Here is a 57,012-nt window from a genome sequence, read left to right as displayed (position 1 = left end):
TCGGCCTTGGCCAGCTCCTCCACGTTGACGTCCTTGAACGTCACGACCCGGACCGACTTCACGAACCGCGCCGACCGGTACACGTCCCAGACCCAGGCGTCCGCGAGCGACAGCTCGAAGTAGACCTCGCCGGCCGCGGAGCGGACCTGCAGGTCGACCTGGTTGGCCAGGTAGAACCGGCGCTCGGTCTCGACGACGTAGGAGAAGAGCCCCACGACATCCCGGTACTCGCGGTAGAGCGCGAGCTCCATGTCGGTCTCGTAGTTCTCCAGGTCCTCGGCACTCACGCGCCCATCATCCCCCATCGAGGCCCGGTCGCCCGACGACGCGACTCAACCGGCGGTCGAGTCCTGCATGTCTGCGAACACGTCCGCGTCCGCCCCTCCGTCCACACCGGGCAGCCGCCACGACCGCCGGTGCAGCACGCTCGGGCCGAGCTCTCGCAGCGCGGCCATGTGCTCGGGCGACGCGTAACCCTTGTTCTCGTCCCACCGGTACTGCGGGTGCTCGGCCGCGAGGTCGACCATCATCGAGTCGCGCTCGCACTTGGCCAGGACGCTCGCGGCCGCCACGCTCGCGCACGTCCGGTCGGCCTTGACCCTCATGTGCACGCGAGGACCGACGACGGCAGGCTCGTCGGCGAGCTCGAACAGGTCGCCCTGCGCGGGCCGGCTCAGCCAGTCGTGCGAGCCGTCGAGGAGCACGACGTCGACCGGACCCACCTCGAGGGCCGCTGTGGCGAGCGCGCGATGCCCTGCCAGCCGCAGGGCGGCGATGATCCCGATCTCGTCGATCTCGGCCGCGCTCGCGTGCCCGACCGCGCGGGCGACACCCCAGCGGCGCAGAGCGGGCAGCAGGGCCGTCCGCGCGGCCGGTGCCAGGAGCTTCGAGTCCGCGACGCCCCGGGGTGCAGAGCGGGTCGTCACGTCGACCACGACGACGCCGACGCTGACCGGCCCGGCGAGCGACCCACGGCCTACCTCGTCCATGCCTGCGAGCAGGCGCGCGCCGTCACGCAGGAGCAGTCGCTCGTTGCGCAGGTGCGGTGGAGTGCGGGGCGCCGGAGTCCTGGACGGCGCTCGCTGCGTCGTCACGAGGGGCTCGGTGGTCGTCACGACGGGTCTGGCACGTCCGCGAACGTGCTGCCCGGGTTGCGCAGGAGACCGAACCGCTCGAGGGGCCAGACCGTCACGAAGGCCGTCCCGACGACGTTCGCGATGGGCACGGAGCCTCCCCCCGGATTGCCGGTGTGGTACCGGGAGTCGGCAGAGTTCTGCCGGTTGTCACCCATCACCCAGATGCTGTTCGGGGGGACCGTGGTGTCGAAGGCCTGCTCGCTCGGGATCGCGCCATCGGCGAGGTACGGCTCGTCGATGGCGACGCCGTTGACCGTGATCGGCTCGCCCGGCCCGGCGCACGCGACATGGTCCCCTGGCAGGCCGATCAGGCGCTTGACGAGGTGCTCGTTGGCGTCGGCCGGGTACAGGCCGATGAACGTGAGCACCTCGTTGAGGCGCGCGCGGACCGGGCCCGGGTCGGGCACGACCTGTCCGCTGAGCCAGCCGCCGGGGTCCTTGAACACCACGATGTCGCCGCGCCGCAGGTCCAGCGGGCCGGGCGTGAGCTTGCTGACCAGGATGCGGTCGTTCTCGATCAGCGTGTCGTGCATCGACTGGCTCGGGATGAAGAACGCCTGCACGAGGAACGTCTTGACCAGGAGGGACAGCACGATCGCGCTGACCAGGATGATCGCCGTCTCGCGCAGCAGCGAGCCGGCGCCGCCGCGTCGCTTGGCCGCCGCGTGCCGACGCGGGCTCGTCGGACCGGGCACCCCGCCGAGGGCCTCGAAGGGCGGCTGGGGCTCGGGGGACGGCGTGGGTGCGTTCGACGTCGACGGCACCGCGGACGCCACCTGACCGGGCCATGCGGCGGGCCCAGTGTCCGGGTCGAGCTCGTCGGCGGGTCGGTCGATCACCCGCACACTCTCGCATGCGCAGGTGTGTTCCGCGCACACGATCAGCGCCTGGCAGGCGACGAACGTGGACCGAACGCGATGACGCAGCCCGCGCCGGGACGACGGAACGGGCGGCCACCGTGAGGTGACCGCCCGTCCGGACGACGCAGAGAGCGTCGAGGTCTCAGGCCTTCTTGGCCGGGACGAAGTCGCGCTTCTCCTTGATCTTCGCCTTCTTGCCGCGAAGGTTGCGCAGGTAGTACAGCTTGGCGCGACGGACGTCACCGCGGGTGACGACCTCGATCGACTCCAGGCTCGGGGAGTGCACCGGGAAGGTGCGCTCGACGCCGACCTGGAAGCTGACCTTGCGAACCGTGAACGTCTCGCGGACGCCGCTGCCCTGGCGTGCGATGACGACGCCCTGGAACGCCTGGATGCGGGAGCGGGTGCCCTCGACGACCTTGACGTTGACCTTCAGGGTGTCACCGGCGCGGAAGTCCGGGATGTCGGAGCGCAGCGATGCTGCGTCGACCGAGTCGAGCGTGTGCATGTGATGTCACTTCCTCGCCCTGCCACAGGTCAGGAGCGTCGTCGGGACGTCTCGGCGCCCTTGCGGGCAGGACCGGCGTCCGTGGGCTCAAAGGTCGTGCGAGTCCGAGTACGAATCTCGGGTGGCCGTCGGTCGTCTCCCCTGTGGCAGAGACGCGGCCTGCGCGCACCAACGGGCAAGTCTGCCACATCGACGGCTCGTCCCGATAATCAGACGGCTCGGAGCCGCCCGTCAGAAGGGGCCCAGCCCTGCTCGGCGAGGACGCGCAGGTCGTGCGCGTCCAGCTCCTCCAGGGGCAGCGCGGCGATCAGGTCCGGCCGGCGGGCGGCGGTCCGCTCCAGGGCCGTGTCGCGACGCCACCGGGCGATCTTGGCGTGGTGGCCCGACAGCAGCACGTCCGGGACGTCGAGGCCCGCCCACGACGGCGGCTTCGTGTAGACCGGGTACTCGAGCAGACCGGCCACGCCGTGCGACTCCTCGACGAGGGATTCGGGGTTCCCGACGACTCCGGGCAGCAGGCGACCGACGGCCTCCACGACCACGAGCGCCGCGACCTCGCCGCCGTTGAGCACGTAGTCGCCGATCGAGAACTCGGTCACCGTCACGTCCGGCCGGTCCGCGTAGTGCGCCGCGACGCGCGCGTCGATCCCCTCGTACCGACCGCAGGCCAGCACCAGGTGGGACTCACCCGCCAGCGCCTCGGCGGTCCGCTGCGTGAACGGCTCTCCCGCCGGCGTGGGCACCAGCAGGTGCGCACCGGGCGTGAGCACGTCGTCGAGCGCCGCGCCCCACACGTCGGGGCGCATGACCATGCCGGCTCCCCCGCCGAACGGGGTGTCGTCGACCGTGCGGTGCCGGTCGGTCGTCCAGTCGCGGAGGTCGTGCACGCGCAGGTCGAGCAGACCGGACGTCCGTGCCCTGCCGACGAGCGAGAGGTCGAGCGGGCTCAGGTACTCCGGGAAGATCGAGAGGACGTCGATGCGCACGTCAGTCGTCGTCCCCGGACTGGCCGACCGTCTCCTCGGAGATGACCAGGTTCGCCGCGTCGGAGGCCAGCAGGCCGCCCGGCGGGTCCAGCACGACCCGACCGCCCGCGACGTCCACGACCGGCACGATCGCGCGCACGAACGGCACGAGCGTTCGCGTCCCGTCCGGCTCACGCAGCACGAGCATGTCGTGCGCGGGCAGGTGCTCGAGGCCGATGATCTCCCCCAGCAGCGTGCCGTCCACGTGCTCGGCACGCAGCCCGGCGAGCTCGTGCGGGTACCAGGCGTCGTCCTCGTCGGAGGTGTCCTCCTCGACGACGAGCTCGGTCCCGCGCATGGCCTCGGCCATCGTGCGGTCCGTGATCTGCGCGAAGGCCACGTACCAGCGGCCCTGCTGGGACCGGGTGCTGACCACCGTGAGCGGACCGCGCGCGGCAGGCACGGTCTGCAGCTCGGCGCCGACGCCGAAGCGGTCCTCGGGGTTGTCGGTGCGCAGGTCGAGCGCGACCTCTCCACGCAGGCCGTGTGCACGGCCGATGCGCGCGACGGTCAGCAGCATGGGAGTCCTTCCGAGAGGTGCAGGTAGGAGCGGGGATCAAGGCAAAGGCCCGGCCCCCAGGTTAGGGGACCGGGCCTTGCACGTTCGTGCTGGAGGCTCAGCGCCGGTCGACGTCCACGACGTCGACCCGGACCGTTCCGTCCGTGGAGAGCGCGCCGACGACCGTGCGCAGGGCACGAGCCGTACGACCGCCGCGTCCGATGACACGACCGAGGTCGTCGGGGTGCACGCGCACCTCGAGCAGGTCGCCTCGACGCAGCGTCGAGGCGTTGACCCGCACGTCGTCCGGGTGGTCGACGATGCCGCGCACCAGGTGCTCGAGCGCCTCCGCGAGCATCAGGCCTGCTCGTCCTCGGCCGGAGCCTCGGCAGCGGCGGCCTTCTCGGCGGCCTTCTTCTCGGACGCCTTGGCCTTGGCCTTCTCGGCGTCGAGACCGACGGCCTCGATGGCAGCCTTCGGGTCGACCTTGTCGGCCTTCGTGCGCAGGGTGCCCTCCTGGCCGGGGAGGTTCTTGAACTTCTGCCAGTCACCCGTGATCTTGAGGAGCACGGCGACCTGCTCGGTCGGCTGCGCGCCGACGCCGAGCCAGTACTGCGCGCGCTCCGAGTTGATCTCGATGAGCGAGGGCTCCTCGGTGGGGTGGTACTTGCCGATCTCCTCGATCACGCGGCCGTCACGCTTGGTGCGCGAGTCGGCGACGACGACGCGGTAGTACGGCTGACGGATCTTGCCGAAACGCTTGAGACGAATCTTCGTGGCCACGGTGTGGTCTTCTCCTGAGGTCTGCTGAGTTGACGTTCCCGCGCATGGCCCGTGGGGTTGGGCGCGCCGGTTCGGTCGGGGACACGACGAACGCAGGTAGAGGGGCTGCAGACGTCGGGTACAGCAGACCATTGTGCCAGACGCGGAACGTCTCCCCCAACCAGATGCCCGACGTCACACCCCGGCGACCACAGCCCCACGGAGCACGACCGCGCGCGGGTGCTCGAGCACACCGATGTCCGCCCGTGGATCCGCCGCGAAGACGACGACGTCGCCGCTCGCGCCCTCCGCGATGCCGGGCACACCCAGCCACGCACGGGTGCGCCAGCTGGCGGCCGCGACCACCTCCTGGGCCGGCAGGCCCGCACGGACCAGCTCGGCGGCCTCGTCGGCGATCCGGCCGTGCCCGAGGGTGCCACCGGCGTCCGTCCCGACGAGGACCGGGACCCCCGCCTCGTGCAGGTCCCGCACCAGCTGGTAGCGGTGGTCGTACAGCGAGCGCATGCGCGCGGCGAACCGCGGGTACCGCTCCTCCCCCTGCGCCGCGATGGCCCGGAACTGGGCGATCTGCAGCAGGGTCGCCGTGACGGGGATGCCCGCGGCGGCGATGCGGTCGATCTGCGCCGGGGTGGCACCCGTGGCGTGCTCGAGGCAGTCGATGCCGGCGTCGAGCAGCGGGTCGAGGGACTCGGTGGCGAACGTGTGTGCCGTGACCCGGGCGCCCGCTGCGTGCGCGCAGGCCACGGCGTCCGCGAGCACGTCGGCCGGCCACAAGGGGGTCAGGTCACCTTCGGCACCCAGGTCGCGGTCGATCCAGTCAGCGACGAGCTTGACCCACCCGTCGCCGCGCGCGACCTCCTCGAGCACCGCGCCCGGCAGGTCACCTGGCGCCGCGAGCTCGCGGCCGTAGTGCCGCAGGTACCGCTTGGGCCGCGCGAGGTGGCGCCCGGCCCGGATGAGGCGGGGCAGGTCGGCGCGGTCGTGGACCCAGCCCGTGTCCGCAGGCGAGCCGGCGTCGCGCACGAGCAGGACGCCCGAGTCGCGGTCGGCGATCGCCTGCACCTCGGCCGTCGCGGCGTCGACCGGTCCGTCGGCGGCGAGGCCGATGTGACAGTGCACGTCGACCAGTCCGGGCAGCACCCAGCCGTCGAGGACCGCGGTGGTCTCGGCGAGGGGCCGGTCGAACGTCAGGCGTCCGCCGACGACCCAGGCCTCACCGACCTCGCGTTCGTCGTCGACGACGACCGTGCCACGCAGGTGCAGGACCATTCGACCGGCCGTTCGAGTCAGCGACCGCCGAGGAAGCGGTCGAGATCGGCGGGGAGCGTCAGGTCGGCGGGGTCGACGTCGACCGGCGCCTTCGGTGCGGCAACACCGAATGCCGAACCGGGCGCGGACGCCGGCCGGCTCGTGATGCCACGCTCCTGCTCGGCGCGCTTGGCCGGGTTGCCTGACTTCGCCTTCGTCCGGCGCGGAGGCGGTGCCATGCGGCCCTTGGACTTCTTGCCGCCCATGCCCGGCAGGTTGCCCATGCTGCCCGGCATGCCCGGAGGCATCCCGCCGCCCTTGGCCATCTGCTTCATCATCTTCTGAGCACCGTCGAACCGCTCGAGCAGCTGGTTGACGTCGCTGGGCTGCGTGCCCGAACCCTTCGCGATGCGCGCGCGGCGCGAACCGTTGATGATCTTCGGGGTGCGACGCTCGCCCGGGGTCATCGAGCGGATGATCGCCTCGATGCGGTCCACCTCGCGCTCGTCGAACGCGTCGAGCGCCTCGCGCATCTGCCCCATGCCGGGGAGCATGCCCATCATCTTCTTGAGGGGTCCGGCCTTGCGCAGCTGCTGCATCTGGCTCAGGAAGTCCTCGAGCGTGAGGTCCTGACCGGCCGCGAGCTTGTCCGCGAGCGCCTCGGCCTCGCCCGCCTCGAACGCCTTCTCGGCCTGCTCGATGAGGGTGAGCACGTCACCCATGTCGAGGATGCGGGAGGCCATGCGGTCGGGGTGGAACACCTCGAACTCGGTGAGCTTCTCACCGGTGGACGCGTACAGGATCGGGCGGCCGGTCACGCTGGCCACCGAGAGCGCGGCTCCACCGCGAGCGTCACCGTCGAGCTTGGAGAGCACGACGCCGGTGAACCCGACACCGTCCTGGAACGCCTGCGCGGTCGTGACCGCGTCCTGGCCGATCATCGCGTCGATGACGAACAGGATCTCGTCGGGGTCGAGCGCGTCGCGGATGTCCGACGCCTGCTTCATCAGGTCCGCGTCGACGCCGAGGCGGCCGGCGGTGTCGACGATCAGGACGTCGTGCTGCTTCGACTTCGCCGTGGCCAGGCCCTCACGCGCGACCGCGACCGGGTCGGCGTCGGCCGGTAGGACGTCCTCGTGCCCCTGGTTGCCCTTGTGGGGCGCGAACACAGGCACGCCGGCGCGCTCGCCGACGACCTGGAGCTGCGTGACCGCGTTCGGGCGCTGGAGGTCGGCCGCGACGAGCAGCGGCGTGTGCCCCTGCGACTTCAGGTGCAGCGCGAGCTTTCCGGCCAGGGTGGTCTTGCCGGCACCCTGCAGACCCGCGAGCAGGATGACCGTCGGCGGGTTCTTCGCGAGGTGGAGGGTGCGCGTCTCGCCGCCGAGGATCGAGACGAGCTCCTCGTTGACGATCTTGACGACCTGCTGCGCCGGGTTCAGCGCACCGGAGACCTCGGCGGACAGCGCGCGTTCACGCACGGCGCCGGTGAACGACCGGACGACGGGGACCGCGACGTCGGCGTCGAGCAGCGCACGACGGATCTCGCGCACGGTGGCGTCGATGTCCGCCTCGGACAGACGTCCCTTGGTGCGCAGGTTCTTGAAGGTCGACGTCAGTCGGTCGGACAGGGTGGCGAACACCTGGCGATCCTCACGCTTCGGGGGTTCTTAGGGACGTCCTAGCGTACCTGCCAGCGCCCGGGTGGCCCGCGCCGTCAGGTCGTCGACGAGGGTCGCGCGCCACGTGCTCCACGCGAGCGGCCCCGCCGCGCCGGCGTCCGCCTCGGTGAGCGAGCGCAGCAGCACGAGCATGTCCGGGCGATGGTCGACGGCGTCCAGCAGCCGCGCGATCGTCGACGGGTCGTCCGGGTCGGCGGTCGTCGCGAGCTCCGAGAGCGTCAGGTGCTCACGGACGAGCCGCGTCACGTCGGCGACGACCTGGTCGTCGAAACCCATCCTCGCGACGATCGGACCCGCCAGCCGCGCGCCCTCGATCGAGTGGTCCCCTGCGCCCGCGCGCTTGCCGATGTCGTGCAGCAGCGCCGCCACGAGAAGGGTGTCCCCGTGCTCGACGACGCGCTTGTCGCGGCTCGCGCGGGCGACCGTCTCGATCAGGTGCCGGTCGACGGTGTGCCGGTGGACCTGGGAGCGCTGCGGCCGGTTGCGGACACCCGCCCACTCGGGGATCCACGTCGTCACGACGCCCGCGAGGTCGAGGGCCTCCCAGATGGGCACCTGCGCGGGGCCGGAGCCGAGCAGCTGCAGCAGGTAGCCGCGCGCCGCCTTCGGCCACGGGTCAGGCAGCGACGGCGTTGCCGTCAGGCTCGCGACCGTCACGGGCGACAGGCTCAGGCCCGTGCGCGCAGCAGTCGCTGCCGCGCGCAGCGACAGCAGGGGGTCGGCGGCCGGGCGCGCGTCGACGGCCAGCACGATCTCGCCGTCGTGCTCGACGAGGTCCTCGGCGATCGAGCGCAGACGCGGCGCACTGCGTCGCCCACGCACGAGCATGGCCGTCCGGGCCGGCCGCTGCAGTGCCTGCCGGGCGTTGCGCGCCGTGGTGTCCAATGCGTACGAGATGACGCGACCGGCCTCGGCGATGCTGGCCAGCAGGTCGTCGCGGTCGTCGAAGCCCACGAGAGCCGCGACCTCGTCCTGGTCCGCGAGCAGCAGGCGGTTGGTGTGCCGCCGCGTCACCACCTGCACCGTGTCCCGGACGTCGAGCAGGTGCGCGTACGCCATGTCCACCGCGCCGTGCGGGCGGTCCGTGAGCCACGTCGCGGCGAGCGCGCTGAGCACGACGGCGTCCCGGATCCCGCCACGCGCCTCCTTGAGCTCGGGCTCGATGAGGTACGCGAGCTCACCGTGCCGCTCGGCGCGCTGCCGGGTCGAGCTCAGGAGCTCGGGCAGCCTGCGCCGGGCCGCGGAGCGCCAGTCCTCCAGCAGGGCCGACTTGGCGCGCGCGATCACGAGCGCGTCGCCGGACACCGGCTGCAGGTCGAGCAGACCCACCGCGGCGGGCAGGTCCTTGGACGCCACCTGACGGCACTGCGCGAGCGAGCGGACCGAGTGGTCCAGATCGAGGCCGGCGTCCCAGATCGGGTACCAGATGCGCTGCGAGAGCGCGGCGAGCTCCTCGGACGAGTGTCCGCGACCCTCGTGCACCAGAAGGAGGTCGAGGTCGCTCACCGGGCTGGCGTCGCCACGGCCGATGCTTCCGACCGCGCCGAGCGCGATGCCGGAGACGTCCTCGCCGTCGGTGGCCAGCGCCCACTGCTCACCGAGCCGGCTGACGACGAGGTCGGCGATCGCTCGTCGTCGCCCGATGCCGTCCGAGCCGGGGCCCGTCCTGCTCGCCGCGAGATCGAGCCGTTCACTGCGGAGGTCCCGCACCCCAACCGGGGGGTGCGGGACCTCGGGCGACCCGTTCGCGGCCGCGCCCCCCGCGGGCGGCCGTTCCTGTGTCATGTGCTGCAGCTGACCATTCTGTGAGGAGGCCTGCTAGCGGCGATGCTAAAGAGCATCGTTGCCGTGCTCACCGGTGCGGACACGAGCGACGTCCTCCACCGGCACGACCCAGACCTTGCCGTCACCGATCTTGCCGGTCTGGGCGGCGCGGATGATGACCTCGGTCACGCCCGCCACGTCCTCGTCGGACACCAGGACGTCGATCTTCACCTTCGGCACGAGGTCGACGGTGTACTCGGCGCCTCGGTAGACCTCGGTGTGGCCCTTCTGACGGCCGTAGCCGCTCGCCTCGCTCACCGTCAGCCCTCGGACTCCGGCGGCCTCGAGTGCCGACTTCACGTCATCGAGCCGATGCGGCTGGATGACAGCCGTGACGAGCTTGGTCATCAGTTCACCTCCGTCAGGACCCGGGTTCCACCCAAGGTCTCGTACGCCGTCTCACCATGCACTGCCAGGTCGATGCCGTTCACCTCGTCGTCCTCGCTGAGCCGCAGACCGGTGATCGCCTTGATGACCAGGCCGATGATGGCCGTCAGCACGAAGGAGAACACGACTGCGCACAGCGCCACGACCACCTGGGTGGCCAGCTGGGTCCAGCCGCCCCCGTAGAACAGGCCTTCCTGGGCGTCAGGCGGGAGGAACGTGCTCTGCCCCTCGGCCGACGTGGCGAACAACCCGATCAGCACGGTTCCAGTGATACCACCGACGAGGTGGACACCGACGACATCCAGCGCGTCGTCGAAACCGAACTTGAACTTCAGGCCGACTGCGAGCGCACACACGGCACCGGCGATCGCACCGATCGCGATGGCGCCCCACGTGTCAACCGCGGCCGCGGCCGGGGTGATGGCGACCAGACCAGCCACGATGCCCGATGCGGCACCGAGCGACGTCGCGGAACCGTCACGGATCTTCTCCGTGAGGAGCCAGGTGAGCATCGCGAGGCAGGTGGCGATGAACGTGTTGATCCAGGCACGACCGGCGACGCTGTCCGCGCCGAACTCGGAGCCTGCGTTGAACCCGAACCAGCCGATCCACAGCAGGCCGGCACCGAGCATCGTGTACGGCAGGTTGTGCGGCCGGATCGGCTCCTTCGGCCAGCCCTTGCGCTTGCCGAGCAGGAGCACGAGCGCCAGGCCGGCGATACCGGCGTTGATGTGGACGACCGTGCCACCGGCGAAGTCGATGGGGGTCGAGAGCCACTGCGAGACCTGCCCGCCCCAGCCCAGGAAGCCGCCGCCCCACACCATGTGTGCGAGCGGGAAGTAGACCAGCGTGGCCCAGACCACCGTGAAGGCGACCCAGCTGCCGAACTTCATGCGGTCAGCGATCGCACCCGAGATGAGCGCGACGGTGATCACCGCGAACGTGGCCTGGAATCCCACGGCGACGAGCGCGGGGACGCCCGTGGCGAACATCAGGCTCTTCTCGTCGGTCAGTCCGTTGAGCCCGAAGTACGTGAACGGGCTGTTGAAGAACTGGCCCATCCCGGTCGTGCTCGGGCCGAACGCCATCGAGTAGCCGTACAGCACCCAGATGAAACCCACGGTCCCGACCGAGATGAAGTTCATCATCAGCATGTTCAGGACCGACTTGCTGCGGACCATCCCACCGTAGAAGAAGGCCAGGCCAGGGACCGTCATCATCAGGACGATCGCTGCCGAGGTCAGCATCCAGGCGGTGTTGCCTTCGTTCAGTTCAAACGCCTCGGAAACCAAGGTGGAGCCCATTACGCGTCTCTCCCTCCGCCGACCTGGCGGCCGGACGGGTCAACATTCGGGGAGGACGGTTTCCTTCGGTCACCACCAGCGTTACAGCCGTGTGACATGCGCCGATCCTGCGTAAACGTTCGATTTCGTGGTGAGCGGGTGTCCAGCACGTCGCGGCGACGCCCACCCCGCGTCGCACCAGGTCAGGGCGTCGATCGGGCGTGCGTCGGACGGACTGGGCGTCGCTCTGGGCGGATCAGCCCTCCAGCAGCCCGTCGACGAAGGACGCCGCATCGAACGGCGCGAGATCGTCCGGACCCTCTCCGAGACCGACCAGCTTGACCGGAACCCCGAGCTCACGCTGGACCGCCACGACGATCCCGCCCTTGGCGGTGCCGTCGAGCTTGGTCAGGACGATGCCCGTGACACCCGCGACCTCACCGAAGACGCGCGCCTGGTTCAGGCCGTTCTGGCCCGTCGTCGCGTCGAGCACGAGCAGCACCTCGGACAGCGGGGCCTCACGGGTGATGACGCGCGTGATCTTGCCCAGCTCGTCCATCAGGCCCGCCTTGTTCTGCAGGCGACCCGCCGTGTCGACGAGCACGACGTCGACACCTTCCGCCCGGCCCGTCCGCACCGCGTCGAACGCGACCGCGGCCGGGTCGGCGCCGTCCCGGTCCGAGCGCACGGTGTGCACACCGACCCGGGAGCCCCACGTCTGGAGCTGGTCGGCGGCTGCGGCACGGAACGTGTCGGCGGCGCCGAGCACGACCGTCTGCCCCTCGGCGACCAGGACGCGGGCTAGCTTGCCGACGGTCGTCGTCTTGCCGGTCCCGTTGACGCCGACGACGAGCACGACCGCGGGCACGGCGGAGCCGTCGGCGCCCACCGCGGGAGTCGTGTTGATCGACCGGTCGAGCGTGGGGTCCACGAGCGCGATCAGCTGGTCGCGCAGCAGGGCGCGCACCTGGCCAGGATCCTTGACGCCGTCGACCCGGACGCGCGTGCGCAGGGCGTCGATCAGGTCCGCGCTCGGACCCGCACCGACGTCGGCGAGGAGGAGGGTCTCCTCGAGCTCGTCCCAGTCGTCCTCGGTGAGGTGGTCACGCGAGAGGACCGCGAGCAGTCGCGTGCCGAGCGGAGAGCCCGACCGAGCGAGCCGGGAGCGCAGCCGTGCCAGCCGACCGGCCACCGGCTCGGGGACCTCGAGGACGGGCGCCTCGGCAGCCTCCTCCGGAGAGACCTCCGCCGGCGCCTCCACGGGCTCCACGACGTCGGGCGTCTCGACGGGTGCCGGCTCGACGACGGGCGCCGGCTCCGCGACGGCAACCGGCTCCTCCTCGTCGATCCGTGGGCGGCGCCGGCGCACGAGCGCGGTCGCCAGGACGACGAGGAGGGCCACCGGGATACCGGCGGCCAGGAAGACTTCGAGGCTCTCGTTGGTCACCGGGACAGTCTGTACGGCTGCGACACCTCGAAGCGAGTCACGTAGGTCACGCCCACGTGCCGCGGTGGGTCAGCGGCGACGACCCGGGAGCACACCCACGGCCTTGGCACGTGCGTCGCTCAGCGTCGCTGCCAGCTCGTCGACGTGCAGGTAAGGGTCGCCCTCTTCGACCGTGGCACGCAGGAAGTCGGCGAGCGAGACGTCGACCGGCTCGGCCGTGGCGGCAGCGCCGACGGCGGCATCGGGGTGGTCACGACCGGTCAAACCCGTGCGGAGCGTCGTCAAGGGCGACTCGCGGCGCTCACGTCGGGTGCTCGCGACGCTGGCAGCGAGCAGCACGCCACTCGCGACGAGGAGAGCGACGAAGACCGCGACGAGGAGAGGCATGCTCCCAGTCTCCGCGGCGATCCGCTCGGAACCAGTCCCGAACCGGCGCCCTGGGCACAACCGCACACAATCTCCACAAGCCCGAGCTGTGGGACTCGGTCGGAGCGTAAGCGGCACGGCCGGACCGACAGCGCTAGACCGTGACGTCCTCGCGCATCCGCTGGCTGATGACCGTGGTCACGCCGTCGCCGCGCATCGTCACGCCGTACAGCGCGTCGGCGATCTCCATCGTGCGCTTCTGGTGCGTCACGACGATGAGCTGGGAGTCCTCCTGGAGCTCGCGGAAGATCTCCAGGAGCCGGCCCAGGTTCGCGTCGTCGAGCGCGGCCTCGACCTCGTCCATGACGTAGAACGGGCTGGGCCGGGCCTTGAAGATCGCGACGAGCAGCGCCACGGCCGTCAGCGACCGCTCGCCACCGGACAGCAGCGACAGGCGCTTGACCTTCTTGCCCGCGGGACGGGCCTCGACCTCGATGCCGGTGGTGAGCATGTTGTCGGGGTCGGTGAGGACCAACCGTCCCTCGCCGCCGGGGAACAGCCGCGGGAAGACGACGTCGAACGCGGCGGCAGTGTCGCGGTAGGCGTCGGCGAACACCTGCTCGACGCGCTCGTCGATCTCCTTGACGATCTCCAACAGGTCGGCGCGCGACTTCTTGAGGTCAGCCAGCTGCTCGACCAGGAACTGGTGGCGCTCCTCCAGCGCAGCGAACTCCTCGAGCGCGAGCGGGTTGACCCGTCCGAGGAGGGACAGCGCGCGCTCGGCGGCCCGCAGGCGCTTCTCCTGCTGCTCGCGGACGTACGGCACGGCGGTCGGCTCGTCGGAGTCCGGGTCGGGAGCCGGGACCACCGGGACGTCCTGGTGCGGGCCGTACTCCTCGATCAGGACCGCGGGGTCCAGGCCCAGGTCGTCGACCGCGCGGGCCTGCAGGGCCTCGATGCGCAGCCGCTGCTGCGTGCGAGCCATCTCGTCACGGTGGGCGACGTCGGTGAGCTGGGCCAGCTCACCCGCACGCACGTCGACCTCGGTACGGGCGGCGACGACGGCACGGTCGCGGTCACCGCGTGCGACCTCGGCGGCGTCACGCTCGGCCGACGCGCGACGCAGGGACTCGTCGAGGACGACGAGGGCGCGCGTGGCACCGTCACGGACGGCCTCGGCGACACCGGCCTGACGGGCCCGCGACCGCTCCCGCTCTGCAGCACGTTCGCGGGCGACCCGCTCGGCCTGCGCGGCCCGTTCGAGCGACTCGGCGCGTCCGGACAGGGCACGCGCGCGCTCCTCGCCCGTCCGCAGCGTCAGTCGGGCCTCGGTCTCACGGGCGCGGGCGCCCGACGCGAGCTCGGCGAGGCGGTCCCGGCGGGCGCTGCCCTCCATGATCGCGGCCTCGCTCTCGGCGGGCTCGACCTCGGCGGCGGCGAGCCGCTCGGTCAGCTCGGTGAGCTCGGCGGTGTCAGCCTCGAGCGTGTTCGACGCCCCGTCGAGCGAGGTCTGCAGGCGCGCGGCCTCGGCGTTCGCTGCTCGGGCTGTCGAGCCGAGGTGGCCCAGCTGCTCGGCGACGGCCGCGAGGGCAGCGTCGGACTCGTTCAGGCGGTCGAGCGTGTGCTCGTGGGCCGTGCGTGCGGCGGCGAGCGCTTCGGTCGCGGTCGTGAGCTCGAACCGGACGCGCTCTCCCGCCGCGGTCGCCTGCGCGGCGCCCGAGCGCGCCTGCTCGAGCGCGGCCTGCAGGTGCAGGGCGCTCGGCGCGGTCGCCGAGCCGCCCGACGCGCGGTGCTGGGACAGGACGTCTCCGGAGCGGGTCGCGACGACCAGGTCCGGGCGGGTCGCGACGATGGCGCGAGCAGCCGCGAGATCGTCGACCACGACCACGTCGGCGAGCAGGGTCTCGACCGCGGCGCGCACGTGCGCCGGCGCGCGCACGAGGTCGACCGCGCGGTCGGCGCCGGCCGGGATGTCGGTGACCGGCGCGGCGGTGGGGGCGTCCGCGCCGCTGACCAGCAGCGTCGCGCGGCCTGCGTCCTCGGTGCGCAGGTAGCGGATCGCGTCGACGGCCGCGTCGACCGAGTCGACCGCGACCGCGTCGGCCAGCGAGCCGAGCGCCGCGACGATCGCTTCCTCGTCCTTCGGGTCGACGGCAAGCAGGGCAGCGACGGAGCCGACCAGACCGGGCTGACCGTCCGCGGCGAGCAGCGCGCCGACGCCGTCCTTGCGCGTCAGGCTGAGCTCGAGGGTCTCGGCGCGGGACTCCAGAGCGGCCCGCTCGCGGTCCGCGGCACCGAGCTGTTCCTGCAGCGCGGCCAGACGCTCGGTCGCCGTCTCGAGCGCCTCGACCGCGGCCTCGTGCTCGGCATCGAGCCCCTCCTCGCCCTCCTCGACCCCGGCGACCTGCGACTCGAGGACGGCGAACTGGGTGGTCGCCTCCTGCGCGCGCAGCTCGGCAGCGGCCAGCGACCCGCGCAGGCGGCCGATCTCCGCCTGCGTGGCCTCGACACGGCTCCGCCGGGCGGCGACCTGGCCGGCGAGCCGGGCCACGCCCTCGCGGCGGTCGGCGGCACCTCGCAGCGCGGTCGCCACCTCCTTCTCGGCGGCCGTCGCCTCGGCCTCGGCCTGCTGGCGGGCCGTGACGGCTGCCTCCAGGCCGACGCGGGCGATCTCGACCTCCGAGGCCAGCTCGGCCTCGGCGGAGCGGACGCGCTCGGCCTGGGCTGCGAGGTCGTCGGGGTCCGCTCCACCGGAGCGCTCTGGTCCCGCGCTGCCGAGCAGCCGGACCCGGTCGGCGGCCAGCGACGCGGTACCGCGCAGGCGCTCGCGCAGCGACGAGAGCCGGTACCAGACCTCGCTCGCCTCGCTGAGCGCCGGGGCGGCCTCGGCGGCTTCCCGCTCGAGCGTCGCGAGCCGTGCGCGGACACCCGCGAGGGCCCGCTCGACCTCCTCGCGGCGTACCCGCAGGGCGCTCTCGTCGGCGATCTCCTGCTCGAGCGTGGACGTCAGCTGCGCGAGGTCGTCAGCCAGCAACCGAGCGCGCGCGTCGCGCAGGTCCGCCTGGACCGTCTGCGCCTTGCGCGCGACCTCGGCCTGCCGACCGAGCGGTCCGAGCTGTCGTCGGATCTCGCCCGTCAGGTCGCCCAGCCGCGTGAGGTTGGCCTGCATGGCCTCGAGCTTGCGAAGCGCCTTCTCCTTGCGCTTGCGGTGCTTGAGGACGCCCGCGGCCTCCTCGATGAAGCCGCGCCGCTCCTCGGGCGTGGCCCGCAGGACGGCATCGAGCTGTCCCTGGCCGACGATGACGTGCATCTCGCGGCCCAGGCCCGAGTCCGAGAGCAGGTCCTGGATGTCGAGGAGGCGGCAGCCCTGGCCGTTGATCGCATACTCGGAACCGCCGTTGCGGAACAGCGTGCGCGAGATCGTGACCTCGGAGTACTCGATCGGCAGCGCACCGTCGGCGTTGTCGATCGTGAGCGACACCTCGGCGCGGCCCAGGGGCGGGCGGCCGGTCGTGCCGGCGAAGATGACGTCCTCCATCTTGCCGCCGCGCAGCGACTTGGCGCCCTGCTCCCCCATGACCCAGGCGAGCGCGTCGACGACGTTGGACTTGCCCGAGCCGTTGGGCCCGACGACGCAGGTGACGCCCGGCTCGAAGTTCAGGGTCGTCGCCGAGGCGAACGACTTGAACCCCCGCAGGGTGAGGGTCTTGAGGTGCACGCCCGAAGCCTAGACGGCGGACGCCCGCGGGGACCGCAGGCTAGGCGAGCCGCCTCAGAGCGCCGGGAACCAGAGCGTGATCTCGCGGGCCGCCGACTCGGGCGAGTCGGAGCCGTGCACGAGGTTCTGGATGACCTTGAGGCCCCAGTCGCGGCCCAGGTCACCGCGGATGGTGCCCGGCGTGGCGACGGTCGGGTCGGTCGCGCCTGCGAGCGAGCGGAAGCCCTCGATCGACCGGTGTCCCTCGACGACGACGGCGAGCACCGGGCCCGAGCGCATGAACTCGACCAGCGGTGTCAGGAACGGCTTGCCGGCGTGCTCGGCGTAGTGCTCGGCGAGCAGCTCCTCGGAGGCCTCGCGCAGCTCGACGGCCACCAGGGTGTAGCCCTTGGCCTCGATGCGGCGCAGGATCTCGCCGGTCAGTCCGCGGCGGACGCCGTCCGGCTTGACGAGGACGAGGGTGCGCTGCGTGCTCGGTGCGTCAGTCATGGCGGTCACCCTAACCGGGCGACTGGATCCGGAGCTCTCCGATCCAGATTCGGCTCAGGGGCCGACAGCGCCGGGATGGGCGGCGTCGTACTCGGCACGCTCCCGGTCGATGCGTCCCCCCAGCCGGAGGGCGACCCACCACAGGATCACGAAGATCCCGCCGATGGCGAACATCGTCGGGACCCAGATCCCGCCCGCGAGCACGAGCACCTGCGCCACCGACCCGGCGACGTAGCCGCCGGGCCGGGACACGAACCCGGACAGCAGGATCAGCAGCAGGGCCAAGCCACCGCCCACGAGCCAGATCGACGAGCTCGGAGCGAGCTTCAGGCCGTACGCCACGAGCGTCGCGAAGAACACCAGGACCGCTTCGAGCACGAGGATCGTCTGCGTGAACTGGGGCTTTGCGGGGCGCTTGCGGCGTACGGCGGAGCCGTCACCGGTCGTAGTGCTCATGCGGAGAGGCTACCGGCGGGCTGGGGCCTCGACATCCGAGACCGGCTCCCCGTGCGGGCTCGGGATGTCCGCGTGGACCGGGGCGGACAGCTCGTCGAGCACCGTGGAGCCCTCGAACGTGTCGGTGACCGTCCCCGACCCGTCGGCGGCCAGGGCCTCGCCGCGCGCGACCATGCCGGCCACGTCGGAGAGCTTCACCTCGCGCAGGAAGAGAGCCAGCACGAAGCCGACCAGCACGACCGGCACGAGGTACCAGAACGACGGCGCGAGAGCGTTCGTGAACGCGTCGACGACACCCGTCCGGAACGGCTCGGGGAGCGACTGCACGACCGCCGGCGTCAGGCCGGCAGCACCGTCGACGCTCCCGGCAGGAGCGTCCGCGAACACGTCCGTGAGGTTGTCCGCGAGCCTGGTGGTGAACAGCGTGCTGAACAGCGCCGTGCCGACGGCCGCGCCGATCTCACGGAAGAAGTTGTTCGTGCTGGTCGCGGTGCCGATCTCGTGCGGGTCCACCGAGTTCTGCACGGCGAGCACGATCGTCTGCATGACGAGGCCCATGCCGGCACCGACGACGAAGATCATCGCGCCGAACAGGATCATCGACATGTCGCCCGTGATCTGCGTCAGCCACGCGATACCGCCGGCCGTGATGGCGAGGCCGACGACCGGGAAGATCTTGTAGCGACCGGTCCTGGTGATCGCGATACCCGACCCGATGGCGGTGATCATGACGCCGACCATCATCGGGAGCATGAGGAACCCGGACTCGGTCACGCCCGCGCCCGTGGACATCTGCAGGAACGTCGGCAGGAACGCGATCGCGGAGAACATGCCCATGCCGAGGATCAGGCCGATCGCTGTGGCGATCGTGAAGGTCGGGTTGCGGAACAGGCGCAGTGGGAGCAGCGGCTCCTGTGCGCGGAGCTCGACGAAGATGAAGGCAGCGATGGAGAACAAGGTGGTCGCGACGAGGGCCAGCAGCCCCGGGTCGGACCAGTCGTAGCCGCGGTTGCCCGTCCAGCTGTCCCAGCTCGTCGCCAGGACCAGGCCCGACGTGGCGACGACCATGAAGAAGATGCCGGCGACGTCGATCTTCTTGCCGGAGCGGTGCGTCGGCAGCTTGAGCGTGAACCACGCGACCGCGAACGCCGCGGCACCGATCGGGATGTTGATCCAGAAGCACCAGCGCCAGTCGGCGTGCTGCGTGAACAGGCCACCGAGCAGCGGGCCGATGACGGCGGCGATGCCGAAGAGCGCGCCCATCGGGCCCATGTACTTGCCGCGCTCCTTGGCCGGCACGATGTCGGCGATGATCGCCTGCGACAGGATCATCAGACCGCCGCCGCCGAGGCCCTGCAGGAACCGCCAGAAGACGAGCTGCCCGAACGTGTCGGCGAACCCGGCGCCGGCGGAGGCCACGGTGAAGAGCCCGATCGCGACGAGGAAGGGCCAGCGACGGCCCCAGAGGTCGCCGAACTTGCCGTACAGGGGCATGACGATCGCGATCGCCAGGATGTAGGCGGTCACCACCCAGCCCTGGTGCTCGACGCCGTTGAGCTCGCCGACGATCGTGGGCATCGCGGTGCCGACGATCGACTGGTCGAGCGACGACATGAACATGCCCGCCATGAGCGCACCGAAGATGAGCCAGACGGTGCGGGGGGTCAGGACGATGAGCGGCTTGTCTGTCGCCTCGGCGTCAGGTGCGGCGATGGCCATGCGGGGAACCTCGTTCTGTTGGTGCGTTCGGGCAACTGTGTGCTCGCGTCCGTGGGACGCGGTGGGTGTGGGGGTGCGGGTCAGTCGGAGACGATCGCGCGCAGCTCGGTGACCACCGCAGCAAGGTGGTCCCTCCCTGGCACATCGGCAGGCGAGGACTCGGTACGCAGGAACGTCGCGTGCACGAGGAACATCAGCGCTGCCGAGACCGTCCGGGCCGAGTAGCCCGACGTCGTGGTGTCAGGTCCGAGCCGCTTCTCGACGAGCTCGCCGAGCTGCCCCTTGTGCTTCTCGAGCCAGGCCAGGTGGCGCGCGATCAGGCGCGGCTCGTGGGCCGCCAGCTCGAACGCCCGCGCCATCCGCGCGTGGTCCAGGTGCGGGTCACGGAGGAACGAGGCCGCGAGCGTCTCCATGTCGTCGAGCAGGTGACCGGTCGGGCCACCCGCGACGAACTCGTCGGCGGCGGCGGACTCCAGGGGCCACGGGGTGTGGCCCAGCACGGCGTCGTCCTTCGTCTCGAAGTAGTTGAAGAACGTCCTGGTCGAGACGCCCGCCTCGTCGCAGATCGCCTCGACCGTCACGGCGTCGAGGCCGTGCTCGGCGACGAGCCGATGCGTCGCGTCGATCAGCGCCTCGCGGCGCGCCGCCTTCTGACGCTCCCGCAGCCCAGGGCCACGGGGATCGTCACGGGTAGAGTTCTGCACGGGATGCAACTTTACACAGCGTGCAAGATTCTCCGTGCCCCAGAGCGTGTGGGTTACGCCACAGGGATCTCGCCGAACCCGCCCTCGACGGCCTCGACCAGTGCGGCCACCGCGTCGGCCGCCTGTGCACCCTCCGCCTCGACCTCGAGCACGTGCCCCTGCGTCGCGCCGAGCTTCATGAGGGCGAGCACGCTCGCGCCGTTGGCGCCGTTGACCTGCACCTTGGCGTCGTAGGCCGCGAGCATCCGCGAGAGTACCGCCGCGGGCCGTGCGTGCAGCCCGAGCGGGTTGCGCACCGTGACCGTCGCACGCACGACACCGTCGTCGCCGCCCGCAGACGGCTGACCACCGGTCGAGGCGCCCTCCGACCCCGCGAACATCCCGCCTGCCGCCACGGCGGACGCGTGCACGGCGACCAGGTCCGCTCCCCCGTGCGCGGTGACCGCGGCCGCGACGGCGCCCTCGACGAACGGGGCGTCCGCGAGCAGCACGCGCTCCACCAGCTCCGGCTCGGCGAGGTCCAGGACCGCCTCTGCCGTGAGCACGGCCGATCCCAGGTCGGTCAGCACGACCGCCGCACGGCCGTCCTGCGTCGCCGTCGTCAGCGCCGCCTCGATCGCGTCGTAGCTCGTGCCGATGGCGCCGTCGTCCATGCCGCCGGCCGGCAGGATCAGGACACCGGGCGCCATCTGCCCGGCGAGCTCGGCCGCACCCTCGGCGAGCGCGCGGGAGTGCGAGACGAGCACGAGCGCGACCCGTGCACGCACGTTCGCGAGCTCCGCCCCGGTCGGCGCCTCGCTCACTCGGCAGCCCGGGCGGCAGCACGCAGGAGGAGCTCGGTCGATCGCGCGCCCGGGTCCATGTGGTGCGCCGATCGCTCACCCAGGTAGCTCGCACGACCCTTCGTCGCGATCATCTCGACCGTCGCCTCGGCCCCGTCGCCGGCCGCCTTCGCCGCGGCCTCGAGGACTGCGGGCGGCGTGGCGCCCGAGTCCGCGGCGGCGACGGCGGCCTCGACGGCGGGCGTCCAGGCGTCGACCATCGTCTTCTCACCCGTGTGCGCCTTGCCGCGCGCGACGATGCCCTCGAGGCCGGCCTCGAGCAGGGCGACGACGCCGTGGCTGTCCAGCTCAGGTACGCCGGTGGCCTTGGCGGCGCGCAGGTACGCCGTTCCGTACAGCGGACCTGCGGCACCGCCGACCGTGGACATGAGCGTCGTCGCGACGAGCTTGAGCACCTCGCCGATGTCGGCCGGCTCCGCCTCGAGCGCATCGAGCTTCGTGATCACGGCGGTGAAGCCACGATAGAGATTCTCACCGTGGTCCCCGTCGCCGATCTGCCGGTCGAGCTCGATGAGCTCTGATCGGTACTCGGTGACGGTCTGCGCCGACAGGCGCACCCAGGTGATCGCCCACGCGACGTCCAACGTCATGTCCACGCTCCTCTCGACAGTTCCCGAAGCCGCGGCCCCCGCCGTACCCGCAACGTGACGTTCTTGCCCCGCGCCTACCAGCGCAGCGCGGTCGTGTGCACCGGAGCGTCCCACAGGGCCGTCAGCTCGTCGTCCAACCGCAGCACGGTGACCGACGCTCCCTGCATCTCCAGAGATGTCACGTAGTTGCCGACGAGCGACCGGGTCACGACGACCCCACGCTCCTCGAGCAACGCGCGAGCCCGACGATAGACGACGTAGAGCTCGGAGGCAGGCGTGCCACCCATGCCGTTGACGAACAGCAGCACGCTCTCGCCGGAGGCCAGCCCCAGGTCCTCGACGACCGGGGTGAGCAGCATCTCGGTGATCTCGTCCGCGCCCGCCAGCGGGATGCGGCGTCGACCCGGCTCGCCGTGGATCCCGATGCCGATCTCGATCTCGTCCTCGGGAAGGTCGAAGCTCGGCTTCCCGGCGTGCGGGACGGTGCAGGCGGTGAGCGCGACGCCCATCGACCGCACGTTCGCGATGACCTTCTCCGCGAGCGCGGTGACCGCATCGAGGTCGTCGCCACGCTCGGCAGCGGCGCCGGCGATCTTCTCGACCGCGACGGTTCCCGCGACGCCACGACGACCGGCAGTCCACAGCGAGTCCTCGACGGCGACGTCGTCGTTCACGACGACGCTGCGGACGGTGACACCCTCGGCCTCGGCGAGCTCGGCGGCGGTCTCGAAGTTCAGGACGTCGCCCGTGTAGTTCTTGACGATCGCGAGCACGCCGGCGCCCGCGTCGGCCGCCTGGATCGCGGGCGCGATCTGGTCGGGCGTCGGCGAGGTGAACACGGCACCAGGAACGGCCGCGTCCAGCATGCCGAGCCCGACGAAGCCCCCGTGCAACGGCTCGTGCCCGCTGCCTCCACCGCTGACCAGGCCGACCTTTCCAGATACGGCCCCGCCTGCCCGCGTCACGAACCACGGGTCGCTGTGCACCGCGACGACGTCAGCGTGTGCGGATGCGAAACCCTCGAGCGATTCGGCCACCACGGTCTGCGGGTCGTTGATGAGCTTCTTCACTGCAGCCATCCCTCCTTCGGGCACCCACGGTGGGCGACCGCGCACTTCCGAGAGCGTTGCCGGCGACCACTTTGTCCCGACATGTTCACCCTTGGGGTCCTGGTCGGGGCCGTCAAGGCGAGAACGTGCGCCACCACTGCACGTTCGTGCAGGGACACTCGAAGGGGTGACCGCAGGTCAGGGCCGACCGAGCAGCATCCGGGCCTCGGCCACGAGAACGATCGACCCGGTGACGAGGACGCCGGCACCGCGCTCGACCTCGCTCTCGGCGCGCTGCACGGCCGTGTCGATCGCGTCATTGAGACGTTCGACGACGTGCACGCGGTCCTCACCGAAGATGTCGATGGCGATCTCGGCCAGGTCGTCGGCGTCCATCGCGCGGACCGTCGACGCGCTCGTGACGACCACCTCGGCGAGCAGCGGCTCCAGGGCGGACAGGATGCCCTCCGGGTCTTTGTCCGCCATCACGCCGACGACGCCGACGAGCCGCTCGAAGTCGAACGCCTCCTGCACGGCCTCGACCAGCGCCTCGGCGCCGGCGGGGTTGTGCGCACCGTCCACGAGGATCGTCGGGCTCGAGCGGACCACCTCGAGGCGGCCGGGCGAGTCCATGTCGGCGAACGCGACCTCGACCACGCCCGGGTCGAGAGCACGCCCGCCGGTCATGAACGCCTCGACGGCCGTGAGGGCCAGGAGCGCGTTGTGCGCCTGGAACTGCCCGTGCAGCGGCAGGAAGATCTCGGTGTACGTGCCACCGAGCCCCTGCAGGGCGATCAGCTGGCCGCCCACGGCGACCTGCCGCTCGACCACGCGGATGTCGACGCCCTCGCGCACGACGCGCGCCCCGTGCTCGGCGGCGACCGCGAGCAGCACGCCCTCGACGTCCTCGGTCTGCTCGGCGAGCACGACCGTGGCGCCGTCCTTGATGATCCCGGACTTCTCCGAGGCGATCTCGACGACCGTGTGCCCCAGGAACCGCTCGTGGTCGAGCGCGATGGGGGTGATGATCGACACCTCGCCGTCGGCGACGTTGGTGGAGTCCCAGCTCCCGCCGAGCCCGACCTCGATCACGGCGACGTCCACGGGGGCGTCCGCGAACGCCGCGAACGCCATCACCGTGAAGACCTCGAAGAAGGACAGCCGAGGCTCGCCCTTCTCGAGGGACCCCTGGTCGACGAGGTGCACGTAGGGGGCGACGTCCTGCCAGACCTCGACGAACCGCTCGTCGCTGAGGGGCTCGCCGTCGATCGCGATCCGTTCCGTGACGCGCGACAGGTGCGGGCTGGTGAACCGGCCCGTGCGCAGCCCGTGCTCGCGCAGCAGGCGCTCGACCATGCGCGACGTGGACGTCTTGCCGTTGGTGCCGGTCAGGTGCACCACGCGGTACGCCTTCTGCGGGTCGCCGAGCAGCTCGCAGACCGCGCGGACACGGTCCAGCGTCGGGTCGATGTCGTGCTCGGGCGCGCGGCTGAGGATCGCCTGGTAGACCTCGTCGGCGGCCACACGGGCCGCGCGCGCCTGCTCGCGGCGCAGGTGCTCCGCTCCGCTGCTGCTCATGCCTCGTACCCCCCGCCCTCGACGGCAACGACGCTCACGCGCAGCTCCGGCGACGCGTTCTCGACCTCGACGGCGATGGCGAGCGTCTCGCGGGCGATCGTGTCGCGGTGCGTCTCGACGGCGGCCAGGTGCTCCGAGGGCACGTCGAGCGTGAGCTTGATGCGGTCACCCACCTGCAGGCCCGCCGCCTTCCGGGCGTCCTGGACCGCCCGGACGACGTCCCGGGCGTACCCCTCCGCGAGCAGCGCCTCGTCGAGCGAGAGGTCGAGCACGACGAAGCCGCCACCCGGGAGCACTGCAGCGGCGCCGCCGCCCTCCCCGACCACGGTCGTCAGCTCGTACTCCGTGGGTTCGAGGGCCACACCGCCGGCCACGACCCCGCCGTCGACGACCTGCCAGTCGCCGGCGCGCGCAGCCTGGATGACCGCCTGAACACCGCGACCGAGCCGCGGACCTGCCGCACGGGCGTTCACGGCGAGCCGCTGCGTGATGCCGAACCGCTCGGCCGCGCCCGCGTCGGCGGTCACCAGCTCGACCGTCTTGACGTTCAGCTCCGCAGAGAGCAGCTCGGTGTACGGCGCCAGCGCGTCCGCGTCGTCGACCGCCACCGTGAGGGTGCGCAGCGGCTGGCGGACTCGCACGCTCGCGGCCTTGCGCAGCCCGAGCGCGGTCGACGTCACGGCGCGGACCTGGTCCATCGCCTCGACGAGCGCCTCGTCGGACGCCCCGGCCGTCGGCCAGTCCGCCAGGTGCACGCTGCGCCCACCGGTGAGCCCGCGCCAGACCTCCTCGGAGACCAGCGGGGCGAGCGGTGCCATGACCCGGGTCAGCACCTCGAGCGACGTCCAGAGCGTGTCGAACGCGTCCGGGTCCTCCGCCCAGAACCGGTCGCGCTGCGTGCGTACGTACCAGTTGGTCAGCACGTCGAGGTGCTCGCGGACGGACTCGCAGGCGGCCGCGATGTCGTACGCGTCCATCTGCGCCGTCACGGTCGCGACCAGGGCGTCCGTGCGCGACAGCACGTACCGGTCCATCGGGGCGAGGCCCGCCGCACGCTCCGCGTCGACCGGCTCGGCCGTGTAGTCGGCAGCACCCGCGTAGAGCGTGAAGAAGTAGTACGTGCTCCACAGCGGGAGCAGCACCTGGCGCACGCCGTCGCGGATGCCCTCCTCGCCGACGATCAGGTTGCCGCCGCGCAGGATCGAGCTCGACATGAGGAACCAGCGCACCGCGTCGGAGCCGTACAGGTCCCACATCTCGACCGGGTCAGGGAAGTTGCGCAGGCTCTTGGACGCCTTGCGGCCGTCGTCGCCCAGCACGATGCCGTGGCACATCACGTTGCGGAACGCCGGACGGTCGAAGATCGCCGTGGCCAGCACGTGCAGCGTGTAGAACCAGCCGCGCGTCTGCCCGATGTACTCGACGATGAAGTCGCCCGGGTAGTGGTGCTCGAACCAGTCGGCGTTCTCGAACGGGTAGTGCACCTGGGCGAACGGCATCGACCCCGAGTCGAACCACACGTCGAGCACGTCCGGGATGCGACGCATCGTCGAGGCACCCGTCGGGTCGTCCGGGTTCGGGCGCGTCAGCTCGTCGATGAACGGTCGGTGCAGGTCGGGCTCGCCCACCTCGTTCGTCGGGACCCGGCCGAAGTCCGCCTCCAGCTCGGCCAGCGAGCCGTACACGTCCACGCGCGGGTGCGCAGGGTCGTCGCTCACCCACACCGGGATCGGCGTGCCCCAGTAGCGGTTGCGGCTGATCGACCAGTCACGCGCGTTGGACAGCCACTTGCCGAACTGCCCGTCCTGGATGTGGTCCGGGATCCAGGAGATGTCCTGGTTGAGGTCGACCATGCGGTCGCGGAACTCGGTGACGCGCACGAACCAGCTGGACACCGCCTTGTAGATCAGGGGGTTCCGGCAGCGCCAGCAGTGCGGGTAGGAGTGCTCGTACGTCTCGTGGCGCACGACGACCGAGCGCTGGTCCTGCGGCGTCCGCGCGAGCGGTCCGGTGCCCGCCTTGAGGTCCGCGGTGATCGGCTTGTTGGCGTCGAAGACCTGCTGGCCGACGTAGTCCGGAACCTCGGCGGTGAACCGGCCGCGCGAGTCGACGGGGACCACGGGCGCGATGCCCACGGCCTCGCACGCGACCATGTCGTCCTCGCCGAACGCGGGCGCCATGTGGACGATGCCCGAGCCGTCCTCCGTCGTGACGAAGTCACCGAGGAGGACCTGGTGCGCGTTCTCGTGGCCGGCGAAGTAGTCGAACGGCGGCGTGTACCGGCGGCCCGCGAGCTCGCGGCCCTTGACGGTCGCGACGACCGTCGCCTCGCCGAGCTCCTTGGCGTAGGCACCGACGCGCGCGGCGGCCAGCACGACGAGCTCGCCCTCGAGCGCGGAGCCCGGTCCCGGCTCGACGGTCACGTAGTCGACGTCCGGGCCGACGGCGATCGCGAGGTTGCTCGGCAGCGTCCACGGCGTCGTCGTCCAGATCAGGGCGAGCTCGCCGGTCTCGAGCCGGAGCCCGACCGTGAGCGCGGGGTCCTGGCGGGACTGGTAGACGTCGTCGTCCATGCGCAGCTCGTGGTTGGACAACGGCGTCTCGTCGCGCCAGCAGTACGGCAGCACGCGGTAGCCCTCGTACGCGAGGCCCTTGTCGTAGAGGCGCTTGAACGCCCAGATCACCGACTCCATGAACGGGGTGTCGAGGGTCTTGTAGTCGTGGTCGAAGTCGACCCAGCGCGCCTGCCGCGTGACGTACTCGCGCCACTCGCCGGTGTACCGCAGGACCGACTCGCGGCACGCCTGGTTGAACGCCGCGAGCCCCATCTCCTCGATCTGCGAGGTGTCGGTGATCCCGAGCAGCCGCTGCGCCTCGAGCTCGGCGGGCAGGCCGTGCGTGTCCCAGCCGAAGCGGCGCTCGACGTGGTGCCCGCGCATCGTCTGGTAGCGCGGCACGACGTCCTTGGCGTACCCCGTCAGCAGGTGGCCGTAGTGCGGCAGGCCGTTGGCGAACGGCGGGCCGTCGTAGAAGACGTACTCGTTGCTGCCGTTCTCGCCGGCCGGGCGCGCGTCGATGGACGCCTGGAACGTGCCGTCGGAGTCCCAGCGGGCCAGGACGTCCTTCTCCAGGGACGGAAGGTCCGGGGAGGCAGGAACGGGTGCGTTGGGGCGGTGCAGCGGGTAGGCCACCGTACGGATCTCCTGTGGTGCGTCACTCTCGGCTACGAGGACGATCGGACCCGGACCGGCCGGGCTCCACCGCGGTACCACCTCGCTTGCCGGCCTCCCGGTAGGGACGTCGACCACTTCGTGAGGGCTGTGACGGGCCTACCCGTCCGGTTCTACTGAGACATTTCTGGGCCGCGGCCCAGGTCTGTTCTTCCGGAGGCTCGCCGGTGATGGCCGGGTCGACGCCTGTGCGCCCAGGGTAGCCCAGAGTCTCGAGCCGCTGCGCGCTGATTCAGGCCTGCGCGGCCACCACGGGTGGTTCGGCGGACCACGGGAAGACGATCCACCGGTCGGTGCGACGCCACACGTAGTCCGGCTCGACGATCGAGCGGGGCTTGGAGTACAGCACCGCCGTCCGCGCCTCTTCGCAGTGCTGCGCCATGATCTTCTGCACCAGCGCGAGGGTCTCCCCCGTGTCGGCCACGTCGTCGACGACCAGCGCCTTGAGCCCGTTCATCGCGTCGGTGTCGAGCAGCGGCGGGAGCACGACGGGGTCCGGCAGCCGCTCGTCGACGCCGGTGTAGAACTCGACGTTCAGCGTGCCGACCGCCTTGGTGCCGAGCGCGTAGGCGATCGCCCCACCCGGCGGGAGCCCTCCGCGCGCGACCGCGATGACCACGTCCGGGACGAACCCGTCGTCGACCACCGCCTGCGCGAGCTCCCGGGCCGCCGTGCCGAACAGGTCCCAGGTCAGCACCTCGCGTGCCGGATCGGTCGTCATGCCCGCAGCGTAGGTCGCTCACGTTGCCGACGGGTTGCGTGCACACTCGTCCCCGTGACGACACCCCTGTGCCTGCTCGACCTCGACGGCACCCTGATGGACTCGGCTCCCGGCATCACGGCCTCGGTGGCCCACACGTACCGCACCCTGGGGCTCGACGTCCCGGACGCCGAGGCGCTGCTGTCGTTCGTCGGTCCGCCTATCACCGACAGCTTCGTGACCCACGGCGTCCCCGTCGCGCGGGTCGACGAGGCCGTCCGGGCGTACCGCGCGGACTTCGTCACGCGCATGATCAGCGACAACGCCGTGTTCGACGGGATCGACGACGTCCTCGACGAGCTCCGCGCCGCGGGTGTGCTCCTTGCCGTCGCGACGTCGAAGCCCGAGGTGTTCGCGCACCCGATCTGCGAGGCGTTCGGGATCACGACCCGGGTCGACGGGATCTTCGGTGCCCCGCTCGAGACCTCCTCGAAGGCGGACGTCGTCGCCGCGGCACTGGCCGCGTTCCCGGACGCCGCACCGGTGGTCATGGTGGGCGACCGTGAGCACGACGTGCACGGCGCGCGCGCCTGCGGCGTCGAGACGATCGGCGTGACGTGGGGCTACGCCGCCGACGGCGAGCTGCTGGCCGCCGGCGCCGTTGCGCTCGTCGACGACGTCGCGGACCTGAGCAGCGAGGTTCTGCGGTACCTGCACGTCATGGCGACCCGTCGGCCGTGAGCACGGCGAGGGTCGTCACGCCAGGCAGGCGTGACGACCCTTGCCGTGTCAGGGCGTCGCGAGCGCGGCGACCTGTGCGGCGGTGAGCGTCGAGCTCCAGACCGACACGTCGTCCACGTCGCCCTGGAACGGCGTGTCCCACCAGTTGACGCCCAGCGCGAAGACGCCGTTCGTGGTCGTCAGGACGTCCGGGAAGGCCGTCCCCGTGAACGCCGCCGCGCCGTCGACGTAGACGACGACGTCCCCGCCGTCGACCGTGACCGCGACGTGGCTCCACTCGCCCGCCGGGATCTGCGTCCCGGTGCCGGCGTCGTACCACTGCGAGCCCGACCAGAGCATCGTGTCGCCCCCGACGCCGCCGTGCCCGTACGGGACCACGCTCAGCCAGTGGTCGCCGTCACGGGCCGCGAAGAACGCGGTCGTGAACTGCGTCAGCGCCTCTGGGCGGAGCCACATCGCGGCCGAGTACGTCGTCCCGGAGACGAGACCGTCGGGCAGCCGGACCCCGGACGTGCCGTCGAGGTGCACCGCCTGGCCGTGCACGCCGTCCACGAACGTCACCTGGCCACCTGGCTGGTCGAGCCGCGGCCCCGTGGTCGTCGCCGGGGCGTGCGTGCCGGTCCCGTCGACGAGGTCCCCCTCGAACGACCAGGAGCCGACGACTCCGCCCGCGACCCGCTGCAGCACGACGACGCCGAACGTGGCGGTGCGGACGACCGTGCCGTTGACCACCCGCGCGGTGAGCGTGACGTGCGCATCGCCTGCGCCGGCCTCGGGACGCGTCACCTCACCGGTGTCGGACACCACGGCGGCGTCGGAGGTCGCCCACGTGATCGTCGTGCCGTGCGTCCCCGTCGTCGGGAGCGTGAGGTCGGCGACGACGCCCGACGTGTCACCGAGGTCGAGGTCCGCGACGACCGCGTCGGCCGCCTGACGGGCAGACATCGGCGGGATCGGGCTGCCCCACAGCGTGACGCCGTCGCGGGAGAGCACGCTGAACGTGACGACCCATCTCGCGAGGTCCGGCTGCCAGGACCGCGCGAAGACGCCGTCGTAGCGCGTCCCGCCGACGTCGATCCGAGCCTGGTTCTTGCCCTGCAGCGACCATCGGCCGGTGAGCGCACCGGAGACCGTGCCGTTCGACGCCAGCGTGACGGACGTGGCTCGGCGGGGGTCCGCCGTGAGCGCCTTGTCGTGCGCGACCAGCGCGTACTCGCCCGCCACGTCACTCTGCTCGATGCTCCGGTCGTCGCCACCGCCGAACCGGTACGGGTCGAGCACCGGCCAGCCCTGCGCGTTCATCCACATCTGGTGCACGCGGACCTCGTGGTACTCGCCGCGCTCGGGGAACCGGGCGTGGAAGACGAGGAACATCTCACCCGTCGTCGGGTCGCGGTACCAGCTGTTGTGACCCGGCGAGAGGTACCCCGTGCCGGGGCCGGTGCCGGGGTCGCCGACCTCGCGCGCGAACAGGTGGTTGCCCAGGATCTTGGTGCCGAACGGTTCGATGGAGGCGTCGTCGAACAACGGGAGCGTCGGGTCGGCCTTGACGTTCGACATGTCGTTGCCGGCGGCGTCGAGGTACGGCCCGTCCGGGTTCTTCGAGCGCGCGACCCGCACGTTGTAGCCGCCGTCGGCGGTCAGGCCACCGAAGGACAGGAACAGGTAGTAGTACCGCGTCGCGGGGTCGTACATGACGGTCGGGCCCTCGATGCGGCTGTGGTTGCCGCCGACCAGGTGCTTGCCGTAGCCCTGGCCGGGGACGGGCAGGCCGGTCGTCTTGTCGAGGCGCAGGATGAAGATGCCGCCCGAGTACGAGCCGTACACGAGCCACCAGCGCCCGCGGGCGTCGACGAACGCGTCGGGGTCGACGACGTTCGGGTGCACCCGGGCGTCGTAGATCGTGCCGTCCTCCGACGGCTGGTCCCACATGCCGGAGCGCAGGATGATCCCCTGGTCCACGTACGGGCCGTCGACGTCGTCGCTGGTCGCGACGCCCATCGCGGAGCGCGGTGAGTCGCCCTTGCACGCGTTGTAGTACATGGCGAAGCGCCCGTCGGGCAGCTGGATGACGTCGGCCGCCCACAGCGTGTCGGTCTGGGCCCAGTCGAACGTCTCGCGCAGGTTCTCGCGCACGTCGTCGAACAGCGGGTTGTCGGCGTTCGCACCGTCCGCGACCTTCTCCCACGACATGAGGTCGTCGGTGCGGGCAGCCGCCAGGTGGCTGCCGAACACCCAGATGTCGTCGTCGGAGACGACGACCGACGGGTCGTGCACCGACACGTCCTGGAAGGTCGGTGGCGGCGGCTCGGCGGGTCGGCGGTGCGCCTGGGCGTTGGGGGCGATCGCGGTGGCGAGCACGAGGACGAAGGCGGCCGCGAGGGCGGCACGCACGGGGCGACGGGCCATGAGGACTCCTGGGTGCGACGTCGGACGCAGGACACGGCGCCCGACGCGGCGTCCGAACGCGGCTGCCGCGACGGCTCGCCGGCTGGAAATCTACAACGTTGTGCACGGTTTGTACATCGTTGTAGAACAACGTCCGCGTGTGCCTGCTTCGCCACGACTTGACGTTGACGCGGCGTCAACTCGTACTGTCGACGTCATGGAGGCATCGATCCAGGAGATCGCCCGTCTGACGGGCACGACGAGCCGCGCGCTGCGGCACTACGACGCCATCGGGCTGCTCGTCCCGAGCCGCGTCGCGAACGCCGGGACGCGTTGGTACGACGACGACGCGCTCGTCCGGCTGCAGCGCATCCTGCTGCTGCGCGACCTGGGCCTGGGCCTGCCCGACATCGCCCGTGTGCTCGACAGCGAGCACGACGAGACGACGGCCCTGCGTCGCCACCTGGACTGGCTGCGCACCGAGCAGCACCGCCTCGACCGCCAGATCACCGCGGTCGAGGCCACCATCACCGCACGAGAGCAAGGAGGTCCGGTCATGGCCGACGAGATGTTCGACGGGTTCGACCACACGAGCCACAAGGACGAGGTCACGCAACGCTGGGGAGCCGACGCGTACGCCACGGGCGACGCCTGGTGGCGTGCGATGACGCAGGACGAGCGGTCCGCGTGGAAGGCGCGGACGGCCCAGCTCGCCACCGAGTGGGCGCACGCCGCGACGGCCGGGCACGACCCGGCGGGTGAGCTCGCGCAGGCGCTCGCCCATCGCCACGTCGCGTGGCTCGGGAGCATCCCCGGCACCCCCGGGCACGGCGGCGAGCCCGTGCGCGAGTACGTGCTCGGGCTGGCCGACATGTACGTGGCCGACGAGCGGTTCGCCGCGAGCTACGGGGGCATCGAGGGCGCGACGTTCGTGCGGGACGCCCTGCACGAGTACGCGGCCCGGCACCTCTGACCGGCTGACGACGACCCGGCCCGAACGTCGGTGCAGGTCGTCGTCAGCCGGACGTCGAGTGCTCGAGCGAGCGCTGCCAGTCCGCGTGCAGCTCGGCGAAGCGGCCGCCGCTCGCCACGAGGTCCGCCGGTGACCCGTCCTCGACGACACGACCGCCGTCGACCACCAGCACCCGGTCGACGCCCATCACCGTCGAGAGCCGGTGCGCGATGACGACAGAGGTGCGGTCGGCGAGCAGGGTCGCCAGACCTTCCTGCACCAGGGCCTCCCCCGGCACGTCGAGCGAGCTGGTCGCCTCGTCGAGGATCAGCAGGGCCGGGTCCGCGAGGAACGCGCGAGCGAACGAGACGAGCTGACGCTGGCCCGCCGAGAGGCGCACGCCGCGCTTGTCCACCTCGGTGTCGTACCCGTCCGGCATCGACGTGATGAGGTCGTGCACGCCGACGGCCCGTGCCGCCGCCTCGATCTCGCCACGCGACGCCCCCGGCCTGCCGAGCGCGATGTTCGCACCGATCGAGCCCGAGAAGAGGTACGCCTCCTGCGTCACCATGACGACCGCGCGCCGCAGGTCGGTCGGGTCGATCGTGCGCAGGTCCAGACCGTCGAGCCGCACCGATCCCGCGCGCACGTCGTAGAACCGCGCGAGGAGCTTGGCGACCGTCGACTTGCCGGCGCCCGTCTCCCCGACGAGCGCCACCGACTGTCCGGCGGGCACGTGCAGGTCCACGTGCGGCAGGACCGTGGGACCCGAGCCGTAGCCGAACTCGACACCGTCGAACCTGACGTCGCCCCGCGCCTGCGCGAGACTCTCGGGGTGCGTCGGCTCCGGCACCGTCGGCTCCTCGGCCAGCAGGTCGGCGAGCTTCTCGAGCGCCGCCGTGGCCGACTGGAACGAGTTGTAGAACATGCCGATCTGCGCGAGCGGGACGAAGAACCGCCGTGCATAGAGCACGGACGCGACGAGCACACCGACCTCGATACCGCCGTCCAGGGCACGCAGGCCACCCACCAGCAGGACGGTCGCGACCGTGACGTTCCCGATCAGCACGAGGCCGGTGTCGAACACCCCGTTCAGCCGGATCGCCTCCGCGGTCGTGCCCCGATACGTCTCGGCAAGCTCGCCGTAGACGGACTCCACGTCCCGCTCCCGACGGAACGCCTGGACCGCGCGGATGCCGGTCATCGTCTCGACGAACCGGACGATCAGCCGGGCCACCGCGGTGCGGTTCTTGCGGTACTGCACCTGCGAGCGCCTCTGGAACCAGCGGGTCAGCAGGATGCCGGGCACGACAGCGACGAGGAGCACCAGCCCGCTGCGCCAGTCGAGCAGCACGAGCGACGCCGCGGTCAGCACCATCGCCAGCACGCCCGTGGCGAGCGTGGTCACCCCGCCGTCGAGCAGCTCGCGAAGCGCCTCCACGTCGGACGTCTGCCGAGAGATGATCCGCCCGGACGTGTAGCTCTCGTGGAACTCGAGACTGAGCCGCTGCGTGTGGCGGAACACCCTGCGCCGAAGGTCGAGCAGCATCGTCTGGCTGACCCGCGCCGACGCGCGGACGGTCGCGGCGGTGAGCACGCCACCCAGGAGGGCGGCCACGAGATACGCGCCGGAGGCCAGCATGAGCGGCACGGGGTCGCCGCCGCGCAGCGCCGGGAGCGCGCGGTCGATGCCGTAGGCGACCAGCGCCGGCCCGGCGACAGCGGCGACCTGGGAGCCGACGACGAGCGCCGCCGTCCACCGCGCTGCACCGGCGACCGGGTGGACGAGCGAGCCGAGCAGGGCGAGCGAACGGCGGCGGAGCCGACGCGACTCGGTGCGCGTGGGGGTGTCGTCGCGGGACTCGGCGTCGCTCATCGCTGCACCTCCAGCTCGGGCTGGATCTCGTCCTGCTCGGAGAGCGCCGTGAGCACGTAGCGGTAGTGCGGGTGCGTCGCGAGCAGCTCGGTGTGCTTGCCGACGCCCGTGATGCGGCCGCCCTCGAGGACCGCGACCCGGTCGGCGAGCGCGACCGTCGACGGTCGGTGCGCGACGACGAGCGTCGTCGTGCCGGTGAGCATCGCCCGCAGCCGTGCGGTGACTGCAGCCTCGGTCGTCACGTCGAGCGCCGACAGCGGGTCGTCCAGGACGAGCACGCGGGGCCGGACCGCGATCGCCCGGGCCAGCGCGATGCGCTGACGCTGACCGCCGGACAGGCTCAGCCCCTCCTCCCCGATCACGGTGTCGAGGCCGTCGGGCAGCCCGTACGCGAACCCTGCACGAGCGACCGCGAGGGCCTCGTCGACGAGGGCGTCCGCCTCCGGCCCGTCCAGGTCCGTGCCGAGCAGGACGTTCTCCCGGACCGACGCGGAGAACAGGATCGGGTCCTCGAACGCGACCGACACGGCGCGGCGCAGGTCGTTGCGCGTCAAGTCGCGCACGTCGACGCCGTCGATCCGGACCGACCCCGCCGTGACGTCGTAGAGCCGGGGCACCAGCTGCAGCAGCGTCGTCTTGCCGCTCCCCGTCAGGCCGACGAGCGCCAGGGTCTCCCCAGGCTCGAGGCGCAGGTCGACGCCGTCGAGCACCGCGGTGCCCGACGTGCCGGGGTGCGCGAAGCCGACGCCGACCAGCTCGACGACCGAGCCCGCGGGGGCGTGCGGCAGCTCGAGGGGCTGGTCCGGGTCCTGCACGGTCGACGCCGTGTCGATCACCTGCATGTAGCGCTCGGTCGCAGCTCGGGCGTCGAGCGTCATCGCGAGCAGCATGCCCAGGCGCTCTACGGGGGCGTTGACGACGGCGGCCGTGGCGAAGAACGCGACCAGGGCTCCGACGCTGATCCGGTCGTCCGCCGCGAGCGTCACGCCGACGGCCAACGAGATCGCGAGGACCGCCTCCGGGATCGCCCCCAAGGCGAACGACACCCGGGACAGGGTCCGTGCCTTGTGCACCTCGGTGGTCCGCAGCTCGTCGGCCTGCCGTGCGAAGTCGTCGAGGGCGTCCTGACCGCGACCGAACGCCTTGAGCACCCGGATGCCGTGCACCGACTCCTCGACGGTCGTCGCCAGGTCGCCCGCCTGGTCGCGCGCGCGGCGAGCGACGACCTTGTAGTCCTCCCGGAAGCGGAAGCCGAGCCAGACCATCGGCACGGCGCCGGCCAGGTACACGACACCGAGCACAGGGCTGGTCCAGATCATCAGCGCGACGCCGACGACGACGGTCGTGGCGCTGACCAGGAGCATCACGAGCCCGAACACGGTCCAGCGCCGGATCGTCGACAGGTCCGACATGATCCGCGACAGCAGCTGACCGCCCGGCCAGCGGTCGTGGAACTCGACCGGCTGGTCGAGCAGGTGGCGGAACAGGTCGGTCCGCATGTCCCGTTCGACGCCGGTGCCGGGCGTGAGGATCAGTGCCCGCCGGCACCACACGAGCGCGGCCTCGAGGAGTCCGAGGACGAGGACCACGAGCGCGCCGAGGACGACGCCACGCGTCGAGCCCTCGCTCAGCAGCGGTCCGTTCACGATCACGCGGAGCACCTGCGGCACGGCGAGGGCGAGCAGGCTCGCGCCGAGCGCCGTCAGCCCCCCGAGGGCGATCCGTGGCAGCGCGGGGCGGGCCCAACGGCGGAGCTGGAGCAGCACGCGGGTGGTCGACGCGGCAGGCGGGGGCTTCGGCGGTGGAGCGATGGGCACATCGTTACCTTACGTAACGATTCTGCTTTGGCGAACTCGAGTGCTACGGAATCGGCCGAAGCACCGCGCACACCTCGACGGGCAGCCAGGTCACGCGGTGGTGCGGGCGATCTTCGTGTTGCTCGCCTGCGCGACGGGACGGACGACCAGCAGGTCGATGTTCACGTGCGGCGGCCGGGACAGCGTCCACGCGATGGCGTCGGCGACGTCGTCGGCGACGAGCGGTCGGTAGCCGTCGTACACCGCAGCGGCCCGGGCCTCGTCGCCGTCGAACCGCACGAGCGCGAACTCGTCGGTCGCCACAGCACCGGGCGCGATCTCGAGCACGCGGATCGGCTCGCCGACGATCTCCCAGCGCAGCGTCGTGGCCAGCATCCGCTCGGCGGCCTTGGCGCCCGTGTAGCCCGCACCGCCCTCGTACGCGCCGTAGGCGGCGGTCGAGGTCACGACGACCACGTCTCCCCCGCCGTCGGCGCGCAGCTGCGGCAGCACGGCCTGCGTCACGCGCAGGGTGCCCAGCACGTTGAGCTCGTACATGCGCCGCCACTGGTCGATGTCCGCCTTCTCGACCGGGTCCAGGCCGAACGCGCCGCCCGCGTTGTTCACGACCGCGTCGAGCGGACCGCCGGCGGCGACGTGCGCCGCGAGCCGCGCGACGTCGGCGTCGTCGGTCACGTCCGCGACGAACGTGTCGGCGCCGGTCTCGTTCGCGAGCGCGTCGAGCCGGTCGGCACGGCGAGCCGTCGCGACGACGTCCCAGCCGTCCGCGCGCAGGCGTCGCACGGTGGCGGCGCCGATGCCGGACGACGCGCCCGTGACCAGGGCGCGACGAGGCGTGGTGGAACTCATGCGGTGGTGCTCCTAGGTTCTCTGCAGGGGTGGAACGAGTCAGGCGACGGTCGCCGCGACCTCGTCGAGCGCGTCGGAGAGCAGCTCGAGGCCGTGGGTGGCCTCGTCGGCGGTGATGACGCACGGCGGGACGACGTGCACCCGGTTGTCGGCGAGGAACGGCAGCAGCCCTCGGGACAGCGCGGCCGCCTTGACCTTGCCGACCACCGACGCGTCGACCGGCTGGTGCGTCGACTTGTCGCTGACGAGCTCGACGGCCCAGAAGACCCCCAGGCCGCGGACCTCGCCGACGATCGGGTTCCGCTCCGCGATCGCGGCCAGGCCCGGGCCGAGCACGTCGGCACCGATCGCGGCGGCGTTCACGACGATGCCCTCGTCGGCCATCGCGTCCAGGGTCGCGACGATCGACGCCATGGCGAGCGGGTGCCCGGAGTAGGTCAGGCCGCCCGGGAAGACCGCGTCGTCGAACGTCTTGGCGATCGGCTCGCTGATGATGACGCCACCCGCCGGCACGTAGCCGGAGTTGACTCCCTTGGCGAAGGTGATGAGGTCGGGGCGCACGTCGAAGGCGTCGAACGCGAACCAGTTGCCGGTGCGGCCGAACCCGCACATGACCTCGTCGAGGATCAGCAGGATCCCGTACCGGTCGGCGATCGCGCGCACGCCCGCGAGGTAGCCGGGCGGCGGCACCAGGACGCCCGCCGTGCCGGGGATGGTCTCCAGCAGGATCGCCGCGACGGAGCTCGGGCCCTCCGCCTGGATCACGCGCTCGAGGTGGTGCAGTGCGCGCTCCGACTCCTGCTCGGGCGTGGTCGCCCAGAACTCGGACCGGTACAGGAAGGGGCCGAAGTGGTGCACGTGGCCGCGCGCGAACTCGTTGGGCACGCGGCGCCAGTCCCCCGTCGCGACCACGGCCGCGCCGGTGTTGCCGTGGTACGAGCGGTACGCGGACACGACCTTGTCGCGGCCCGTGTGCAGGCGGGCCATGCGGATCGCGTTCTCGTTGGCGTCGGCGCCGCCGTTGGTGAAGAACACGGACGAGAAGCCGTCGGGCGCGTGCGACAGGATGCGCTGCGCCGCCTGGCCCCGCGTGAGGTTGGCGGTCGCCGGCGCGATCGTCGTCAGCGTCGCCGCCTGCTCCTGGATCGCGGCGACCACGCGCGGGTGCTGGTGCCCGATGTTGACGTTGACCAGCTGGCTCGAGAAGTCGAGGTACTGCCGGCCGTCGTGGTCCCAGACGGTCGACGCCAGTCCCCCCGCGATCACGAGCGGGGCGAGGTGCGCCTGCGCGGACCACGAGTGGAAGACGTGGTCACGGTCGAGCTGGAGCGCGATGGCGCCGTCCTGCGAGGTCATGTCGAGCCCACTCCTTCGTCGTGTGCGGCGTGGGTGGTGGCCGTCGCCGACCACCACCCACGGACGCCTCAGTTGCCGCGCTAGTTGCCTCCGCGCTAGTTTCCTCCGGCCTCCAGTGTGACGTCGATCGGCGCGAAGTCCGCACCGGTCACGTCGACACCCTCGTCCTTGAGCGCTGCGAGCGCCTTCTCCACGTACTCGTTGGTGTACGAGTCCTCGCTCGGGTCCGTCGTGATGACGGTGGCGCCCTGGTCGTTCTTGGTGTTCAGCGCGATGTCGACCGTCTGGTCCCATGCGGTCTTGTCGATCATGCCGATGCCGTCCGGCGAGGGCCAGATCAGCTTGTTGATCTCGTTCGTCTGCCACAGCTGGTGGCTGTTGCCCAGCTGCGAGCCCTGGGCGACGACGATGTCGCGCGCCTTCTCAGGGTTGTCACGCGCGAAGATCCAGCCCTTGAGGCTGGCCTTGATGAACTTCTCGGTGGTCGCCTGGTACTCCTCGTCGTCGGCGAGCTTCGCCGAGTTCGCCCAGATGGCGTCCTGGAGCATCGCGGTGCCTTCGTCGTTCCAGTTGATCGTGTTGAAGTCGTCGGCCGTGTACAGCTCGCCCGTGGCCGGGTTGGTGGACTCGAGCAGCTGTGCGTACTCGTTGTAGGTCATGGCCTGGGCGGCGTCGATCTCGTTACCCAGCAGCGCGTTCATGTCGAACTGCTGCTGCACGAGCGTCACGTCGGTCGCCGGGTCGAGGTCCGCCTTCGTCATGCCCGCGAACAGCTCGAACTCGTTGCCGTAGCCCCAGTTGCCCACCTTCTTGCCGGCCAGGTCGGCCGCGGTGGTGATGTCCTTGTCCTTGAACGAGACCTGGAGCGTTCCCGACTTCTGGAAGATCTGGGCGACGTCGGTGATCTCCGCGCCCTGCTCGCGCGACGCGAGCGCCTTGGGCACCCACGCGATCGCGTAGTCGACCGTGCCGTCCGCGAGGACCGACTGCGGCACGATGTCGACGCCGCCCTCGAGGATCTGCACGTCGAGGCCCTCGTCGGCGTAGTAGCCCTGGTCGAGGGCCGCGTAGTAGCCGGCGAACTGCGCCTGGGTGAACCACTGCAGCTGCAGCTTGACGGGCGTCAGCGGGTCGACGGACATGTCCGAGCTCGCCTCGGGGCTGTTGCCGTCGTCGCTGCCGCCGCACCCGGACAGAGCGAGCATGAAAACGACGGTGGCGGCCCCCGTCACGCTCCACGCCGTACGTCTGGTGTGTCTCATCGTCATCCCTTTCGTTGGCTGCCTCGGACCGTTTCTCGATCGGCCGGCCTGGCGTCGATGGCAGGCGGGACGTGTGTGTTCTCGGGGGCTCAGCCCCCGGTGCGACGAGCCGCCGCGCGCTCGAGCGCGAGGGTCGCCAGGTAGAAGACGAGCCCGAGCACGATCGCCCCGAGCACGAACGCCCACGCCCGCGCGTAGGCACTGTTGGACGCGGCCGACGTGATCCGTGAGCCGAGCCCGTTCTGCAGGCCGCCGAAGTACTCGGCGACGACTGCCGCGATGACACCGGTCGACGACGCGATGCGCAGACCGGTGAAGAAGTAGGGCAGCGCGCCAGGGATCGTGACCGTGCGCGTGATCTGCCGTGGCGTGGCCGCGTAGGCGCGCAGCAGGTCGCGGTGCACCGGCTGGACCTGACGCAGGCCACGCAGCGTGTTGACGAAGATCGGCGCGAAGACGACGACCGAGACGACGAGCCGCCGTGGCGTGGTCGACGTCGTGCCGAACATCGTGTTCAGCGCGGGTGCGAGCGCGACGATCGGCATGACCGAGAGGGCTGCCGCGGTCGGCGACATCAGCGAGTCGACCATCCGGCTGCGCGCGGCCACGATCGCGGCGAGCACCGCCGCGGTCCCGCCGACCAGGAGCCCGACGAGGACGTTCAGACCGGTCGCGACGGCCGCGGACCAGACCAGCGGGACGACCTGCCGGAGCTGGTCGACGATCGCGGTCGGGCTCGGCAGGAGGTACGGCTTGATGCCCGCGCCCACGACGAACGCCTGCCAGAGCGCGAGCGCGACCAGTCCCAGGAGGACGGGCGCGAGCCAGCGGACGGTCGAGCGGCGCCGCGCGCTGCTGGTCGTCGTCATCGTGGCCCTCTCCGCACGGTCGCCCGGGTCATCGCAGGTCCACGCCGCGAGCGGCACCGGGCTTCGCCGGGTCCGTGGGGATGGCGCCGCTGCTGTGCAGAGCCTCACGGACCGCGGTGACCGCACCGAAGAACGAGGCGTCCTCCCGCAGCCCTTCTGTGCGGTCCTCCCCGATGGTCACGGGGACGACCGCCGTGATCCGCCCCGGTCGGGGTGACATCACCACGACCCGCTGCGACAGGAACACGGCCTCCGGGATCGAGTGCGTGACGAACACGACCGCCGCGCCGCTCTCGCCGCAGATCCGCACGAGCTCGGTCTGCATCCGCTCGCGCGTCATCTCGTCGAGCGCTCCGAACGGCTCGTCCATGAGCAGGAGGCTCGGCCGTTCGGCGAGCGCCCGAGCGATGGCGACGCGCTGCTGCATGCCGCCCGAGAGCTGGTGCGGGAAGTGCCCGGCGAACTCGTCGAGACCCACGAGCGCGAGCAGCTCGGCCGCACGCGCCGCACGCTCCTTCTTGCCGATGCCGTGCAGCTCGAGCGGGAGCTGCACGTTGCCCGACACGTCCCGCCAGGGCAGCAGACCGGCCTGCTGGAACGCGATGCCGTAGTCCTGCGCCTCGCGGGCCGCCTGCGCCGACTTGCCGAACACGCGCAGCTCGCCGGTCGTCGGCTGGTCGAGGTCGCCGATCAGCCGCAGGAGCGTCGACTTTCCGCAGCCCGACGGACCGATCAACGAGACGAACTCGCCCGCCGCGACGGTCAGGTCGATCCCATCGAGCGCGACGACCTCGCCCGAGCGGGACGCGAACGTCTTGCCGACGCCACGGACGACGACGGCCGGCGCCGGGCCCGTCGGGGGCGTGCCGGGAGCGGTGTCGACGTCGAGCGTGCTCATGAGACCTCCGCGTGGCGGTAGCGACCGAGTCCGAGTCCGAGCAGGGTGACGAGACCCGCCGCGAGCAGGCCGAGGATCGCGGCGCCGATGATGGCGCCCCACGGCTTGGCGGGGTCGCCGCTCGCGGCCTGGGCGTAGGCGATGATCATGCGGCCGATGCCCCCCTTGGTCCCCGTGGAGACCTCGGCGACGATCGCACCGACCACCGCGGTGGCGGCACCGAGCCGGAGCGCGGGCAGCAGGTACGGGACGCTCGCAGGCAGCCGCAGGCCCAGCATCGTGCGGCTCCAGCCCGCCGCGAGCGCCCGGAACAGCTCGACCTGCGCCGCGGGTGGCGACTGCAGGCCGCGCAGCGCGCCGACCGCGACCGGGAAGAACGCGAGGTAGGACGCGATGAGCGCGACCGACATCCAGCGCTGCCACTCGAACGAGCCGAGGTGGATCTTGCCGCCCCAGCCGACCACCAGGGGCGCGAGCGCGATCAGCGGGACCGTCTGGCTCAGCACGACCCACGGCAGCAGGGCGGACTCGGCGACGTGCCACCGCTGCATCAGCGCAGCGATCAGGAAGCCGCCGACCGACCCGAGCACCCAGCCCGCGAGCGCGACCCGGAGCGTGAACCAGCACGCCTGCAGCATCGCGTTCAGCACGATCGGCGAACCCGCCGCAGAGGTCTCGGGCTCGAGCATCCGCTCCACGATCGTCCACACGTGCGGCATGGCCACGTCGTCGGTGCGCGGCAGCACGCTCGCCCCGAGCACGTGCCCGCCCGTGTCCGGTACGACAAGCTTGACCAGCTCCCAGAGGGCCGCGAGCAGGAGCACGGCGAAGACCCCGACGGCGATCCGTCGCCCCACGCCGGAGCGCGCACGCGGAGCCGCCGCCGGCGTGCCGACCGGCGTGCTCGTGCTCGTCGCGAGAGCCGTCATCCGGTGGCGACGACCGACGTCGCCATGCCGGGGATGACGTGCTCGCCGTACTGGCGGAGCGTCTCTTCCTTGTTGTCGTGCTGGAGGTACCCCGCGAACTGGGTGACGCCGAGGGCGCGCAGCGCCTCGAGCCGTTCGACGTGCTCGTCCGCGCTGCCCAGGATGCAGAACCGCTCGACGATCTCGTCCGGCACGAAGGCCGCGTGCGTGTTCCCCGCGCGGCCGTGCTCGTTGTAGTCGTACCCGTCGCGGCCCGCGATGTAGTCGGTGAGCGCCTTGGGGACCGACGAGTCGGCGCCGTAGCGGGCGACGATGTCGGCCACGTGGTTGCCGACCATGCCGCCGAACCACCGGCACTGCTCGCGCATGTGCGCCCGGTCCGCCCCGCCGTCGACGTACATGGGAGCCGCGACGCAGAACTGGATCGCGTCCGGGTCACGTCCCGCCTGCTCGGCGGCGTCGCGCACCACCTTGATCGTCCACGCGGCGATGTCCGGGTCCGCGAGCTGGAGGATGAACCCGTCGCCCACCTCGCCCGTCAGCTTGAGGGCGAGCGGCCCGTACGCGGCGACCCAGATGTCGAGCGCCGACCCCTTGGACCACGGGAACTGGACCTTGGCGCCGTTCACCTCGACCGCCCGGCTGTTGGCGAGCTCCCGGATCACGTGCACCGACTCGCGCAGCGTCGCCAGGTTCGACGGACGCCCGTGCAGGGTCCGCACCGCCGAGTCGCCGCGACCGATCCCGCAGATGGTCCGGTTGCCGTACATCTCGTTGAGCGTCGCGAACAGCGAGGCGATGACCGTCCAGTCCCGCGTCGCGGGGTTGGTGACCATGGGCCCGACCATGACGCGACGGGTCGCCGCGAGGATCGCGGAGTAGATCACGAACGGCTCCTGCCAGAGCAGGTGCGAGTCGAACGTCCACACGTGGCTGAACCCGTGCGTCTCCGCCTGGCGGGCCAGCTCGACCGTGCGCGAGGCCGGCGGGTTCGTCTGCAGCACGACGCCGAAGTCCATGCGTCACCTCTCGAGTGTGGGGTCAGAGCAGGTCAGAGCAGGTCAGAGCAGGTACTGCGTGAGCCCGCGCGGCACGTACTGCCCGTGTCCGGCCCGGCCGCGATAGCCGGTCTCGTCGACGACGACCGACCCTCGGGACAGGACGACGTCGACGTGCCCGTCGATCTCGTACCCCTCCCAGGCCGAGTGGTCCATGTTCATGTGGTGCGTCTTGCCCACCCCGATCGAGGTGTGCCCGTTCGGGTCGTAGACCACGACGTCGGCGTCCGCCCCAGGGGCGACGACACCCTTCTTGCCGTAGAGCCCGAACATCCGGGCCGGCGTCGTCGAGGTGAGCTCGACCCAGCGCTCGAGCGTGATCTCACCCGTGACGACCCCCTGGTACATGAGGTCCATCCGGTGCTCGATCGACCCGATCCCGTTCGGGATGGCCCGGAAGTCGCCCACACCCAGGTCCTTCTGGCCCTTCATGCAGAACGGGCAGTGGTCGGTCGAGACCATCTGGAGGTCGTTGGTGCGCAACGCCTGCCACATGTGCTGCTGGTGCCCCTCCGCCCGCGAGCGCAGCGGTGTCGAGCAGACCCACTTCGCACCCTCGAACCCGGGGGCGCCGAGCTGCTCCTCCAGCGAGAGGTACAGATACTGCGGGCAGGTCTCGCCGAACACGTTCTTGCCGTTGTCGCGGGCCCACGCGAGCTGCGCGACCGCCTGCTTGGCGCTCACGTGGACCACGTAGAGGGGCGCGTTGGTGACGTCGGCCAGCATGATCGCGCGGTGCGTGGCCTCCTCCTCGAGCTGCCAGGCGCGTGCGATGCCGTGGTAGTACGGGTCCGTCTTGCCCTGCTCGACGAGCTGCGCGGCCAGCACGTCGATCGCCGGACCGTTCTCCGCGTGCATCATGGTCAGCAGCCCGAGGTCCGCGGCCTTCTGCATGGCCCGCAGGATCTGGGCGTCGTCGGAGTAGAAGACGCCCGGGTACGCCATGAACAGCTTGTAGCTGGTGATGCCCTCGGCGACCAGACCCTCCATCGCCTTCAGCGAGTCGTCGTCGACCCCGCCGATGATCTGGTGGAACCCGTAGTCGATCGCGCAGTTGCCGGCGGCCTTCTCGTGCCACGCGGCGAGCCCGTCCATGACGCGCTCCCCCGTGCGCTGCACGGCGAAGTCGATGATCGTCGTGGTGCCGCCCCACGCCGCGGCGCGCGTGCCCGTCTCGAACGTGTCGCTCGCGTTGGTGCCACCGAACGGCAGCTCCATGTGCGTGTGCGCGTCGATGCCGCCCGGGATCACGTACTTGCCCGTCGCGTCGATCACCTGGTCGACGTGCGCGGGCAGGTCGAAGCCGAGCAGCGTCGAGCCTGGGCTCAGCACCGCCGCGACCGTCTCGCCGTCGATGAGCACGTCGGCGGCCGTCCGCCCCGTCGCGCTGACCAGCGTCCCGCCCGTGATGAGCGTCTTCATCTCTGCATCTCCTTCGTCACAGCGCTTGCCTCACGGCGCCACGATCGGGCCGTACGCCTCCGGGCGGCGGTCGCGGAAGAACTGCCACCGCTCACGGACGATCCGCACCTGCTCCATGTCGAGGTCCCGGATCAGCAGCTGGTTCTCGGTCGACGACCCGACCTCGCCCACGTAGTTCCCGTCAGGAGCCACGGCGTAGGACGTGCCGTAGAAGTTCACGGCCTCGTCGCCGTACTCGTTGTCCTCGAGGCCCACGCGGTTGTTCGCGACGACGAAGTAGCCGTTGGCCACGGCGGCGGCCGGCTGCTCGATCTCCCAGAGCTTGTTCGAGATGCCGGGCGCCGTCGCGTTCGGGTTGAAGACGATCTCCGCGCCGTTGAGCGCCAGCACCCGCCAACCCTCCGGGAAGTGCCGGTCGTAGCAGATGTTCACGCCGATCTTGCCGACCGCGGTCTCGAACACGGGGTATCCGAGGTTGCCCGGGCGGAAGTAGAACTTCTCCCAGAACTTGGGCAGGTTCGGGATGTGGTGCTTGCGGTACTTGCCCAGGTAGCTGCCGTCGGCGTCGATCACGGCGGCCGTGTTGTACAGGACACCGGGCTGCTCCTCCTCGTACACCGGGAGCACAATGACGATCCCGAGCTCCTTCGCCAGCGCCGAGAACCGCTCGGTCGTCGGACCGGGGACGGTCTCGGCGTAGCTGTAGTACGCGGTGTCCTGCGTGATCCCGAAGTACGGGCCGTAGAACAGCTCCTGGAAGGCGATGATCTGCGCCCCCTGCGAGGCGGCCTCTCGCGTCCAGGCCTCGTGCAGGGCCGTCATCGACTCCCTGTCGCCCGTCCAGGTGGCCTGCGTGAATGCGACGCGCACGACTGTCATGGGGTTCCTCCGGTCAACGTTCGCCGATCGTGGACCCCGGCGGCTCGCTCCGGGGCGCCTTCGCCTGGAATGTGACTGTCGGGGTTGAACATTTCTGCGGTGTTACCGCGAGTTTCTTCCCCGCGAACGCTCATGTCGAGCGTGTAAACATCTTGGCCGAGGTGCGAATCGGACGCCTGCGGAGGTGCCGGGAGGCCTCCAGGCGCAGGTCAAGGCGTGCATCCTGGCCCGCATGGATCTCGCCGCCCATGTGGACGACCGTAGCCCTCGGGGCATCGCGGCGACCGTCGCGCGGCTCGTCCGGGGCGGCGACCTGCGCCCCGGGGACCGGCTGCCGACCGTCCGCGTCCTGTCCGCCGAGCTCGGCGTGAGCCCCGCGACCGTCAGCGGTGCGTGGCAGGCGCTCGCCGCCGTCGGCATCGTCACGTCGCGCGGCCGCGCCGGGACCGTGGTCCTCCCGCCGCCCGCCAGCTGGCTGCCACCGCGCTACCGCGACCTCGCGGGCGGCGCGCCGGCACGCCTCGACCTGTCGAGCGGAACACCCGACCCCGAGCTCCTGCCGTCGATCGGTCCGGCGCTCGCACGGGTCGCCCTGCAGATGCCGTCCGCGGACACGGGCGCCTACCTCGCCGCCCCCGTCATACCCGCGCTCGACGTCCTGCTGCGCGAGTCCTGGCCGTTCGCACCGCAGCGCATCACGGTCGTCGACGGCGCCCTGGACGCGATCAGCCGGACGCTCGAGCGCGCCGCGGGCTACGGGTCGCGCGTCGTGGTCGAGGACCCCGGCTTCCCCCCGCTGTTCGACCTCCTCGACCAGCTGGGGCTCGAGCGCGTCCCGGTCGGCCTCGACCGGCAGGGCATGCGCCCCGACGAGCTCGAGGCGGCGCTGTCCGCGGGCGCCCGCGTCGTCGTCCTGCAACCGCGCGCCCAGAACCCCACCTCGGTGAGCATGACCAGCACCCGCGCCCGCGAGCTCGCCGGCGTCCTGCGCAAGCACGAGGCGCTCGTCGTCGAGGACGACCACTCGGGCGAGATCGCGTCGGCGAGGGACGTGAGCCTCGGCGTCTTCCTGCCCGACCGCGTGGTCCACGTGCGCTCCTACTCCAAGTCGCACGGTCCGGACCTGCGCATCGCCGCGGTCGGCGGCCCCGCGGCCGTGCTCGACGGCCTGGTCGCCCGCCGCATGCTCGGACCCGGCTGGACCAGCCGCCTGCTCCAGCACGTCCTGGTCGACCTGCTCACCGACTCCGGGGCCATCGAGGCCGTCGCCCACGCCCGACGCGTCTACTTCGCCCGCCGCCGCGCCCTGCGCGAGGCGCTGGCCGCGCACGGCATCCACGTCGACCCCGGCGACGGCATCAACCTCTGGCTCCCGGTCCACGACGAGCGCACAGCGCTGGTCCGCCTGGAGGCCGCCGGCATCCGCGTCGCCCCTGGCGCGCCCTTCCACGCCGACACCGCGCCGGGCGACCACGTGCGCATCACCGTCGGCCTGCTCGATCGCGAGATCGACGACGTGGCCCGGGCGCTCGCCCTCGCCGCCGCGCCGTGACGGACCCGCAGGTCAACGCCGGACAGTTCGCTGACGACGAACGTCCAGCACTTGCACGACGCGGCCCCGACAGGCCTACTCTGTGCGCGGAACCCGGCCGGATCTGGCCCGGGTCGCGCCGCCTGGCATGGGCGGCCCTCCGGAGGCGCGACGTGCGCCCCACCCCGTCAGCGCACCACACGCGCAGCCGCCCGCACGGCGCGAGATCTCAGAACCGGAGCCCCATGCCCGCCACCACCTGGCGCCTCCTCGTCGTCACCACCGCCGCGACGCTCACGCTCGCCGGCTGCTCCGCGCAGAGCACACCGGAGTCGAGCGCGACCCCCACCGGAGCGCCGACCTTCACGAGCGTCAGCCTCGACAACTGCGGCACCGACGTCACGATCGACACTCCCCCGACGCGCGTGGTCACCATCAAGTCGACGAGCACGGAGATGCTGCTCGCGCTCGGGCTGCAGGACGTCATCGTCGGCACGGCGTTCGCGGACGGGCCGGTGCCCGAGCAGTGGGCCGAAGCGGCGGCGAACCTCCCGGTCGCCTCGGACAAGGTCCCCGGCCAGGAGGCGCTGCTCGCGCTGGAGCCGGACTTCGTCTACGGGGGCTGGGAGTCCAACTTCTCGGCGGACGGCGTAGGCGACCGCGCGACGCTCGAGGGGCTCGGCATCGGCACGTACGTCTCACCGGCGGCGTGCAAGGAACCCGAGTACATGCCCGACCCGTTGACCTTCGACGACGTCGACGACGAGATCCGCGAGGTGGCCGGCATCTTCGGCGTGCAGGACCGCGCCGAGGAGCTGATCGCGCAGGAGCACGAGACCCTCTCCAGCGTGACCCCGCCCGTCGCCGAGACGACGGCCCTCTGGTACAGCTCGGGCACGGACACCCCGTACGTCGGGGCAGGGATCGGCGCGCCGCAGATGATGATGGACGCCGCGGGTCTGACGAACATCTTCGCGGACGTGCACGACACCTGGACGTCGGCCGGCTGGGAGAGCATCGTCGCGGCGGACCCGAGCGTGATCATCCTCGTCGACGCCAGCTGGAACACGGCCGCCAAGAAGATCGAGCTCCTCGAGAGCAACCCGGCCACCGCACAGCTGAGCGCCGTCAAGGACCACCGCTACCTGACCATCCCGTTCGCGGCGTCGGAGGCCGGCGTCCGCAACGCCGAGGCCGTGAAGTCGCTCGACGACCAGCTGGCGGCCCTCGACAAGTGAAGGCTCGACAACGGACAGCTCCGCTCGCAGCTCTCGTCTCGGTAGGCGTCCTCGCCCTCGTCGCGACGATCCTGGTCGCGGTCACGATCGGGCCCGCGGACTTGCAGGTCGCCGAGGTCGCCCGCAGCATCGCGGGCCACCTGGGGTTCGCGGTCAGCGACGTCCCGAAGCTGCACGACGCGATCGTCTGGGACCTGCGGCTGCCGCGGGTGATCACGGCGGCCGCGGTCGGGGCGGGCCTCGCGCTGGCCGGCGCGGTGATGCAGAGCCTGACGCGCAACCCCCTGGCCGACCCGTACCTGCTCGGGCTGTCGTCGGGAGCGTCTCTCGGGGCGGTCGCGGTGCTCGTCGTGGGCGTGAGCCTGCTGCTGCCCGTGGCCGCGTTCGCGGGCGCGATCCTCGCGCTGCTGGCGACGTTGAGCCTGGCCCGCACGGGCGGCACGCTCGCACCCGGGCGGACCGTCCTGGCCGGGCTCGCGGTGTCCCAGATGGCCGCCGCGGGGACGTCGTTCGTCATCTTCTGGACCGCGACCGGCGACTCCTACCGCGAGATCCTCAACTGGCTGCTCGGCTCCCTGGCGGGCTCGACCTGGAGCGATGTGGCGATCGCGGGCGTCGCCGTCGTGATCATCGGAACGGTCCTGCTGTTCAGCGCGACGCGCCTCGACTCGTTCGCCTTCGGTGACACCTCTGCGGCGTCCCTCGGCATCGACGTGAACCGCACGCGCTGGTCCCTGATGATCGTCGTCGCCCTGCTCACGGGCGCGATGGTCGCCGTCAGCGGGGCGATCGGGTTCGTCGGCCTGATCCTGCCGCACGCGGTCTCGTCGTTGACCGGTCCGGCGCACCGCCGGCTGCTGCCCGTCTCGGCGCTGGCGGGTGCCGTGTTCCTGATCTGGGCCGACACGATCGCGCGCACCCTCTTCGACCCGCGCGAGCTGCCCGTCGGCATCGTCACCGCGCTCGTCGGCGTGCCCGTCTTCGCGTTCCTGCTGCGCCGCGGGAAGGGGTCGGCATGGACCTGATCCTCCAGGGCGTCGGCACCCGGCTGGGCGGTCGGTGGGTGGTCGACGGAGTCGACGCGACTCCCCCGTCAGGCGCGCTGACGGGGCTGCTCGGCCCGAACGGCGCGGGCAAGACGACCCTCCTGCGCATGGTCGCCGGCCTCATCGGCCCGGAGGCCGGCGCGGTGCTCGTCGACGACCAGGACGTCGCCGCCCTCCCCCGCAAGCAGCGCGCGCGCCGGATCGCCCTGCTGGAGCAGGAGTCGACGAGCTCGGTCCCGCTCACGGTGCGCGAGGTGGTCGGCCTCGGCCGCATCCCGTACCGCACGATCTGGGGGAACGACCCTGACGACGGAGCGGTCGACCGGGCACTCGTCAGCGCCCGCGCCGAGCACCTCGCCGAACGCGCCTGGTGGTCGCTCTCGGGCGGTGAGCGGCAGCGCGTGCAGATCGCCCGCGCCCTCGCGCAGGAGCCCGACCTCCTGCTCCTCGACGAGCCGACCAACCACCTCGACGTCAGCGCGCAGCTCAGCCTCCTCGCCTTCGTGCGCGACCTGGGTACGACGACGGTCGCGGCGCTGCACGACCTCAACCTCGCCGCAGCGTTCTGCGAGCACGTCCTGGTGCTCAAGGACGGCCACCTCGCCGCGGCCGGCCACCCCGGCGACGTCCTGCGCCCCGACCTGCTGCGTGAGGTCTACGGCGTCGAGGCCGACGTCCTCGAGCACCCGCGAACGGGTCGCCCCGTCATCGCCTTCCACGAGGCGAGCGAACCCGTCGGACCGACGAGCACCAAGGAGCAGCTGTGAAGATCACCGTCCTGTCCGGGGGCGTCGGCGGCGCCCGCTTCACGCGCGGCCTGCTCTCCCTCGTCGGCGACGCCCACGACATCACGGTCATCGCGAACACCGGCGACGACATGTGGCTCCACGGCGTGCGCGTCTGCCCCGACCTGGACACGCTCATGTACACGCTCGGTGGCGCCGTCCACGAGGACCAAGGCTGGGGCCGACGCGACGAGTCGAGGCGTGTGAGCGACGAGCTCGCGGCGTACGACCTCGGCTGGGAGTGGTTCACGCTCGGCGACCTCGACCTGGCCACGCACCTCGCCCGCACGGAGCTCCTGCGTGCCGGCAACCCGTTGTCGCAGGTCACGGCTCGCCTCGCGCAGCGCTGGAACCTCGGCGTCACGCTCCTGCCGATGACCGACGACGAGGTCGAGACCCACGTGGTGCTCGACGACGGGCGCGAGATCCACTTCGAGGAGTGGTGGGTCCGGCACCGTGCCGCGACGCCCGCGCGCGGCTTCGTGCAGACGAACCTTGCGACCGCCACGCCCGCCCCCGGGGTGCTCGACGCCCTGCGGGACGCCGACGTCGTCGTGATCCCGCCGAGCAACCCGGTCGTGTCCGTCGGCACGATCCTCACGATCCCCGGGGTCCGCGAGACGCTGACCAGCACGAGCGCACCCGTCGTCGGCGTCAGCCCGGTGGTCGGCGGCGCCCCGGTGCGCGGCATGGCCGACGCGTGCCTGGCCGCGATCGGCGTCGAGACCACGGCGAGGGCGGTCGCCGAGCACTACGGCCGTCGTGCGAACGGTGGTGTCCTCGACGCGTGGCTGGTCGACGAGGTCGACGCGGCCGCCGCCGAGGAGCTGCGGGACGCCGGCTGGGCCGCGCGGGCGGTTCCCGCCCTGATGACCGACGTGCCGACCGCGGCCCGGATCGCCGCGGACGCACTAGACCTCGTCGACCGCCGCCCCTGAGAGCACCGCCGCCGTCCGCGGTCCGACACCCAGGCGAGCCACCGCCGCGACGTCGGCCGGCAGGTCAACGTCCCGCCGCAGGGTCGAGTCCTCCGGGAGGTCGAGCCGCACGTGCCCGTGGGCCTCGTGCGACGCCGCCGAGCCCACGCCGAACCGCGGGGACAGCCCGTCCAGACCGGTGAGCAGGGTCGTGCCCGTGCCCTCGGCGTCCGGGACGAACGCCCGCTCGTGCTCCGATGCCAGGTCGAGCGCGGCGCGCAGGTGGTCGGGACGCAGCGCCGGCAGGTCCCCGAGGAGCACGGCGACGGGACCCGATGCCTGGGTGAGCCCCGCGCGGATCGCGGCGTTCAGCCCTCCGCCGGGATCGTCGACGACGAACGGCACGGACGCACGGATCTCGGCGTCCGCCGTCACGACGAGGACCCGGACGACCCCGGGAGTCGCAGCGGCAGCCTCGATCGTGTCGAGCGCCATCGCACGCGCCAGCGCGGCCCGCTCCGTCGGCCCGAGGAACCCGGCCAACCGCGACTTGCCCTCCGCCGCGGGCTTCACGGGCACGACCACCACCCAGTCCATGCCCGTCCTTTCGTCTCCGCACGCCCCCGGGAGAGGATGCTCCCATGACGCTCTGGCTCACCGGCGACCCGACCGCCGACCAGCTCCTGACCGACGACCCGTTCGCGCTGCTGATCGGCATGCTGCTGGACCAGCAGGTGACCATGGAGTCCGCGTTCGCCGGACCCGCCAAGATCGCCGACCGGATGGGCGGCCTCGACGTGCACCGCATCGCGGAGGCCGACCCGTCGGAGTTCGCGTCGCTGTGCGCGACACCGCCCGCGGTGCACCGCTACCCGGGCTCGATGGCCGGGCGCATCCAGGGCGTCGCCGCGGCGCTCGTCGAGCAGTACGACGGCGACGTCACACGACTGTGGACCGACGGCGACCCGGACGGGCCGACCGTGCTCGAGCGGCTCAAGGCCCTGCCCGGCTTCGGCGACCAGAAGGCGCGCATCTTCCTGGCACTCCTGGGAAAGCAGATCGGCGTGCAGCCTGCGGGCTGGGCCGAGGCGGCCGGCGCGTACGGCGAGCCAGGATCGCGGCGGTCGATCGCCGACGTCACCGACCTCGCGTCCCTGGGCGAGGTCCGCGCCACGAAGCAGGCCGCGAAGGCTGCAGCGAGGGCTACGGCGGGTCCCTGAGCGCGTCCTTCCAGCCCTGCGAGTACGCCTCCGCGCTGCCCTGCGCGAACATGTCCTCCTCGCCGAGCCGCACGAGCGCGCGAGCGCCGGGTCCGTCCTCGTCGGTGACCAGGTGCCCGAGGCCGCGCACGACCGCGAGGGGTCGTCCCTCGGCCTTGCCCTTGACCAGCTCACCTGCTGACGCGATCTCGTCGGCCACGGCGGCCTGCGTCATGATCAGCGGCCGGCCGAACGTGTCCACCTGACCTCGCAGGTCGTCGAGCACCACGAGCCCGGCGGCACCGATCGCGATGTCGGTCACACCCTGCCGCCACGGACGACCGGCCGTGTCGGTGATGACGATGCCGAGGCGCACGCCGAACGCCTGCTGCAGGCCAGCCCGCAGGCGCCGCGCCGACTCGTCCGGGTCCACCGGGAGCAGCAGCACGGTGCCCTCGGGCGTGTTGCTCGCGTCGACGCCGGCGGCGGCCATGACGAGCCCGAGGCGGTTCTCGACGATCCGGGTCACGCCCGAGGCGTGCTCACGCGTCGCGACGACGCGCACGGTCTCGTCGGTGATCGCCTGCTCGCGGTCGTCGGCGGACACGACGCGCCCCTCAGCCTTGGAGACGACCTTGGACGTCAGCACGAGCACGTCGCCGTCCTGCGGAGGCTCGTCGGCCAGCAGCGCCGCCAACAGACCCACGAGGTCGTCCCCCGGCGCGACCTCGGGCAGGCCGTCGGGCGCCCAGACCTGCAGGCGCGCGGTCAACGGACCAGCTTGGGCAGCACGTCCGCCCCGAACGTCTCGATCCACTCGCGCTGGTTGCGCCCCACGTTGTGCAGGTAGATGCGGTCGAAGCCCAGGTCGACGTACTTCTGGATCTCGGCGCGGTGCACGTCGGGGTCGGCGGAGATGACCATCCGGCCCTCGAAGTCCTCGGGCCGTACGAGCTTGGCCATCTGCTCGAAGTCGAACGGCGAGCGGATGTCCGCCTTCGGGAACTTCATGCCGCCGTTGGGCCACTCGTGCATCGCGTACGCGAGCGCGAGCTCGTCGGTCTCCGCCCACGACATGTGTAGCTGCAGGACCTTGGGCAACGTCGCGGGGTCCTTGCCTGCCTCGCGCGCACCCTCATCGAACTTGCCGAACAGCCCGCTGATCTTCTCCAGCGGTGCCCCGACCGTGATCAGTCCGTCGGCCAGGCGGCCCGCGCGCTTGGCGGTCACCGGGCCGGCGGTCGCGACGAGGATCTCCGGGGCGACCTCGGGCATGGTCCACAGGCGGGTGGACTCGAGCTTGTAGAACGGGCCGGCGTGCTTGACGTCCTTGCCCGCGAGCGAGGCCGCGAACAGCTTCTTGATGATCTCGATGGCCTCGAACATGCGGTTGATCCGCTCGGGTGCCTCGGGCCAGTAGTTCGCGATGATGTGCTCGTTGAGCGCCTCGCCCGAGCCCAGCCCGAGCCAGTGCCGCCCGGGGTACATCGCGGCCAGCGTGGCCGAGGCCTGCGCGACCATCGCGGGGTGCCAGCGGAACGTCGGTGCCGTCACCCCGGGGCCGATGTCACCGGTCGTCCGCTCCCCCAGGGCCGAGAGCACGTTCCACACGAATGCCGCCTGACCCTGTGCCGGGACCCAGGGCTGGAAGTGGTCGGCGGCCATCACGCCGGAGAACCCGTGGGCCTCCGCGTGCGCCGACAGGTCCACGACCTCGGTGGGGTGGAACTGCTCCAGCATGGCTGCGTACCCGACCGTGAGGCCGGAGGCAGTGACCGATGACATGCGTGCTCCAGTCGTGTAGCGAGATGACTTCCACCCTAACCAAGCGACCGGCCCGGTCGATGCCGACGACTACAGCGCCGGCAGCTCGCGCTGGTACAGCCAGCGGTGCACGAGGGACGCCAACGGGCGTCCACCGACGTCCTCGGCGCAGACGAGGAACTCCTCCGTGCTGACCGTGCCGTGCCGGTAGCGGGCCGTCCACGTGCGCAGGACGTCGAAGAAGGTGGCGTCGCCCAGGTGGCCGCGCAGAGCGTGCAGGGTCAGGGCACCACGCTTGTACAACCGGTCGTCGAACATCGCGTCCGGGCCCGGGTCGCCGATGGCGAGGTCCTGGGGCAGGCCGGCCAGCCGGGCGTGCGCCGCGCGCGCCTGCTCGTCGGCAGTACGCCCACCGGACTCCTCGGACCAGAGCCACTCGGCGTAGCAGGCGAACCCCTCGTGCAGCCAGATGTCTCGCCACAGCCCCACGGTCAGGCTGTTGCCGAACCACTGGTGCGCGAGCTCGTGCGCGACGAGCCGCTCCGACCCGCGAGCGCCGTCCATGTGGTTCGCGCCGAAGACCGACAACCCCTGCGCCTCGAGCGGGATCTCGAGGTCGTCGTCCGTGACCACGACCGTGTACGAGTCGAACGGGTACGGGCCGAAGAGGTCCTCGAACAGCGCGACCATCTCGCTCTGCCGCGCGAGGTCGTGCACCGCCGCCGCCCGGAGCCGGGCAGGGACGAGCGCCTCCTCGCGTGGGCCCGTCGAGAAGCGCAGGTACCGCCCGACCTGCAGCGTCGCGAGGTACGACGCCATCGGCTCGGACTGCTCGTAGACCCACCGCACGCGTCCGGCGCGCGGCGTACGGGAGACGAGACGCCCGTTCGCGACGACCTCGTAGCCCGCCTCGGCCGACACCGTGAACTTGTACGTGGCCTTGTCGGCCGGGCTGTCGTGGCACGGGAACCAGCTCGGGGCGCCGTCCGGCTGGCCCGCGACGATCACACCGTCGGACAGCTCCTCCCAGCCGACGTCGCCCCACGGACCGCGCAGCGGTCCCGGTTGACCGGAGTACCGCACGTCGAGCACGAGCCGGGTACCGGCAGGGACCTCGTGCTTGAGCTTCACGACGATCCGGTGGTCGTGCTGCGTCCAGCGCTCGGGCCGGTACCCGTCGACGAGCACCTGGCTCACGCGCAGCCCTCGCAGGCCGAGCGACACCCGGTACGTCGGGCGGGCTGTCGTCGCGTACACCACGGCGCGGCCCTCGAGCCGGTTCGTCGAGACGCGGTAGTCGAGCTCGAGCTCGTACCGGTCGACGTCCAGGTCACCGTCGAGACGCCCCGGCAGGTAAGGATCCGGGGCTGCGACGTCGGGCGCCGTCACGCGGGCACCGGCGCGACAGGGTTGCCGGTCCAGCGCGAGCCCGCGGGGATCGAGTCCCCGCGCAGGACCAGCGACGCCGGTCCCACGCTCGCCCCGTCGTCGAGCGACGCGGCGGGGAGCACCACGCCGTGCGGGCCGAGGCTCGCCCCTCGTCCCAGCTTCACGGTGTCCATGCTCATCACCCGATCATGGAACAGATGCGTCTGCAGCACGCAACCGCGGTTCACCGTGGACGCGTCGCCGAGGGTGACCAGGTCCGCCTCGGGGAGCCAGTACGTCTCGCACCAGACGCCGCGGCCGATGCGGGCCCCGAGCGTCCGCATCCACAGGTTCAGCGCCGGCGAGCCGATCGTGGCCGGCCCGATCCACGGCACCGCGACCGACTCGAGGAACGTGTCCGCGAGCTCGTTGCGCCAGATGAACGAGCTCCACAGAGGGTGGTCCCCCGGCTTGAGCCTGCCGACGAGCAACCACTTGGCCGTCGTCGCGAGCGCGCACGCCACTGTCGCCGCGCCGAGCACGACGAGCCAGGAGACGGCCGCCGCCGCGGCCACACCCCACGAGTCGACCGCGGCCTGCAGCACCAGGAGCACCAGCACCCCGAGCCCGAACGTGCAGATCACGGGTACGACCCGGCACAGCTCGACGAGCGCACGCGCGACGCGCAACCGCGTGGGTGGCTCGAACGTCAGGGCGTCGTCGGTCTCCCCGGCGACCCGCCGCAGCTTCACGGGAGGCGAGCCGAGCCATGACGAGCCCGCGCGAGCGCCCTCGGGCGTCGCCGACAGCACCGCGACGAGACCTCGCTTGGGCACCGCACGACCCGGTGCGATCATCCCCGAGTTGCCCAGGAACGCGCGTTTGCCCACCTTGCTCCGCTCGACCCGGAGCCACCCTCGGCCCAGCTCGTAGGAGCCGATCAGGGTGTCGTCGGCGAGGAACGCACCGTCGCCGACGCTGGTCAGCGACGGGATCATGAGCGCGGTCGAGGCCTCGACATCCTTGCCGATGTCGGCGCCGAGCGCCCTGAGCCAGAGGGGCGTCGCGGTGCTCGAGTAGAGCGGGAAGAGCGTCGTGCGGGCGTCGTCCATCAGGCGTTGCGTGGCCCAGACCTGCCAACCGTGCCTGCTGCGCACGGGGTGGTAGCCCTCGCGCAGCCCGATGCCGAGCAACCGCACCGAGACGAGCGTGACCAGCAGCAGGACGACGACCATCGCCAGTGCGCCGAGCGGAACCGCGCGCAGTGCGTCGCCCGTCGCGTCCCGCCAGCTCGCCGAGTCACGCACGAACCAGCCGACGACGAGCAGGCCGCACAGGGCCGCGACGACGGGCAACGCCGCGAGCAGCGCCGCGGTGAAGCCGTAGACGGCCACCCACCGACGTCCGCGTGGGGCCCGCTCGGCGGGCCACTGCCCGGGAGCAGGACCGTCGAACACGGCCGGCGAGCCGGTCCAGAGCTCGCCGGGCGGGACCGAGGTGAGCACCGCGGAGCCCGGCGCGATCTCGGCGCCCTGCCCGATGCGGACGCCCGGGCCGAGCGTGGAGCGCGTGCCGACCGTGGCCCGCTTGTCGATGCGGATGCGCCCGACCTTGAGGATGTCCCCGTCCAACCAGTGCCCGCGCAGGTCGACCTCGGGCTCGATCGAGCAGCCGTTGCCCAGCCGCAGCATCCCGGTGACCGGCGGTGGGGTGTGCAGGTCGACGTCGTTGCCGACCGTCGCCCCGAG

At 71.7% G+C, this 57,012-nt stretch carries 51 protein-coding genes (2 of these 51 cut by a window edge); 8 read left to right on the top strand and 43 right to left on the bottom strand.

Annotated elements, in window-relative coordinates:
• From AC1DPN_RS16115 to AC1DPN_RS15990, 26 genes are all read right to left on the bottom strand, one after another.
• Positions 1-287, bottom strand: partial view of a DUF2469 domain-containing protein gene (locus AC1DPN_RS16115; protein WP_477085779.1) — the 5' portion only. 37 nt of this gene lie to the left of the window's left edge; only the first 287 of its 324 coding nucleotides appear in the window; its start codon is at positions 285-287; its stop codon lies beyond the left edge, outside the window.
• A 45-nt stretch (positions 288-332) separates the two neighbouring features.
• Positions 333-1,115 (bottom strand): ribonuclease HII, encoded by a 783-nt coding sequence (locus AC1DPN_RS16110; RefSeq protein ID WP_477085778.1) that lies wholly within the window; start codon positions 1,113-1,115, stop codon positions 333-335.
• On the bottom strand, positions 1,112-1,975 hold the full coding sequence (gene lepB / locus AC1DPN_RS16105) for a signal peptidase I (RefSeq protein WP_477085777.1): 864 nt from the start codon (positions 1,973-1,975) through the stop codon (positions 1,112-1,114). Before lepB ends, AC1DPN_RS16110 begins: the two co-directional genes overlap by 4 nt.
• A gap of 163 nt (positions 1,976-2,138) precedes the next feature.
• Entirely contained in the window at positions 2,139-2,504 is a 366-nt protein-coding gene (gene rplS / locus AC1DPN_RS16100; RefSeq protein WP_028047047.1) for a 50S ribosomal protein L19, read from the bottom strand.
• A gap of 209 nt (positions 2,505-2,713) precedes the next feature.
• Complete coding sequence (gene trmD, locus AC1DPN_RS16095; RefSeq protein WP_477085776.1) at positions 2,714-3,490, bottom strand: tRNA (guanosine(37)-N1)-methyltransferase TrmD; 777 nt, start codon at positions 3,488-3,490, stop codon at positions 2,714-2,716.
• 1 nt (position 3,491) lies between these two features.
• Entirely contained in the window at positions 3,492-4,049 is a 558-nt protein-coding gene (gene rimM, locus AC1DPN_RS16090) for a ribosome maturation factor RimM (RefSeq protein ID WP_477085775.1), read from the bottom strand.
• A 97-nt stretch (positions 4,050-4,146) separates the two neighbouring features.
• On the bottom strand, positions 4,147-4,386 hold the full coding sequence (locus AC1DPN_RS16085; protein ID WP_477085774.1) for an RNA-binding protein: 240 nt from the start codon (positions 4,384-4,386) through the stop codon (positions 4,147-4,149).
• Positions 4,386-4,811: a 30S ribosomal protein S16 gene (rpsP, locus tag AC1DPN_RS16080; RefSeq protein WP_477085773.1), complete on the bottom strand. Its 426-nt coding sequence runs from the start codon at positions 4,809-4,811 to the stop codon at positions 4,386-4,388. Before rpsP ends, AC1DPN_RS16085 begins: the two co-directional genes overlap by 1 nt.
• A gap of 174 nt (positions 4,812-4,985) precedes the next feature.
• Complete coding sequence (locus tag AC1DPN_RS16075) at positions 4,986-6,080, bottom strand: amidohydrolase family protein (protein ID WP_477085772.1); 1,095 nt, start codon at positions 6,078-6,080, stop codon at positions 4,986-4,988.
• A gap of 17 nt (positions 6,081-6,097) precedes the next feature.
• A complete protein-coding gene (ffh, locus tag AC1DPN_RS16070; RefSeq protein WP_477085771.1) occupies positions 6,098-7,699 on the bottom strand; it encodes a signal recognition particle protein in 1,602 nt (533 codons plus the stop codon).
• 27 nt (positions 7,700-7,726) lie between these two features.
• A complete protein-coding gene (locus AC1DPN_RS16065) occupies positions 7,727-9,523 on the bottom strand; it encodes a [protein-PII] uridylyltransferase (RefSeq protein ID WP_477085770.1) in 1,797 nt (598 codons plus the stop codon).
• 45 nt (positions 9,524-9,568) lie between these two features.
• Positions 9,569-9,910: a P-II family nitrogen regulator gene (locus AC1DPN_RS16060; RefSeq protein ID WP_477085769.1), complete on the bottom strand. Its 342-nt coding sequence runs from the start codon at positions 9,908-9,910 to the stop codon at positions 9,569-9,571.
• Positions 9,910-11,196 (bottom strand): ammonium transporter, encoded by a 1,287-nt coding sequence (locus AC1DPN_RS16055; protein WP_477085768.1) that lies wholly within the window; start codon positions 11,194-11,196, stop codon positions 9,910-9,912. Before AC1DPN_RS16055 ends, AC1DPN_RS16060 begins: the two co-directional genes overlap by 1 nt.
• Before the next feature lie 292 nt (positions 11,197-11,488).
• Entirely contained in the window at positions 11,489-12,679 is a 1,191-nt protein-coding gene (gene ftsY / locus AC1DPN_RS16050; protein WP_477085767.1) for a signal recognition particle-docking protein FtsY, read from the bottom strand.
• Positions 12,680-12,748: 69 nt separating this feature from the next.
• On the bottom strand, positions 12,749-13,066 hold the full coding sequence (locus tag AC1DPN_RS16045; protein ID WP_477085766.1) for a hypothetical protein: 318 nt from the start codon (positions 13,064-13,066) through the stop codon (positions 12,749-12,751).
• 133 nt (positions 13,067-13,199) lie between these two features.
• On the bottom strand, positions 13,200-16,763 hold the full coding sequence (smc, locus tag AC1DPN_RS16040) for a chromosome segregation protein SMC (RefSeq protein ID WP_477085765.1): 3,564 nt from the start codon (positions 16,761-16,763) through the stop codon (positions 13,200-13,202).
• A 54-nt stretch (positions 16,764-16,817) separates the two neighbouring features.
• Positions 16,818-17,252: a nucleoside-diphosphate kinase gene (gene ndk / locus AC1DPN_RS16035; protein ID WP_477085764.1), complete on the bottom strand. Its 435-nt coding sequence runs from the start codon at positions 17,250-17,252 to the stop codon at positions 16,818-16,820.
• Between the two features lie 54 nt (positions 17,253-17,306).
• Entirely contained in the window at positions 17,307-17,708 is a 402-nt protein-coding gene (locus AC1DPN_RS16030; protein ID WP_477085763.1) for a DUF4233 domain-containing protein, read from the bottom strand.
• 9 nt (positions 17,709-17,717) lie between these two features.
• A complete protein-coding gene (locus AC1DPN_RS16025; protein WP_477085762.1) occupies positions 17,718-19,427 on the bottom strand; it encodes an MDR family MFS transporter in 1,710 nt (569 codons plus the stop codon).
• A gap of 80 nt (positions 19,428-19,507) precedes the next feature.
• Positions 19,508-20,131 carry a TetR/AcrR family transcriptional regulator gene (locus AC1DPN_RS16020; protein ID WP_477085761.1) on the bottom strand — a complete coding sequence of 208 codons (624 nt, stop codon included), beginning with the start codon at positions 20,129-20,131 and terminating at the stop codon, positions 19,508-19,510.
• Positions 20,132-20,184: 53 nt separating this feature from the next.
• Complete coding sequence (gene dhaM / locus AC1DPN_RS16015) at positions 20,185-20,934, bottom strand: dihydroxyacetone kinase phosphoryl donor subunit DhaM (RefSeq protein WP_477085760.1); 750 nt, start codon at positions 20,932-20,934, stop codon at positions 20,185-20,187.
• Positions 20,931-21,563 carry a dihydroxyacetone kinase subunit DhaL gene (dhaL, locus tag AC1DPN_RS16010; protein WP_477085759.1) on the bottom strand — a complete coding sequence of 211 codons (633 nt, stop codon included), beginning with the start codon at positions 21,561-21,563 and terminating at the stop codon, positions 20,931-20,933. The genes dhaM and dhaL overlap by 4 nt, the downstream gene beginning before the upstream one ends.
• A 74-nt stretch (positions 21,564-21,637) precedes the next feature.
• The gene (gene dhaK, locus AC1DPN_RS16005) at positions 21,638-22,633 is read right to left on the bottom strand and encodes a dihydroxyacetone kinase subunit DhaK (protein WP_477085817.1); all 996 of its coding nucleotides are present in this window, start codon (positions 22,631-22,633) and stop codon (positions 21,638-21,640) included.
• A 177-nt stretch (positions 22,634-22,810) separates the two neighbouring features.
• Positions 22,811-24,190 (bottom strand): bifunctional folylpolyglutamate synthase/dihydrofolate synthase, encoded by a 1,380-nt coding sequence (locus AC1DPN_RS16000; RefSeq protein ID WP_477085758.1) that lies wholly within the window; start codon positions 24,188-24,190, stop codon positions 22,811-22,813.
• Positions 24,187-27,381, bottom strand: coding sequence for an isoleucine--tRNA ligase (gene ileS / locus AC1DPN_RS15995; protein ID WP_477085757.1), 3,195 nt, complete (start codon positions 27,379-27,381; stop codon positions 24,187-24,189). The genes AC1DPN_RS16000 and ileS overlap by 4 nt, the downstream gene beginning before the upstream one ends.
• A 271-nt stretch (positions 27,382-27,652) precedes the next feature.
• Positions 27,653-28,141, bottom strand: coding sequence for a phosphoribosyltransferase (locus AC1DPN_RS15990; protein WP_477085756.1), 489 nt, complete (start codon positions 28,139-28,141; stop codon positions 27,653-27,655).
• A gap of 54 nt (positions 28,142-28,195) precedes the next feature.
• Here AC1DPN_RS15990 and AC1DPN_RS15985 point away from each other — a divergent pair, with 54 nt between their 5' ends.
• Positions 28,196-28,861, top strand: a complete 666-nt coding sequence (locus tag AC1DPN_RS15985) for an HAD hydrolase-like protein (protein ID WP_477085755.1) — start codon at positions 28,196-28,198, stop codon at positions 28,859-28,861.
• Positions 28,862-28,909: 48 nt separating this feature from the next.
• On the opposite strand, the gene AC1DPN_RS15980 is transcribed toward AC1DPN_RS15985, so the two are convergent.
• Positions 28,910-31,270: a LamG-like jellyroll fold domain-containing protein gene (locus AC1DPN_RS15980; protein WP_477085754.1), complete on the bottom strand. Its 2,361-nt coding sequence runs from the start codon at positions 31,268-31,270 to the stop codon at positions 28,910-28,912.
• Positions 31,271-31,466: 196 nt separating this feature from the next.
• On the opposite strand from AC1DPN_RS15980, the gene AC1DPN_RS15975 reads away from it, so the two are divergent.
• Positions 31,467-32,222 carry a MerR family transcriptional regulator gene (locus tag AC1DPN_RS15975; protein WP_477085753.1) on the top strand — a complete coding sequence of 252 codons (756 nt, stop codon included), beginning with the start codon at positions 31,467-31,469 and terminating at the stop codon, positions 32,220-32,222.
• Positions 32,223-32,265: 43 nt separating this feature from the next.
• On the opposite strand, the gene AC1DPN_RS15970 is transcribed toward AC1DPN_RS15975, so the two are convergent.
• The 11 genes from AC1DPN_RS15970 to AC1DPN_RS15920 form a co-directional block, all read right to left on the bottom strand.
• The gene (locus tag AC1DPN_RS15970; RefSeq protein ID WP_477085752.1) at positions 32,266-34,077 is read right to left on the bottom strand and encodes an ABC transporter ATP-binding protein; all 1,812 of its coding nucleotides are present in this window, start codon (positions 34,075-34,077) and stop codon (positions 32,266-32,268) included.
• Positions 34,074-35,894 (bottom strand): ABC transporter ATP-binding protein, encoded by a 1,821-nt coding sequence (locus AC1DPN_RS15965; RefSeq protein WP_477085751.1) that lies wholly within the window; start codon positions 35,892-35,894, stop codon positions 34,074-34,076. The genes AC1DPN_RS15970 and AC1DPN_RS15965 overlap by 4 nt, the downstream gene beginning before the upstream one ends.
• Before the next feature lie 90 nt (positions 35,895-35,984).
• The gene (locus tag AC1DPN_RS15960) at positions 35,985-36,743 is read right to left on the bottom strand and encodes an SDR family oxidoreductase (RefSeq protein ID WP_477085750.1); all 759 of its coding nucleotides are present in this window, start codon (positions 36,741-36,743) and stop codon (positions 35,985-35,987) included.
• Positions 36,744-36,782: 39 nt separating this feature from the next.
• Positions 36,783-38,099, bottom strand: coding sequence for an aminotransferase class III-fold pyridoxal phosphate-dependent enzyme (locus tag AC1DPN_RS15955; protein WP_477085749.1), 1,317 nt, complete (start codon positions 38,097-38,099; stop codon positions 36,783-36,785).
• Between the two features lie 95 nt (positions 38,100-38,194).
• Positions 38,195-39,361, bottom strand: coding sequence for an ABC transporter substrate-binding protein (locus AC1DPN_RS15950; protein WP_477085748.1), 1,167 nt, complete (start codon positions 39,359-39,361; stop codon positions 38,195-38,197).
• An 89-nt stretch (positions 39,362-39,450) separates the two neighbouring features.
• Positions 39,451-40,230 carry an ABC transporter permease gene (locus tag AC1DPN_RS15945; protein WP_477085747.1) on the bottom strand — a complete coding sequence of 260 codons (780 nt, stop codon included), beginning with the start codon at positions 40,228-40,230 and terminating at the stop codon, positions 39,451-39,453.
• A 28-nt stretch (positions 40,231-40,258) separates the two neighbouring features.
• Positions 40,259-41,128: an ABC transporter ATP-binding protein gene (locus tag AC1DPN_RS15940; protein ID WP_477085746.1), complete on the bottom strand. Its 870-nt coding sequence runs from the start codon at positions 41,126-41,128 to the stop codon at positions 40,259-40,261.
• Positions 41,125-42,057: an ABC transporter permease gene (locus AC1DPN_RS15935; RefSeq protein ID WP_477085745.1), complete on the bottom strand. Its 933-nt coding sequence runs from the start codon at positions 42,055-42,057 to the stop codon at positions 41,125-41,127. Before AC1DPN_RS15935 ends, AC1DPN_RS15940 begins: the two co-directional genes overlap by 4 nt.
• Positions 42,054-43,076: a TIGR03842 family LLM class F420-dependent oxidoreductase gene (locus AC1DPN_RS15930; RefSeq protein ID WP_477085744.1), complete on the bottom strand. Its 1,023-nt coding sequence runs from the start codon at positions 43,074-43,076 to the stop codon at positions 42,054-42,056. Before AC1DPN_RS15930 ends, AC1DPN_RS15935 begins: the two co-directional genes overlap by 4 nt.
• 42 nt (positions 43,077-43,118) lie before the next feature.
• Positions 43,119-44,537, bottom strand: coding sequence for a dihydropyrimidinase (gene hydA / locus AC1DPN_RS15925; RefSeq protein WP_477085743.1), 1,419 nt, complete (start codon positions 44,535-44,537; stop codon positions 43,119-43,121).
• Between the two features lie 30 nt (positions 44,538-44,567).
• Positions 44,568-45,416: a nitrilase-related carbon-nitrogen hydrolase gene (locus AC1DPN_RS15920; protein WP_477085742.1), complete on the bottom strand. Its 849-nt coding sequence runs from the start codon at positions 45,414-45,416 to the stop codon at positions 44,568-44,570.
• A gap of 232 nt (positions 45,417-45,648) precedes the next feature.
• On the opposite strand from AC1DPN_RS15920, the gene AC1DPN_RS15915 reads away from it, so the two are divergent.
• The 5 genes from AC1DPN_RS15915 (at position 45,649) to cofD (ending at position 50,954) form a co-directional block, all read left to right on the top strand.
• Entirely contained in the window at positions 45,649-46,968 is a 1,320-nt protein-coding gene (locus AC1DPN_RS15915) for an aminotransferase-like domain-containing protein (RefSeq protein WP_477085741.1), read from the top strand.
• A gap of 224 nt (positions 46,969-47,192) precedes the next feature.
• Complete coding sequence (locus AC1DPN_RS15910) at positions 47,193-48,185, top strand: putative F420-0 ABC transporter substrate-binding protein (RefSeq protein WP_477085740.1); 993 nt, start codon at positions 47,193-47,195, stop codon at positions 48,183-48,185.
• The gene (locus AC1DPN_RS15905; protein ID WP_477085739.1) at positions 48,182-49,210 is read left to right on the top strand and encodes a putative F420-0 ABC transporter permease subunit; all 1,029 of its coding nucleotides are present in this window, start codon (positions 48,182-48,184) and stop codon (positions 49,208-49,210) included. The genes AC1DPN_RS15910 and AC1DPN_RS15905 overlap by 4 nt, the downstream gene beginning before the upstream one ends.
• Positions 49,201-49,998, top strand: coding sequence for a putative F420-0 ABC transporter ATP-binding protein (locus AC1DPN_RS15900; protein WP_477085738.1), 798 nt, complete (start codon positions 49,201-49,203; stop codon positions 49,996-49,998). The genes AC1DPN_RS15905 and AC1DPN_RS15900 overlap by 10 nt, the downstream gene beginning before the upstream one ends.
• Complete coding sequence (gene cofD, locus AC1DPN_RS15895) at positions 49,995-50,954, top strand: 2-phospho-L-lactate transferase (protein WP_477085737.1); 960 nt, start codon at positions 49,995-49,997, stop codon at positions 50,952-50,954. The genes AC1DPN_RS15900 and cofD overlap by 4 nt, the downstream gene beginning before the upstream one ends.
• Here the strand turns inward: cofD and cofC are convergent.
• Complete coding sequence (gene cofC / locus AC1DPN_RS15890) at positions 50,928-51,530, bottom strand: 2-phospho-L-lactate guanylyltransferase (protein ID WP_477085736.1); 603 nt, start codon at positions 51,528-51,530, stop codon at positions 50,928-50,930. The genes cofD and cofC overlap by 27 nt on opposite strands.
• 44 nt (positions 51,531-51,574) lie before the next feature.
• Between cofC and AC1DPN_RS15885 the strand changes: the two genes are divergently transcribed.
• On the top strand, positions 51,575-52,153 hold the full coding sequence (locus AC1DPN_RS15885; RefSeq protein WP_477085735.1) for an HhH-GPD-type base excision DNA repair protein: 579 nt from the start codon (positions 51,575-51,577) through the stop codon (positions 52,151-52,153).
• Here AC1DPN_RS15885 and AC1DPN_RS15880 read toward each other — a convergent pair.
• From AC1DPN_RS15880 to AC1DPN_RS15865, 4 genes are all read right to left on the bottom strand, one after another.
• A complete protein-coding gene (locus AC1DPN_RS15880; protein ID WP_477085734.1) occupies positions 52,137-52,904 on the bottom strand; it encodes a coenzyme F420-0:L-glutamate ligase in 768 nt (255 codons plus the stop codon). The two genes, AC1DPN_RS15885 and AC1DPN_RS15880, sit on opposite strands and share 17 nt — an antisense overlap.
• A complete protein-coding gene (locus tag AC1DPN_RS15875; protein ID WP_477085733.1) occupies positions 52,901-53,917 on the bottom strand; it encodes a TIGR03557 family F420-dependent LLM class oxidoreductase in 1,017 nt (338 codons plus the stop codon). Before AC1DPN_RS15875 ends, AC1DPN_RS15880 begins: the two co-directional genes overlap by 4 nt.
• 69 nt (positions 53,918-53,986) lie before the next feature.
• The gene (locus AC1DPN_RS15870) at positions 53,987-55,285 is read right to left on the bottom strand and encodes a M1 family metallopeptidase (protein ID WP_477085732.1); all 1,299 of its coding nucleotides are present in this window, start codon (positions 55,283-55,285) and stop codon (positions 53,987-53,989) included.
• Positions 55,282-57,012, bottom strand: the 3' end of a protein-coding gene (locus tag AC1DPN_RS15865) for a Pls/PosA family non-ribosomal peptide synthetase (protein ID WP_477085731.1). The gene runs 2,118 nt beyond the window's last position; only the last 1,731 of its 3,849 coding nucleotides appear in the window; its start codon lies off the right edge, out of view — the gene reads right to left on this strand; the stop codon is at positions 55,282-55,284. Before AC1DPN_RS15865 ends, AC1DPN_RS15870 begins: the two co-directional genes overlap by 4 nt.

It is taken from the genome of Cellulomonas sp. P4_H4, assembly GCF_056400865.1.
This window is presented reverse-complemented; position numbering and strand designations above follow the sequence as displayed.

Excerpts from the sequence above, each read along its gene's own strand:
- rplS (WP_028047047.1), bottom strand. The coding sequence starts at position 2,504 with ATGCACACGCTCGACTCGGTCGACGCAGCATCGCTGCGCTCCGACATC.
- rimM (WP_477085775.1), bottom strand. The coding sequence starts at position 4,049 with ATGCTGCTGACCGTCGCGCGCATCGGCCGTGCACACGGCCTGCGTGGA.
- AC1DPN_RS16085 (WP_477085774.1), bottom strand. The coding sequence starts at position 4,386 with ATGCTCGCGGAGGCGCTCGAGCACCTGGTGCGCGGCATCGTCGACCAC.
- AC1DPN_RS16075 (WP_477085772.1), bottom strand. The coding sequence starts at position 6,080 with ATGGTCCTGCACCTGCGTGGCACGGTCGTCGTCGACGACGAACGCGAG.
- AC1DPN_RS16065 (WP_477085770.1), bottom strand. The coding sequence starts at position 9,523 with ATGACACAGGAACGGCCGCCCGCGGGGGGCGCGGCCGCGAACGGGTCG.
- AC1DPN_RS16060 (WP_477085769.1), bottom strand. The coding sequence starts at position 9,910 with ATGACCAAGCTCGTCACGGCTGTCATCCAGCCGCATCGGCTCGATGAC.
- AC1DPN_RS16055 (WP_477085768.1), bottom strand. The coding sequence starts at position 11,196 with ATGCTGACCTCGGCAGCGATCGTCCTGATGATGACGGTCCCTGGCCTG.
- AC1DPN_RS16045 (WP_477085766.1), bottom strand. The coding sequence starts at position 13,066 with ATGCCTCTCCTCGTCGCGGTCTTCGTCGCTCTCCTCGTCGCGAGTGGC.
- ndk (WP_477085764.1), bottom strand. The coding sequence starts at position 17,252 with ATGACTGACGCACCGAGCACGCAGCGCACCCTCGTCCTCGTCAAGCCG.
- AC1DPN_RS16030 (WP_477085763.1), bottom strand. The coding sequence starts at position 17,708 with ATGAGCACTACGACCGGTGACGGCTCCGCCGTACGCCGCAAGCGCCCC.
- AC1DPN_RS16025 (WP_477085762.1), bottom strand. The coding sequence starts at position 19,427 with ATGGCCATCGCCGCACCTGACGCCGAGGCGACAGACAAGCCGCTCATC.
- dhaL (WP_477085759.1), bottom strand. The coding sequence starts at position 21,563 with ATGACGTTGGACGTCGCGTGGGCGATCACCTGGGTGCGCCTGTCGGCG.
- AC1DPN_RS16000 (WP_477085758.1), bottom strand. The coding sequence starts at position 24,190 with ATGAGCAGCAGCGGAGCGGAGCACCTGCGCCGCGAGCAGGCGCGCGCG.
- AC1DPN_RS15990 (WP_477085756.1), bottom strand. The coding sequence starts at position 28,141 with ATGACGACCGATCCGGCACGCGAGGTGCTGACCTGGGACCTGTTCGGC.
- AC1DPN_RS15980 (WP_477085754.1), bottom strand. The coding sequence starts at position 31,270 with ATGGCCCGTCGCCCCGTGCGTGCCGCCCTCGCGGCCGCCTTCGTCCTC.
- AC1DPN_RS15975 (WP_477085753.1), top strand. The coding sequence starts at position 31,467 with ATGGAGGCATCGATCCAGGAGATCGCCCGTCTGACGGGCACGACGAGC.
- AC1DPN_RS15970 (WP_477085752.1), bottom strand. The coding sequence starts at position 34,077 with ATGAGCGACGCCGAGTCCCGCGACGACACCCCCACGCGCACCGAGTCG.
- AC1DPN_RS15960 (WP_477085750.1), bottom strand. The coding sequence starts at position 36,743 with ATGAGTTCCACCACGCCTCGTCGCGCCCTGGTCACGGGCGCGTCGTCC.
- AC1DPN_RS15955 (WP_477085749.1), bottom strand. The coding sequence starts at position 38,099 with ATGACCTCGCAGGACGGCGCCATCGCGCTCCAGCTCGACCGTGACCAC.
- AC1DPN_RS15950 (WP_477085748.1), bottom strand. The coding sequence starts at position 39,361 with ATGAGACACACCAGACGTACGGCGTGGAGCGTGACGGGGGCCGCCACC.
- AC1DPN_RS15945 (WP_477085747.1), bottom strand. The coding sequence starts at position 40,230 with ATGACGACGACCAGCAGCGCGCGGCGCCGCTCGACCGTCCGCTGGCTC.
- AC1DPN_RS15940 (WP_477085746.1), bottom strand. The coding sequence starts at position 41,128 with ATGAGCACGCTCGACGTCGACACCGCTCCCGGCACGCCCCCGACGGGC.
- AC1DPN_RS15935 (WP_477085745.1), bottom strand. The coding sequence starts at position 42,057 with ATGACGGCTCTCGCGACGAGCACGAGCACGCCGGTCGGCACGCCGGCG.
- AC1DPN_RS15930 (WP_477085744.1), bottom strand. The coding sequence starts at position 43,076 with ATGGACTTCGGCGTCGTGCTGCAGACGAACCCGCCGGCCTCGCGCACG.
- hydA (WP_477085743.1), bottom strand. The coding sequence starts at position 44,537 with ATGAAGACGCTCATCACGGGCGGGACGCTGGTCAGCGCGACGGGGCGG.
- AC1DPN_RS15920 (WP_477085742.1), bottom strand. The coding sequence starts at position 45,416 with ATGACAGTCGTGCGCGTCGCATTCACGCAGGCCACCTGGACGGGCGAC.
- AC1DPN_RS15915 (WP_477085741.1), top strand. The coding sequence starts at position 45,649 with ATGGATCTCGCCGCCCATGTGGACGACCGTAGCCCTCGGGGCATCGCG.
- AC1DPN_RS15910 (WP_477085740.1), top strand. The coding sequence starts at position 47,193 with ATGCCCGCCACCACCTGGCGCCTCCTCGTCGTCACCACCGCCGCGACG.
- AC1DPN_RS15900 (WP_477085738.1), top strand. The coding sequence starts at position 49,201 with ATGGACCTGATCCTCCAGGGCGTCGGCACCCGGCTGGGCGGTCGGTGG.
- cofC (WP_477085736.1), bottom strand. The coding sequence starts at position 51,530 with ATGGACTGGGTGGTGGTCGTGCCCGTGAAGCCCGCGGCGGAGGGCAAG.
- AC1DPN_RS15885 (WP_477085735.1), top strand. The coding sequence starts at position 51,575 with ATGACGCTCTGGCTCACCGGCGACCCGACCGCCGACCAGCTCCTGACC.
- AC1DPN_RS15875 (WP_477085733.1), bottom strand. The coding sequence starts at position 53,917 with ATGTCATCGGTCACTGCCTCCGGCCTCACGGTCGGGTACGCAGCCATG.